Raw genomic sequence first — 57,671 nt, forward strand, 5'->3', positions numbered from 1 at the left:
ATTAAAGCGGTACGCGAGCTGGGTTCAGAACGTCGTGAGACAGTTCGGTCCCTATCCGTCGCAGGCGAAAGATACTTGAGAAGAGCTGTCCCCAGTACGAGAGGACCGGGATGGACACACCGATGGTGAATCAGTTGTTCCACCAGGAGCATAGCTGAGTAGCTAAGTGTGGAAAAGATAAGCGCTGAAAGCATCTAAGCGTGAAACAGACTTCAAGATTAGGTATCTCACTTTGTTAAGAAGGTAAGATCCCTTAAAGATGATAAGGTAGATAGGCCAGAGGTGTAAGTGTAGTAATACATTAAGCTAACTGGTACTAATAGATCGAGGGCTTAATCATTATTTCCTATATGTATCTTTGAATTTACAGTTTTAATTTCAATCACCAATTAATAAGGTCTGAAATTAGAACAGAAATTCTGTGAACTTAACTCTTAAAGTGAAAAGATCAAGAGATAAGAGCAGAATAAATCGAATATTTCCGGTGGTAATTGCGGAGGGGCAACACTTGTTCCCATCTCGAACACAAAAGTTAAGTCCTCCAGCGCCTATGGTACTGCATTGGTAACGATGTGGGAGAGTAGGTCGCTGCCGGTCCTTTTTTTTATTTTTTTTGATCAAAATAACAAAAAATTGAAAATAATACTGGAAATATTATATTTTTTATGTTAAAATATAACATAGTGAAGTGATAATTTTTTATAATCCCCGATAGCTCAGTTGGTAGAGCAGATGACTGTTAATCATCTTGTCGCAAGTTCGAGTCTTGCTCGGGGAGCCATTTTTTTACTCTAATATTCAGAATAATTCAACTTATAATTATATTGTAAAAAAATTAACTTAAACAAATTATATTTTAATTATTTATTATATTTAAAATTATTTGACAATTAATATTTATAATGTTATAATTTACTTGGTTCTAAAATTAAATATAGTTTAGGTGGAGAAATGAGAAAACCTTATTAATAATAAATTGATATAATTATGTCAAAAAATCATATTATTAATAAGGTTTTTTTAGTTGCTTTATAATTCATAATAATATTAAAATTATGAATATTAATTTTTTTAAAGGAGGTGAGTAGAGAGTAGATCGTAATACTTATTATCATATTTCTTAATTAATTAGTATCAAAAAACAAGAGAGAGGTGAAAACATTTTATGAAAAGACAATTAGGAACGATGGTTGGTGGCGCAATTGCCGGTGTTTTTGTATTTAATATTTGGGGTATTTTAGCTGGAACTCAAGCTTTAGGAGATGCTGGTGGATGGCTAGGCGGTCTCTTAATAGTTGGTTTTATTTGGACTGTTAACCATTATGTAGGAGTTATTTATAATCCAGAAGGTTCAGTTTCTATTGATATGGCAACTGCAATTGCTGTTGCTGGAACAATGCAGGGTGTATTTGGTGGAGCACCACTTAGTGCAGCTTTACCTACATTATTATGGGTTGCTGTTGGTGCTGTATTAGGCGGTACTTTTGCTGCTGTAGTTCAAAACGCTATTGCTGAAGAATAATGAGAGGGGGAAAAAATAAATGGGTATCTTAAATATAGTTAGTACTGTTTTCGGAGCGATGCTTTTTCCATTCTTAATTTTAATGGTATGGGGAAAAGGTGTTGAAGAAAGAGGAATTTTTGGTGGACTAGTAATGGGTGGTTTTATTGTTGGAACAAGTTGGCTTGCAAATCACGGTGGCTCTCCTTTAATTATTCAGGGACAAGGAGCACCATGGATTGATATGGCTTGGGCAGCTTCTATTGGTATTATGACACATGGTATAATTACTGGTGGAGATTTCAAAAAGTCGGTACCTACATTGATTTTTGCTATTATTGGAGGTATTATTGGAGGCTTTGTTTTATTTGCAGCAGCTTAATTGCTATAATTTTTAATTTTAAATTTTATTTTAATAAATTAAATTTAACATATTAAATCAGGAGGGTATAAAATGGAAAAATATATTCTATCAATTGATCAGGGAACTACAAGTTCTAGGGCAATAGTTTTTAATAATGATGGAGCTATCGTAAGTTCAGCTCAAAAAGAGTTCACTCAGCATTTTCCAAAACCAGGCTGGGTAGAACATGATCCTGATGAAATTTGGGGTACAACATTAGCTGTTATTGCAGATGCTATGGGTACTAAAGATATCAAACCTACTCAAATTGCTGCAATCGGAATTACAAATCAGCGTGAAACTACTGTTGTATGGGATGCAGAAACTGGCAAACCTATCCATAATGCAATTGTATGGCAGGATAGAAGAACAGCTTCAATATGTGATGATTTAAAAGAGCAGGGATTAGAAGAAGAGATTAAAGATAAGACCGGTTTAGTTGTTGACGCTTATTTCTCTGGAACAAAAATTAAGTGGTTATTAGATAATGTAGAAGGTGCTAGAGAGAAGGCAGAACAAGGAAAATTAAGATTTGGTACTATTGATAGTTGGTTAATTTGGAAATTAACAGGTGGAAATACTCACGTAACTGATTATACCAACGCTTCAAGAACTCTCATTTATAATATCAAAGAATTAGAATGGGATGACCATCTATTAGAGGTTCTAGATATACCTAAATCAATGTTACCTGAAGTTAAACAGTCCAGTGAAGTTTATGGTAATACAGTTGATTATCATTTCTTTGGTGCTGAAGTTCCAATTGCTGGTATTGCTGGAGATCAGCAGGCAGCTACTTTTGGTCAAGTATGTTATGAAAAAGGTATGGCTAAGAACACATATGGTACTGGTTGTTTCATGTTAATGAATACTGGAGAAGAACCTGTTAAATCTGAAAATGGATTGTTAACAACAATTGCCTACGGTATTAACGGCAAAGTTAATTATGCATTAGAAGGTTCTATCTTTATTGCTGGAGCTGCTATTCAGTGGTTAAGAGATGAATTAAACTTAATTGATAATGCTCCTGATTCAGAATACTTTGCTAAAAAAGTTGATAGCACAGATGGTGTTTATGTAGTTCCTGCATTTGCTGGACTTGGTGCACCATATTGGGATATGTATGCTCGTGGAACAATTGTTGGATTAACTAGAGGTACTTCTAAAGAACATTTAATCCGTGCTACATTAGAATCTCTTGCTTATCAAACTAGAGATGTTCTGGAAGCTATGGAAGCAGATTCAGGTATTGAACTTAAAACTCTACGTGTAGATGGTGGAGCTGCGATGAATGACTTCTTAATGCAATTCCAGGCTGATATACTTGGAACAGAGGTTGAAAGACCAGAAATTAATGAAACAACTGCTTTAGGTTCAGCTTATCTTGCTGGATTAGCTGTTGGCTACTGGAATAATTTAGATGAACTTGTTGCTAAGTGGAAAAAAGATGCTTTATTTGTTCCAAATATGGCTAATGAAAAACGCGAAAAATTATATGCTGGCTGGAAGAAAGCAGTAGAAAGATCAAGAGACTGGTCAGAAGAATAAATAAAAGCAAAAATAGTCAAATAGTAATTTGAAGAGTATAGTTAAATAGTAAGCTGTTTTATTGGATAAAGATAAGAATTAAACCCAATCCAGGTACCATATTTAAATATGCTATCTGATTGGGTTTTTTTTCTTTAGCTTTGAGAAAATTATATATTTAGGGGGTTATTAAATTGTCTAAAGACAAATATGATGTAATTATAGTTGGAGCAGGTGTTTCTGGCTGTGCAGTAGCCTGGAAACTTGCCAGATATAATTTAGATATATTAATATTAGAAAAAGCTCCAGATGTAGCAACTGGAACTACAAAAGCAAATACTGCGATAATTCATGCAGGATACAATGCAGATCCTGAAAAACAAAAAGGAAGATTGAATAAAAAAGGTAATGTACAGATAAAAGATATTGTAGAAGATTTAAGTGTACCGTTTGAACAAATAGGGTCTTTGGTTGTGGGAATGGAAGATGACGATTTAAGTGTTATCGATGAATTATTAGAAAAAGGAAAAGAAAATGGGGTAGAAGGTTTAGAAATAGTAGATAAAGAATGGCTGCAGAAAGAAGAGCCTCACTTAAGTGATAAAGCCGTAAGAGCTTTATGGGCTCCTACAGCTGGGATTATTACTCCCTGGGAATTTGCTTTAGCTTTGGCAGAAAATGCAGTAGCAAATGGTGCTGAAATAATGCTTGAAACTGAAGTTCAGGATGTTTATACAGAAGATGGAAAAGTTACAGGAGTAAAAACTAATCAGGGTGATTTTGCAGCAGATTATGTAATTAATGCTGCTGGTCTTTATGCTGATGATGTAGCAAGAATGGTAGGAATTGAGAAAATAGATATTCATCCAAGAAAAGGTGAATATTATATTTATGATCATGCCAAGGATTTTGAAATTAATCATGTTTTATTTCCAATTCCAACTAAAATTTCTAAAGGTATTGTCTGCACAAAAACTGTAGAAGATAATCTTTTAATTGGACCGACTTCTGATTTTGTTGACAGTAAAGAGGATCTTGCAACAACAAGGGAAGGTTTAGATCATGTTTTTAATGGAGCAAAAAAAATGTTTCCAGATCTTACATTAAAGGATAGTATCAGAGTTTTTGCTGGTTTAAGAGCAGCAGATACAACTGAAGATTTTGTGATTGAAGCTGCAGAAGATGTGGCTGGTTTTGTTAATGTTGCAGGTATTCAGTCTCCTGGACTTTCTTCAGCACCTGCAGTTGCAGATTTAGTAGCTGAAATACTTGAAAATGAAGGCTTAACTTTAGAAGAAAAAGAAGATATTATAGAGACTAGAGAAGAACCCGCTAGATTTTATGAAATTTCTAATGAAGAAAGAGCTGCATATGCAGAAGAAGATAAAGAATATGGACAGATCATCTGCCGTTGTGAAACAGTTTCATTAAAAGAAATAAAAGATGCAATTAATGGACCTATACCAGCAAGAACTGTTAATGCAGTAAAAAGAAGAACAAGAGCTGGAGCAGGTAGATGTCAGGGTGGATTCTGTGGACCTCGGGTAACTCAAATAATTGCTGATGAACTTGGTATTGACACAACTGAAGTGAGACTAGAAAAAGATAATTCTAAGATAGTTGAGCACAAAATAAAAGGATTACTTGGAAGTCAGGGTGATGCAGAATGATTAAAGTTAAAAAAGATGTAGTTGTAATTGGTGGAGGACCTGCTGGTTTAGCTGCTGCAGCTAAAGTTTATGATAATGGTATTAAAGATGTAATGATTCTTGAGCGTGACTTTGAGCTTGGAGGTATACTGCCTCAGTGTATTCATAATGGTTTTGGTCTACATCACTTTGGCGAAGAATTGACAGGACCAGAATATTCACAAAGATTTGAAAATGACGTTGAAGAACGTGATATTGAGGTAAAGCTTAATACAATGGTGCTTGATGTTACTGCCGATAAAAAGGTTTTTGCAATGAATAAAGATCAAGGTGCAATGGAAATTCAGGCAAAAGCTGTAATTCTTGCAATGGGCTGTCGTGAAAGAACAGCTGGAGCACTTGGAATTCCAGGTACAAGGCCTGCTGGTGTTTTAACTGCTGGAACAGCACAAAGATTTACCAATATAGAAGGTTATGTTCCTGGAAAAAAAGTAGTAATTTTAGGCTCCGGTGATATTGGTTTAATTATGGCTAGACGTATGAGATTAGAAGGTGCAGATGTAAAAGCAGTTTGCGAAATTTTGCCCTATACAGGAGGATTAACAAGGAATGTAGTTCAGTGTTTAGAAGATTATGATATTCCATTAATGTTAAATCATACAGTAACAAAAATTATAGGTAATGATAGATTAGAAGCTGTAGAGATAACAGAAGTTGATGAAAACATGAAGCCAATACCAGAAACTGCTGAGATAGTAGAAGCAGATACTTTACTTCTTTCTGTTGGTTTAATACCAGAAAATGAACTATCTAAAAAAGCAGAAGTTGTTTTAGATGATAGAACTGGTGGTCCAATAGTTAATGAAGGTCGAGAAACAAACATTGATGGTATCTTTGCCTGTGGTAATGTACTTCATGTACATGATCTTGTTGATTGGGTTACAGAAGAATCACAAATTGCAGGGGACTGGGCAGCAAAATATATAAGTGGTGATTACAAAAGAGCTGAAGAAAAAATAGATATTAAAGCGGGAGAAAATGTAGCTTATGTAATTCCACAGAGTATTGAATTGGAAGCCGAAGATAGAAAAAGAATACCGCTTTATATGAGAGTTAGCACTCCTTTAACAGCTGTAGATATTGAACTATATGCTGATGGCGAAAAATTATACTCATTCTCAGAGCCTTTTGCAAAACCTGGTGAAATGATTAGTGTACCTCTGGCTCAAAAAACACTTAATGATTTAGATCATGTTAGTGAAATTAGGGTAGATATTATCGAGAAGGAGGGAGAATAAATGCTTGAAAAACAAACCATTACCTGTGTTGCTTGTCCAAAAGGTTGTGAAGTTACAGTTGAGCATGATGGTGATGAAATTATAAATATAATGGGAAATGCCTGCCCTCAAGGTGCAGACTATGCTAAAGAAGAAATCATAGCTAAAACTAGAATTCTTCCTACAACAGTTCGAGTTAAAAATGGAGCTTTACCTTTATGTCCAGTTAAAACAACAAAACAAATTCCTTTAGAATTAATGGATCAAGCTATGAATAAAATTGGAGAAAAAGAAATTGAAGCACCACTTGAAATGGGTCAAATTGTAATAAAGAACTTATTAGATACTGGTGCAGATGTTGTAGCTACCAGAGATTTACCAAAAAAAATTAGTGTTTAAAACTATGTTAATGTAAGGAGGTTAGATCAATGAAATTAAAAAATAAAAAAATAGCGATGTTGATTGGTCCAGGATATGAAGATTTCGAATTCTGGGTAGTTTACATGAGAATGATAGAAGAAGGCGCAGAAGTTGATGTAATTGGTATGGAAAAAGGTGTTGAGTATGTTAGTAAACATGGTTGTTTAACTAGAGAAGCTGATTATCTTGCTTCTGAAGTTCTTGATAAAAATTATGATGGAGTTTTAGTGCCAGGAGGCTGGACTCCAGATAAAATTAGAAGAGATAAAGATATAGTAGAATTAGTCAGAAAAAATTATGAAGATGGAAAGATTATTGGTTTAATCTGTCATGCTGGTCTTGTTGGGATTTCTGCTGGAATTATTAATGGAAAAGCAACTGGTTCTTTAGGAATTAAAGATGATATCATTAATGCTGGAGGAACATGGGTAGATGAAGCAGCATTTAGAGATGGTAATATTGTTTGGGGTAGAGTTGTTAAAGATATTCCAGATTATTGTAGAGAATTAGTTAAAGCACTAGCAGAGTAAAAATTAATATGCTAAATCAGGTTTGAAATATTTCAGCCTGATTTAGCATTTACAAATATTAAATTTTAAAAGGGAGTAACTTTATGGATATATTTAACGAATTCAATTTTATTAGTTTTAGCATAGGGGTAGTTATTACTAGTTTTATTATTTATTTTTTTTTGGTTTTAAAAAAAGATAATAAAAATAGTATAGCTAAAAAAAATGAAGATGGAATTACTAAAAATAATGAATCTAAAAAAAAGACAGCTAACAAACTATTAAATTTATCACAAGAAGTGTCTTTTAAATCTCAAGATTTGATTTGGTTAATAAATGATAATAATAAAAAAGCTGAAAATTTGGTAGAAAGATTTGAAAATATTGCTGAATCAGTTGAAAATAATGCAGCTGGAGCAGAAGAAATTTCTGCAACAATTGAAGAATTATCATCTTCTTCAAATGTTATTAAAACTGAAATGGAAAAATTAGAAAAAATTTCTCAACAACTTATGTCAGATTCGGCAAAAAACCAAAACTGGATAGAAGAATCTAACAATACTTTGCTTGAAATAGCAACAAATGTAAAAAAATCTGGTGATTCAATTGAAAGTGTAGAAGATGCTTTAGAAAATACCAATAAATTACTTGGAGGAATCATAGATATTACTGATCAAATTAATTTACTTGCTTTAAATGCTTCAATTGAGGCAGCAAGAGCTGGAGATGCTGGAAGAGGATTTAATGTTGTTGCTGGAGAAATAAAAAGTCTTTCTGAAGAAACTGAGCAATTAACTTCAGAAATTAGAGAAGCAATTAATAATATAAATCTAGAAATAAAAAATACTGATCAAATAATTGAAAATGGTCTAGATAGTATTGAGGGAGTTGAAGAGTTAGCAAGTAAATCTATTGATTCATTTAATTTAATGAATAATAATTTGCATAATGTTATTAATTCTATATCTAAGTTGTCTGATAGTACAGAGAGTCAAGCTTCAGCTACTGAGCAAACAACCCAAGCAGTTGAATCTATGACTCAAGAATTCATAAATATTTCAGAGAATGTTTCTGAAGTTGATAAAAATATAAAAAATCAAAAAAACAATTCTGAAACTCTTATTAATTATTCTAATAATCTTAATACAATAGCCTATGAACTTCACAAAATTTCAGTAGAAAATAAAAGTGATGAAATGTTAATTTTTGGAGTTAATCCTTTTACAAAACCAGAAAAAATAGAAGAATTATATATCCCAATAATTAATAAATTATGTCAAAAAATTAATAAGAATGCTAAAACAGTTATAGTTTCAGATTACGAAGAATTAACATATTACATAAAAAATAATTTAATAGATATTGGATGGTTTTCTCCTATGGCATATGTTAAAGCAAAAAAAGAAACAAATGTTATTCCAATGATAACTCCTTTGATTAATGGCAAAGATAGTTATAGAGGATATATTTTCACTAGAAAAAATAGTAAATATAACAAATTAAAAGATTTAAGAAATAGTATTTTTGCATTTGTAGATCCATTATCAACATCTGGATATGTATATCCAAAACAAATGTTAAAAGAAGTTGGGATTAATGTGAATACAGATTTAAAAGAAACTTTATTTTTAGGGAATCATGATAATGTAATAAAGGCTGTATTAGATAATAAAGTTGAAGTTGGAGCAACATATAATGAAGCTTGGGATAGAGCAGCTCAAACATTAAATTTAGAGAGTCTAAATATATTAGAAAAAACAGCTCCTATTCCAAAAGATGTGATTGCTGCTAGATCTGATTTAGATCAAAACATTTTAGAAGAGACAAAAAATATTTTCTTAAAAGCTGATAGAGAAATTAGTGAAGTCTTAAATCAAACCAATATAACAGGATTTACTGAGAGTGAAGATAAGAAATTTGATATTATACGACGATATAATAATTAAAAGTTAAAATTTGATTTAAACCTGATCAATTATTGATAATTCAGAAAATTAATGATAAAATTAGTATGGTAAATTATAATTAATTTCATTAATATCTTAATTATAAAATTTTATTTTAATCATTATTAAAAGGAGGGTTTATTTATGAAGAAAAAATTAATTAATAATCCGGAAAAAGTAGTGGAAGAAATGGTAGAGGGTATTGTGATGGCTGCTCCTGATAAGCTTGAAAAGTTAGATGATTATAATATAGTTATAAGAAAAGGTAGTCCTAATGAAAAAGTTGCTTTAGTCAGTGGTGGAGGTAGTGGTCATGAGCCTACACATGCTGGCTTTGTTGGTGAGGGTATGTTAGATGGAGCAATTTCTGGTGATGTATTTACTTCTCCAACTCCTGATGCAGTATTTGAAGCTATTAAAGCAGTTGATGGTGGAAAAGGTGTATTATTAGTTGTAAAAAACTATACTGGAGATGTTATGAATTTTGAAATGGCTGCAGAAATGGCAGAAGCTGAAGGAATTGAAGTAGATCATGTAGTTGTAAACGATGATGTAGCTGTAGAAGATAGTTTATATACAACTGGGCGACGCGGTGTTGCTGGAACTATATTTGTTCATAAAATTGCAGGAGCAAAAGCTGAAGCGGGTGCTGAACTTCCAGAGGTTAAGAAGGTAGCAGAAAAAGTTATAGCAAATGTTAGAACTAAAGGTATGGCTTTATACCCATGTCGAGTACCAGCAGCTGAAGAATCAACATTTACTCTAGAAGAAGACGAAATTGAATTAGGTATTGGTATTCATGGTGAGCCTGGAACAGAAAGAACTGAATTAATGAAAGCAGATGAAATTGTAGATGAATTATTAGGTAGTGTAATAGATGATATTCCTTACGAAAAAGGTGATGATGTAGCTCTAATGATTAATGGTATGGGTGGTACTCCTCTAATGGAGCTATTCCTGGCCAATAGAAGAGCAAATCAAATACTTGAAGAAAAGGGTATTAATATCTACAAAACTTTTGTTGGAGAATATATGACATCTTTAGAAATGGCTGGTGTTTCGATAACATTATTAAAATTAGATGACGAAATGAAAGAATTACTTGATGCTCCAACAGAAATAAATATTATGAAGTAATTTATGGAGGGGACTATTTGTGACCGAAAAAAGCAAAAAAATTATCAATGAAATAGCTGATGTAATTATTGAAAATAAAAAATATCTTACTAAATTAGATTCCGCCATCGGTGATGGTGATCATGGTATCAATATGACTAAAGGTTTTAAAAAAGTAAAAGAAAAAATGGAAGCAAAAGATTATGAAAATAATAAAGAACTTATAAAAACAGTTGCAATGACATTAATTTCTACAGTTGGAGGAGCTTCAGGCCCACTTTATGGTACTGCTTTTTTGAATATAAGTAAAATTATACCTGATGCTGACTTTGATTTGGAATCGATTATTGAAATTGGAGAAACAGCTGTTGCAGGTATACAAAAAAGAGGGAAAGCAGAAGCGGGAGAAAAAACAATGTTAGATACAATTATTCCGGCTGTAGATGCTTTAAAAGAAAGCAAAAAAAATGGAGACAGTGTAGAAGAAGCATTACAACAATGTAAGATTAAAGCAGAAGAAGGAATGAAAGCTACAATTGATATGCAGGCTACTAAAGGACGTGCAAGTTATCTAGGTAAGAGAAGTATTGGTCATCAGGATCCAGGTGCGACTTCTAGTTATTTGATGATAAAAACAGTAGTAGAAGAATTATATTAAAAATTGGAGGAAGCAGATGGTAAACATAATATTAGTTTCTCATGTTAAAGAAATTGCTGAAGGAGCTAAAAAATTAGCAGAACAAATGAAACAGGGTGAAGTTGAGATTATTGCTGTCGGCGGGACTGCTGATGGTGATATTGGTACAGATCCTGATGCAATAGAATCAGCTGTAAATGAAATCAATAAAGAAGATGGCATAATTATTTTAGCTGATCTAGGTAGCGCTATTATGAGCGTAAATATGGTTTTAGATTGGTTAGATGATGAAATTAGAGAGAAAATTGTTTTGGCAGATGCGCCATTTGTTGAGGGCGCTGTTGTTGCTGCTGTTGAAGCAGGAATGGGCAACAAAATTGATGAAATACTAGAATCAATAGAGTCAGTTGATATGATTAAGAAAAATTAAAAATAATATAATAAAAGAATAGGCTGCTTCAATATTGATATTATCCCCTTATGGTAGACAGATTAAATAAAAAATCTGTTTATCAGAAAGGGGCTTTTTTTTGCTGTTAAAATTATTAAAAACTTATTTAAGTTTTTTGAAAATTATGTTGACAAACAAAAACAAATAATATATAATCATAAACGAAGACAAACGAAAACAAACAAACATAAAAAATCAGAAACAGAAAAGAGGTTTTGTTAATGTTTGCAGAAGAAAGACGGAAAGAAATAATCATTTTATTAAAAAAAGAAAAAAGAGCAAGTGTTAACGAATTAAGCGAAAAATTTGATGTTTCACGTGCAACAATTCGTAGAGATTTAAGCGAACTGGAAAAAGATGGTTTTATTCGTCGGACACATGGAGGTGCAATTTTAAGTGGTAGTAGTAAATTGGAGCCAAGTTTTAAAGAAAAAGAAGATAAACTAGCATCTGAAAAAGAAATTATTGGGAAAAAAGCTGCAGAAATAATAAAAAATGGAGACACGATTTTTATTGATGCAGGTACTACTACAAGACACATAATTGATAATTTAAAAGAAAAAAAGGATTTAACAATTGTTACTCATGCTCTTCATATAATAAATAAAATTAATGAAATTAATTTAGATTGTGAATTAGTAGTTGTTGGAGGAACTTTTAAATGGTCAACAGAAGCTATGATTGGTCCAATGGCCGAAGATTATTTGAAAAAATTAAGAGTTGATAAAAGTTTCATTGGTTCAAATGGTTTTACCTTGAATTCATCTGCAACAACCCCAGATTTAAGAGAAGCAAAAATTAAGGAAATTGCTTTAGAAATTGCTGGAGAAAATTTTCTTCTGTTTGATCAAAGTAAATGGGAAGAAATATATTTTTATAAGTTTGCAGAATTAAATCAAATTAATTTTATAATCACAGATTCTATTGAAGAAAGTAAAGAAAGGCTTTTAAAGGAAGAAGAAATTGAAGTTATTTTAGCTTAATTTATTAAGGGGGGTGGAAAATTGATTTTAACTGTGACTTTAAATCCAGCTTTGGATAAAATTATTGTTCTTGAATGTTTAAAATTGGGAAAATTAAATAGAGTAAAAGAAACTAAAGTTCTTGCTGGAGGAAAAGGGATTAATGTTTCTGAAGTTTTAACAGAATTAAAAATTAAAAATAAGGCATTAGGTATTATTGGTGGTAATAATGGTAGAAAAATTAGTTCTATGCTTGAAAATAAGGAAATAAAGTCAGATTTTATTTGGTCAGAATTTGAAACAAGACAAAATCTAAAGATCAAAGAGAAAAGTACTAATAGAGAAACAGAAATTAATGAAACTGGCAGAGTAAGCAAGGAAAATATTAAAGATTTTTTAATTACTTTTGATAAAATAATTGAAAAAAACAAAACCGTTGTTTTGTCAGGTAGCTTACCAGATGGAGTAGAAAAAGACATATACGCTCAACTTATTGATAAAGCAAAAACAAAAGGGGCAAAAGTTATCTTAGATAGTTCGGGAGATGAATTTAAACTCGCTTTAAAAAAGTCCCCGTATTTGGTTAAACCAAACTTAGAAGAAATTGAAAATTTATTAGGAAAAAAAATCAATAATAATGATGATTTGAAAAAAGGAGCTAAATATTTATTGGATCAAGGTGTTAAAGTTGTAATGATTTCATTAGGTGATAAAGGGGCTTTTATAGCATCTGAAAAAGAAGGTTATAGAATTTACACACCACAAGTTAAAATTTCTCAAACTACAGTTGGAGCAGGCGATACAATGGTTGCTGGTCTGGCTGCTGAAATAGACAAAGATGAAAGTCTTAAAGATACTGGTGTTTTTGCTGCGGCTTTAGCTACTGCTTTTGTTGAAAGTGGATCAATATCTAAAATTGATACATCCTTAATTGAAAGAATAAAAAATAGTATTAAAGTAGAAAAAATATATTAAAAATTAGGAAAAGGGGTATAAAAATGGAGGTAAATGAATTCATAAATAAGAATTTAATTAAAATGAAATTAGAAAGTAACAATAAAGATTCTGTAATTAAAGAATTGATAGAAATTATGGCCAAAAATGATGTGATTACTGATAAAGAAGAGGTTATTAAAAAAGCAATGGAAAGAGAAGAAAAAGGAACTACAGGAGTGGGTAAAGGAGTTGCAATCCCCCATGTTAAGAGTGATGCTGTTAAAAGACCAGCGGTAGCCTTTGGCCGTTCAGATCAAGGGATTGATTATGGTTCAATGGATGAGAAACCAAGTTATTTATTCTTTTTAATTACCGTACCAGAAGAGTCTCATAATGAGCATTTAAAATTATTAGCACAACTTTCTAGAAATTTAGTTCATGATGATTTTAGAAACAATTTATTAGAAGCAAAAGATGAAGCAGAGATAATGAATATTTTAGAAAAAATTTAAATATAGTATAAGAGTTAATTAAAATATAAATTAATTATAAAAAACGAGGAGGAATATTTTATGAAAAAAATTATTGCTGTAACTTCCTGTCCAACTGGAATTGCCCATACTTATATGGCTTCTGAATCATTAGAAGAAGCTGCCAAAAAAATGGATGTAGATATTAAAGTAGAAACTCAAGGTTCTGTTGGGGTAGAAAATGAGTTGAGTGATCAAGACATTAAAGATGCTGATGCAGTTATTATAGCTGCAGATACAAATGTCAGCAAAGATCGTTTTGGAGGTAAATATATTGTTGAGGTTGCTGTTGCTGATGCAATTGATGATGCTGAGTCATTAATCAATCGGGCAATAGAAGGTTCAGAAAAAGGTGAAACCAGTGATGTAGATTCTAATCTCTACTCTCAAGTTGATGAAGAAAAATCAAAAAGAAAAGAGAAAAGACAGGGTCCCTATAAACATCTAATGACCGGTGTTTCATTTATGCTTCCATTTGTTGTGGCTGGTGGTTTAGCAATAGCATTATCATTTGTTTTTGGTATTAATGCTGCTGAACAAGAAGGAACTTTAGCTGCAGCTTTGATGCAGATTGGTGGTAGTTCTGCCTTTGCTTTAATGGTGCCAATCTTGGCTGGATATATTGCTTTCTCAATTGCTGATCGCCCTGGTATTGCACCTGGTATGATTGGTGGTATGTTAGCTAGTAATCTTGGAGCTGGATTTTTAGGTGGTATTATTGCTGGTTTTTTAGCTGGTTATCTGACTCAATGGTTAAAAGAGAATATTAAACTTCCTAAAAACTTACAGGGTTTAATGCCTGTTTTAGTTTTACCATTTCTTTCCAGTTTGATAGTCGGACTTCTAATGATTTATTTAATTGGACCTCCTGTTGAAGGAATAATGAATGGTTTAGAATCTTGGTTGAATAGTATGACAGGAACTAATGCGGTTTTACTAGGATTAATTTTAGGAGCTATGATGGCCTTTGATATGGGTGGCCCTGTTAATAAAGCTGCTTATACATTTGGAGTTGGACTTTTAGGATCTCAAATATACGAACCTATGGCAGCAATTATGGCTGCAGGAATGACACCTCCGCTAGGTCTTGCATTAGCAACAACTTTATTCAAAAATAGATTTAATCGTCAAGAAATTGAAGCAGGCAAACCAGCTTGGTTTATGGGGATTTCATTTATAACAGAAGGAGCAATACCTTTTGCCGCAGCTGATCCGATTAGAGTAATTCCATCTATCATGACTGGTTCTGCTATAACAGGAGCTTTATCAATGTTATTTGGAGTTGGCTTAAAAGCACCGCATGGAGGAATATTTGTGCTTCCAATTCCTAATGTTGTAACAAACCTTGGGTTTTATGCTTTAGCAATAATTGTTGGTACGGTAATTACAGCTTTGATGTTAAGAGTATTAAAACCTAAATTAGCTGAGTAGAAACTAAAAAAATAATGTTTTAGAAATAATATAATCTTAGAGAAGGTATTAAATTACCTTCTCTTTTGTTTGTTTTTGTAATAATATTATTGTAAATATTAAACTTAACAATAATTAAAATTTAATTAGAAAGGTGCCTGAATTCTTGCTAATCATTTGATTTATGGTATAATTAAAAGCAGTTAAATAAATTTAAGAATATTCTAATTGGGAGTGTTTATTAATGAATTTAAAGAAAAATATTTTAATTATTTCAGCAATTATGCTTTTAGTTTTATCTATACCAGTTTTAGCACAAGATGCTCAGGATGTTAATGAAACAATAACAGAGGAGACACCTGAAATTGCAGCTTATGTTAATGAGAATGAAATTTCTATGCAGGAACTTGAACAGTTTGCTGGTGTTAGAAATATTTTAATGCAGTTATTACAGTCAAATCAGGAATTTGCATCTGTAATTTTACAAACAGAAGCTGGACAGAATGTGGTAGAAGAATTTAGAAAATTAAAATTAGAACAACTAATTACTAATGAACTGCTTGTTCAAGAAGCAAAAGATAGAGGAATTGAAGTTAGCAATGAAGAAATGAATAACATCTTTGATCAGCAGATCAATGCGCTAAAACAGCAAAATAATTTGAATGAAGAACAGTTAGAGAAAGCAATTCAACAGCAGGGATTCGAATCAATGCAACAATATAAAGATATGTTTTTTGAAAATAATATGAATGGATTTTTAGTTAACAAATTAAGAGAAGAAGTAATAAATAAAGTAGAAGTTAGTGATGAAGAAGCACAGGAATTTTATAATAATAATCAACAGCAGTTTGAGACATCCGAACAGAAAAAGGTAAGCCATATTTTATTTGATGAAAAATCAAAAGCTGAAGAAGTTTTAGCTGAAATTAACAATGGTGCTGATTTTGCAGAAATGGCAAAAGAGCATTCTACAGGCCCTACTGCAGAAAATGGTGGAGATTTAGGCTTCATAACAGCTGGAGAACGTGGTTTAGATGCTACTTTCCGTGATGCAGCAATGGAATTAAATGTAGGAGAAGTTAGCTCAGAACCTGTAGAAACTCAATTTGGATTTCATTTAATTAAAGTTACTGATTTTAGAGAAGCTGGAGTTAGAGATTTTGAAGAAGTAAAGTCTCAAATTAAAAATCAGCTTAGAAGTCAAAAGCAAAGCCAAACTTTTCAGGAGTTTGTTGAATCATTAAGAGAAGATGCAGAAATAGAAATCAATCTTTAAAATCAAATAATAATCAAAATAAATATTAATAAAATTATTTATAAAATACTGCTTCATTAAGTTGGAGCAGTATTTTTTTGATCAATAACTTGCAATTGTTCTGGATAATGTGTATAATTATAAAAAATAAATAGAAAATCCTAAGAAAGGAAAAGTAAATTTAAAATTAGCCTCAGCAAACTGGAGTAGCTGTGAGTCCAGAGCTAAGATTAAATTGAAGCGCATCCTGGAGGAGCTTTACTAAAATTATGATTTGTCATATTAGGTAAAGACATTTAAGCTGTGTTAAAGCGTTGAGTGGACTTTTGTCAAAAAAGAGTGGTACCACGGGTTATATCTCGTCTCTAATTTTATTTAGAGGGCGAGTTTTTTGTATTTTATGGGCTTTTTTTAAAAGCAGGAAAAGAAAATTAAGGAGGAGAGAAGATGTTTAAAAGAAAAAAAATATTTTTATTAGTAGTGACAATTTTAGGAGTGGCTCTATTTTTGGGTGGTTGTGCAGGTGATGAGAATTTAACAAAATTAGAACAAATAAAAGAAGATGGGAAAATTGTGCTTGGTACAGCAGCTGATTATCCACCATATGAATTTCATAAAGAAGTAGATGGTGAAGATCAAATTGTTGGTTTTGATATTGAAATAGCAAAAGAGATTGCAGCTGATTTAGGTGTAGAATTAGAAATTAAAGATATGAAATTTGATGGTTTATTGGCTGCATTAAAAGCGGGTAATATTGATTTTATTATTGCTGGAATGGTACCTACTGCAGAAAGAGCAGAAAGTGTAGATTTTTCTATTCCTTATTATGAAGCGGAACAAAAGTTCTTAACAAAAACTGAAAATGCATCTGTATTTAAAGAAATTGAGGATTTAAATGGCTTTAAAATTGGTGCTCAAAAATCAACAGTGCAGCAGAAGATTGCAAAAGAAAAAATTGAGGCATCAGAATATAAATTCATTAGTAAGATTACTGATCTTGTCTTAGAACTTAAAAATAATAAAGTTGATGGAATAGTTCTTGTTAAACCAGTGGCTACATCTTATGCTCAGGCTAATGATGATTTAGCAGTGGCAGATGTATCATTAGGTAAAGAAGATGGAATAGCTGTTGCAGTTGATAAAGGAAATGAAGATTTAATGACAGAAATTAATTCTACTTTAGAAAGTTTACTTGATAATAATATGATAACTGAATTTATTGCTGAAGCTACAAAATTAGCTGAAAGTAATTAATTTCAATATCTTAATTAAATAAAAGCAATTATAATTTTGGGAGGATTTGTATAATGAGCAGTAAGTATATCAGTGAAAAATTTAAAAAAGAAAATGAATCATTTTTTGCTAAAGCAGCTGAATTAAAAGAGGCAGGAAAAGATATAATTGATTTAAGTTTAGGTGATCCAGATTTAATAACAGCAAAAAATATTATAAAAAAAGCAGCCTTAGATGCAGAAAATGGACATACTCGTTATGCTAATCCCCGTGGTGATTTAGAATTAAGAGAAGAAATTATTAATTATTATCAAAATAATTATCAGCAAGAAATTAAAAAAGAAGAGATAATGCTGACTGTTGGGGCCTGTCATGGAACATTTTTGGCCCTGGCAGCAGTTTTAAATCCTGGAGAAGAAGTTATAATTCCTTCTCCATATTTTGCTCCTTATAAAGAACAGGTTAAGCTAGCGGGAGGAACACCAGTTTTTGTAGAAAGCAAATTTGAAGATGATTTTCAAATTAATTTGGAAGCAATAATTAAGGTAATAAATGAAAAAACAAAAGCTATTATTATAAATTCTCCTCATAATCCAACGGGAAGCATTCAGAGCAAAGAAACTTTAATTAAATTAATGAAAATTGCTAGAGAAAATGATTTATTAATTTTTTCTGATGAAGTTTATGAGAGTTTTGATTATGAAAACAAATTTTATTCTTTAGTCAAATTTAAGGAAGATTTTAAGCGAATAATTTTATTGAATAGTTTTTCTAAAACATTCGCTATGACAGGTTGGAGGCTTGGATTTGTTATTGCAGATGAAAATATTTTAGATATAATGCAAACCATTAATGAGGGAGTTTGTTATTCAGCGCCTACAATTTCTCAAAGAGCAGCAGTTGAAGCTTTAAAAAATGAAAAACAAATAAAAAAAGAAATAGCAAGCGATTTTGCTGAAAGAATTAAATATGCAAAAAAACGCTTAAAAGCTAATAAGATAATGGAAATTGCTGGAGGAGAGGGAGCTTTTTATATTTTTCCTCGTATTAAAAATAGTGGAATTAAAGCTGAACAATTTGCGCTAAAATTATTGGAAGAAAAAGGAGTTTTAGTTCTTCCGGGAAATGATTTTGGAGATCAACGAGAAGAATTTATAAGAATAGCCTGTACTTTAAAATTAGATGATTTAAAAAATGCTTTTGATAGAATTGATGACTTCACAGAATGTTTAAATGATATAAAAGCAGGAGATGAATAATTTGCAGCAAAAAAATTCATTGAAATATGGTAATAATAAATTTAAATTAGAACTAAAAAAAAATAAAATTAAAGATATTATAACTACAAATGCTATTGAAAAAGTTGAATTAGAAACTATAATTAAAAATGCCTTAGCAAATCCAATTGCCAGCAGCAAACTCAAAGAAATAGTCAATCCGGGAGAAACAGTAACAGTTGTGATATCTGACATTACTAGAAGCTGGCAGCAGATTGATAAAATGCTATCTTTTATAATTGCTGAACTTAAAACAGGAGGAATAAAATTAAATGACATTAATGTTTTAGCAGCAACTGGATCACATCGTTTTCACAATAAAGCTGAAATTAAAACATTGTTAGGAAAGTATTACGGTAAAATAAATTTTGTAGATCATAATGGAAAAGCAGAAGAAAGTTTAAGCTATTTAGGTGATACAACTTATGGGACTCCAGTTTGGATTAATAAGCTAGCCTTAGAAACCGATAGATTGGTTTTAACTGGCGGCATAGTTTTTCATGATTTGGCTGGTTTTGCAGGAGGAAGAAAATCTATTTTGCCAGGTATTGCAGCTTACGAATCAATAATGCAAAATCATTCATTATCTCTTTCAGAAAAAGAAGGAGAGGGAATAAAAAATACAGTTACTAATAATCATCTTCAGGATAACCCGGTTAATTTAGATATGCTAGAAGCGGCAAAAATGCTTGATGTTGATTTTATTTTTAATGTTATTCCTGATGCAGATGGCGGTATTGCAGCTGCAGTGGCTGGAGATATATTTGAAGCTCATCAAAAAGGATGTGCAATTTGTAAAGAATATTTTGGCATAGAGCTTGAAGAAAAAGCAGATCTTGTTTTTGCTTCTTGTGGTGGTTATCCAAAAGATATCAATCTTTATCAAGCTTCAAAATCTTTAGTTAATGCTGCTCAAGCAGTTAAAAAAGAAGGGTATTTAATTTTACTTGCAGAATGTAGAGAAGGAATAGGTCATTCTGAAGTAGAAGAAATTATTCAAAATCATACTAATAATTTTGAACGAGAACGAGCTCTGCGCAGTAATTTTACTATTTCGCGTTATACAGGCTATTTAATTACAAAAAGAATTGAAGATATTAACTTAATTTTAGTTACTGAGTTAGATAAAGAGATTTTAGATAATACAGATATTAGAGTTGTTAAAACTTTAGCTGAAGCTTTTAAAATTGTTGAGGCTGAATTTGATCAGCTGCCTCAAAGCTACATTATGCCGGCGGCAGCAAATACTTTGCCAATATTTAAAGATTAGATTAGGAGGATAATATGGATTTTTCTTTTTTATTAGATTATAAAAACTTTTTTATTAATGGAACTCAAATAACAGTTTTACTAGCATTTTTTGCAGTTTTATTTGGAATTGGAATTGGAATCGTATTAGCTATGTTTAAAATTTCAAATAATAAATTTTTAAAAGGAATAGCTTCAGTCTATATAGAGTTTATTAGAGGTACGCCTTTATTAGTGCAGTTATTTATAATTTATTATGGACTTCCTTATTTAGGTGTTGAATTCCCTGACTTTCCACTTTTAGGACAAAATGTAGGTGACTTTATGGCCGGTGTGATAGCCATGTCTATTAATAGTGGTGCTTATGTAGCTGAAATTTTTAGAGCAGGAATTCAAGCTGTAGATAAGGGGCAAATGGAGGCAGCGCGTTCTTTAGGGATGCCCTATTTAATGTCAATGAAAAAAATTATTTTACCACAGGCATTTAAAAATATTTTGCCTGCCCTTGGGAATGAGTTTATAGTTGTTATTAAAGAATCTGCGATTGTTTCAATTATAGGTATCCACGACTTAATGTATAATGCTGATACTGTTAGAGGTAATACTTATAAACCATTTGAACCTTTAATTGTAGCAGCCGTAATTTATTTTATAATTACTTTTACACTTTCAAAATTCATTGGATTACTTGAAAAAAGGATGGATACAGCATGAGTATGATAAAAGTTAAAAAATTAAACAAATACTTTGGCGATTTACATGTCTTAAAAAATATTGATTTAAATGTTGAAGCAGGAGAAGTAGTTTCAGTGATTGGTCCTAGTGGGTCAGGTAAAAGTACTTTGCTCCGCTGTTTAAATAGACTAGAAGAACCAAGTTCAGGTGATATTATATTTGAAGGAATCTCTGTTATGGATGATGAGCATCATGATATTAATGAACTCAGACAGAAAATGGGAATGGTTTTTCAGCAGTTTAACCTCTTTAATCATATGAATGTAATGGAGAATATAACCTTAGCCCCTATCAAACTTAAAAATATGGATAAAGATCAAGCAAAAAAAGTAGCAGAAGATTTGCTAAAAAAGGTAGGCCTTTTAGATAAAGCAGAAGCTTATCCAGCTCAATTATCGGGTGGCCAAAAACAAAGAATAGCTATAGCTAGAGCTCTAGCTATGTCCCCGGATGTAATGCTTTTTGATGAGCCAACCTCTGCCTTAGATCCAGAGATGGTTGGAGATGTATTAAAAGTTATGAAAGATTTAGCAGCTGAAGGAATGACAATGGTCATTGTGACTCATGAAATGTCTTTTGCCAGAGATGTTGCTGATCGAGTAATAATTATGGATGAAGGTAATATAATAGAAGAAGGTAATCCTAAACAAATATTTAATGCACCAAAGCACCCAAGAGCAAAAGACTTTTTAAGCAGAGTACTTAATCTATTTTAGATTTAAGTACTTTTTTTTATAAATTGAAACTTTAAAGTAAAATCTTAAATGAAAATTCTTTTAATAGCCTATTATATCTGATATTATGAGTATATAATATAAAAAAATTATTAGGGAGCTGATTTTAATGATAATAGCTGTGCCAAAGGAAATAAAAAATAATGAAAATAGAGTCGCATTAACTGCTGCTGGAGCAGAAGTTTTAAAAAAAGCTGGACATACAGTTCTGATTGAAGAGAATGCTGGTCAGGGAAGTGGAATTTCTGATGAGGATTATCAAAAATTCGGTGCAGAAATAGTGGCTGATAAAAAAGAATTATTTGACAGGGCAGAAATGATCATTAAAGTTAAAGAGCCTTTAAAAGAAGAATATGAATTTTTTAGAGAAGATCAGATTCTTTTTACTTATCTTCATTTAGCTGCAGATCAAGAGTTGGTTGAATTTTTAAAAGAAAAAAAGATAACGGCATTTGCTTATGAAACTGTTCAAAATGAAGATGGTGAATTACCTCTTTTAACCCCTATGAGTGAAGTTGCTGGTAGGCTTTCAGTTCAGGCTGCTGCTGCTTATCTTGAGAAACCAAAAGGTGGTAGTGGAGTTCTACTTGGCGGAGTACCGGGCGTAAAGCCGGCAAAAGTTGTGGTTGTTGGTGGAGGGATTGTTGGTCGTAATGCAGCTAAAGTAGCTTTTGGAATGGGTGCAGAAGTAACGATTATGGATATTAAGCAGTCTACAATGCGTTATATAGATGATATTTTTCACAGCAGTATAAGAACGATAATGTCAAATCCAAATCATGTAGCAGAAGAAGTTAAAGATGCTGATTTAGTTGTAGGCGCAGTTTTGATTCCTGGAGCTAAAGCTCCCAACCTTGTTACAGAAGAAATGATAAAAACAATGAAAGAGGGTTCTGTAATAGTTGATGTTGCAATTGATCAGGGTGGTTGTATAGAAGGAACTTATCCGACAACTCATGACAATCCAGTATTTACCAAATATGGAGTGATTCATTATTCTGTTGCTAATATGCCGGGAGCAGTAGCTAGAACTTCAACTTTTGCTTTAACTAATGCAACACTTTCTTATATTAAAAAATTAGCTTCTCAGGGTTATAAGAAGGCAATGTTAAATGATTATTCTCTTGCTTTAGGTTTAAATATTTATCAAGGCGAAATAATTTGTCAGGCAGTTGCCGAAACTTTTGCAGAAAACTATCTAAATATTGATGAGTTACTTGCTGAATGGAAAAACGATTAAAGACGGAGGTAAAATGATGGAATTAAGTTCAAGCAGACCTGCCTGGATTGAAATAGATTTAGATGCACTTGAAAATAACTATAATATAATTCGAAAAAAAATACCAGATTCTAGTAAAATTGCTGCTGTAGTTAAAGCAGATGCTTATGGCCATGGAGCAGTTAAAATAGCAGAGGAATTAGAAAAATTAGGAGCAGATTATTTTTGTGTTGGCAGTCCTGATGAAGGGATGGAACTTAGAAAAGCTGGTATTAAGAAAGACATTATAGTCCTTGCTGAAGTTTTAGAAACACAATATCAAGATATTTTAGAGGGAAATTTAATTCAAACTGTTGCCAGCTTTGAAACTTTAACGGGTTTAAATAAGATTGCTGCTGAATTCAATAAAACTATCAGAATTCATTTAAAAATTGATTCGGGAATGGGAAGAATTGGTTTCTTAAATTCTGATATAAAAAGATTGATAAATAAACTAAAAAATTTAAAACAGCTAAAAGTAGAGGGGATATTCTCTCATTTTGCTAGGGCAGATGAAGCTAATAAAAGTTATTCTTATAAACAGCTAAGTAAATTCAATAAAGTTTTAGCTGAATTTGAAAAGTCTAATTTTGAAATAGAATTAAAACATATTGCTAATAGTGCTGCTGTTATTGATTTAGAAACTAGTTACCTAGATTTAGTTAGGCCAGGGATTATGCTTTATGGACTAAAACCTTCAAAAGAATTAAATAATGAAGTTGATTTAAAATCTATTTTAAGTTTTAAAACAAAAGTTGTGCAAATTAGGAATTTAGAGCAAGATACTGCTATTAGTTATGGTTCAATTTATAAGACTGATTCTAAGGAGAAAGTTGCAGTTTTACCTGTTGGATATAAGGATGGATATCCAAGACTTTTATCTAATAAAGGAGAAGTTTTAATTAATGGTAAAAGAGCACCTATTAGAGGACGAATTTGTATGGGACAGATAATTGTAAGTATTGAAGATATTGAGAATGTAGAAATTGGTGATGAAGTTGTATTGATTGGCAGACAGAGTGACGATCAAATACTTGCTTCAGAAATAGCTGAGCTAGCTTCAACAATTAATTATGAAATAGTATGTAATCTTGATCGTAATTTAGAAAGGGTTTACTTGAAAAATTAATAATCTTTTTGATAATAAATTATTTTTAATAATGAAGTAAAGGTGTGGATTTTTGAGTCCACACCTTTGAACTTATTAATTTATTGAAAAGACTAAATGAGCAGTCACACTTATTTCTTTATCTCTACTGCTTGTATTATAAATGTCCATACTGGAAGCATCAGTAGAATAAGGTTCTGTTATTTGGAAAATGCCTGATCTCATTTAATTTACTTATTTTTAAAAATAGAAAAAGTGAATCACAAAAACTACTTGATTTTAGTAAACTGGTGTAATATAATTAACACAACAATTTTATAGCCATTTATTTAAAGGTGTTGAAGGACATTAGTAAATTTTTAAAACTGATTTAGAGAGCTGATGGTTGCTGAAAATCAGCCAGTTTAAAAGTTGAATCCAGTCTGGAGCTGTGATGCAGAAAAATAATTATTTATTGACTATGCTGATCCGGGTGAGTCCGTTAAAACTATATAAGAGGCAGCAATAGCTGTTATTAGGGTGGCACCACGAGATATCTCGTCCCTTTCTGGGGAGGAGTTTTTTTGTTTTTAAGCTAATTTATCTCTAAATTTAAATTCATAAAATTTATCTTTAATTTTAAAGCACTATAATTTTAAGAGGGGGAATTATAAAATGTTAGATATGAGATTTATAAGAGAAAATCCAGAAATAGTCGAAGAATCTATGAAGAAGAGAGATATGGAATCACCAATTGATAAGTTTCAAGAACTTGATGATAAAAGACGTGATTTTTTATACGAAGCAGAGCAGTTAAAGCATAAGCGTAATGTTAATTCTGATAAAATTGGTGAGTTGAAAAGAAACGGAGAAGATGCATCTGATTTGATTTCAGAAATGCAGGATGTGTCTGCTAGAATTAAGGAATTAGATCAAAAAATAGCTGAGGTAGAAGAAAATTTAAATGATTTGCTTTTAGCCATTCCAAATATTCCACATGAAAGTGTGCCTGTCGGTACAGATGAAGACGATAATAAAGAAGTTAGAAAATGGGGAGAGCCTAGAAAATTTGATTTTGAAGATAAAGCCCATTGGGATATTGGTGAAGATTTAGATATTTTAGATTTTGAAAGAGGTGGGAAAGTAACTGGTACTCGTTTTACCTTTCTTAAAGGTGCAGGTGCGAGGCTAGAAAGAGCACTGATTAATTTTATGCTTAACCTGCATACAGATGAACATGGTTATAAAGAGGTTTTTCCACCTTTTATTGCTAATGCAGATAGTATGACCGGAACTGGGCAGCTGCCAAAATTTAAAAAAGATATGTTTAAATTAGAGGGTTTAGATTATTATTTAATTCCAACTGCTGAAGTGCCAGTAACTAACCTTTATCGAGATGAAATTCTTGATGCTGAGCAGCTTCCTGAATATTTGACTGCTTATAGTGCTTGTTTTAGGGCTGAAGCTGGAGCACATGGGCGTGATACAAGAGGAATTATTAGGCAGCATCAATTCAACAAAGTAGAAATGGTTAAATTTGTTAAACCAGAAGATTCCTATGATGAATTAGAGAAAATAACAGCTGATGCAGAAGATGTACTGCAGAAATTAGAACTTCCTTATCGAGTTGTAAGTCTTTGTACTGGTGATTTAACATTCTCTTCTGCTAAAACTTATGATTTAGAAGTCTGGATGCCTGCCTATGATACTTATAGAGAAATTTCTTCTTGTTCAAATTTTGAAGATTTTCAGGCAAGAAGAGCAGGAATTAGATATCGTCCTGAGCCGGATGCAAGTACAAGATTTGTTCATACTTTAAATGGATCAGGTCTGGCTATTGGAAGAACAGTAGCCGCGATTTTAGAAAACTATCAGAATGAAGATGGAACAGTTACAGTACCTGAGGTACTAAGACCATTTATGGGAACTGACATTATTAAATAAGTAAAATAAAAATAAAATCAAAAAATTATCTAAGCGGCTAAGCACCTAAATTCTAAAGGGCTTAAGCCGTTTTTTTAAATGAATTTTTTATATGAAAATATTAAATTAATATAATTTAAATTATATATCAACTCGCTTCAGTTTCAATTTCTCCTGCTTTAGAAATTGAATATTTTGTTGCAAGAGGTCCAATTACTTCTGTAAATGCTGTAGTAAAGAGTAGAACATTAAAAATAAGGGTTGAAGTGTCAGTAGCAAACTGGTTTTGTATAGTATAAGCCATAGCAATTGCAACTCCACTCTGTGGCAGAAGATTAAAGCCTACATATTTTTGGATCTTTTTCGGAGCTTTGACTAAATAAGCAGCATAAGAGGCTCCACCTATTTTGCCAATCATTCTTGCAATTATATAGGTAAAGGTTATCAAAGAAAAGTCTGGTTTTAATCCTGTAAACTTAATCTCTGTACCTGCAAGAATAAAAAACATTGCATATAAAGGTACAGTTATTATTTCCAAATAATCAGATATTTCTAGATTTTTATCAGTGAAATTTATACAGGCGAAGCCTACAGCCATATTAGTAATTAATGGTGAATGACCAGTATAAATTGAAAGTGCGGAAGCGCCCATAATTGTCGTAATTAAAATTAGAATTTTTTTTGTTCTATCTTTAAATATAGTGAGAAAGTATTGAGCCATATAACCAACAATCAACCCAATAATTAAAGAACCTATTATTTCAATTAATGGTATTCCAATTGTTTTAATAATTGTTAATTCGGTTTGCCCCTTATGAATTAATAGTGAAATCGGTTCAATTATACTGAAGATAATTAAAGCAAGTGCATCATCTATACCTACAACTGCCATTATAACAGAAGTTAAAGGTCCTTTAGCATTATACTCTCTTAGAACCATTACTGTTGCAGCTGGTGCTGTAGCAGAAGCAATGGCACCTAAAAGCAATGATATATATAGTGGCTGTCCTAGAGTAAAAAGAGATAAAGTTACTAAGCTAAAAGCAGCTAGTGTCTGAAGTATAACTATTACCAGAATATCTTTTCCTAATCTTCTGAATAATTTAATTGTAAGCTCACTTCCGATTCTAAAGGCTATAAATCCTAGAGCAATATGAGTTAGATACCCAAAACTATCAATCACAAAAAAATACCATTCTTTCTGTAACTTATTTAAAAAAGGAAGAGGGGTAATAAGGTCTTCACTTAACAAGATACCTAAAAACACATAGCCTACTACAATGGGTATTCTTAATTTTTTTGTAATTAGAACAATAATAAGCGCTAACAAAATTAACAGGGCAGTGATATATAATATTTTATTTCCCGCCTGAACATTAAAAAACCATTTGTGAGCATCTATCAAATTTGATAGATTATTAATCCCCATTTTATCACCCCATTTTATTAAATTAAAACTTTATAATCTCAATTATTATAATGATAGTCTAATATTAATTTCTATATCAATACAATTTATCCTCTTATGAAATTTATAATTTTTTTAAAAAAAAGAAGGAAATTTGTTTTGAGTCTAGAATAATATTAATAAGATATAAATAAAACAGTGTTTTACTATTAGAAACAAAATAGAGGAGGCTTATTTAATGAGTAAAGTTGAAGATTTAAAAAGAGTTGAGGAAACCGGAATTGTTGCTGTTGTTAGAGCTGAAAATGCAGAAAAGGCATTAAAAATTACTGAAGCTGTAAAAAAAGGTGGTATTGATGCGATTGAAATCACAATGACAGTCCCAGGTGCTGTTGATGTAATTAAACAGTTAACTGATGAATACAGCAAAGATGAAATTTTAATTGGTGCAGGATCTGTTTTAGATGCAGAGACTGCTCGTGCCTGTATTTTAGCTGGAGCAGAGTATATTGTTTCCCCTTCTTTAGATCAAGAAACAATTGAGATGTGTAACCGTTATCAGAAGGCCGTTATGCCTGGTGCAATGAGTGTAACAGAGGTTGTTAAGGCCATGAAATATGGTGCAGATATAGTTAAGATTTTCCCAGCAACTTTATTTGGACCTAAGATTATCAAAGCGATTAAAGGCCCTCTACCACATGCACCTTTGATGCCTACTGGTGGAGTTAGTTTAGATAATGTTAAAGACTGGATTAAAGCTGGTAGTTTAGCTGTTGGTGTAGGTAGTTCTTTAAGTAAAGGTGCAAAAACTGGTGATTATGAAAAAGTAACAGAAACTGCTAAAGAATTTATTAGATTGATTAAAGAAGCCAGAGCAGAAATGGCTTAAATCTCATTTCAAAAACAAACTTAAAGAATAACTAAAATTCATTCAAAAATTATCAGGAGGTTTTTATATTATGTCTAAAAAAGTTGTTACATTTGGAGAAATTATGCTGCGTTTGACCCCACCGGATCATCAGCGTTTTATTCAGGCTGACACATTTAATGTTATTTATGGTGGAGGAGAAGCAAATACTGCTGTATCTTTAGCTAATTATGGTTTAGACGCTCGTTTTGTGACTAAGTTACCTAATAATCCAATCGGTCAGGCTGCTTTAAACGAAGTACGCCGCTTTGGTGTTGATACTAATTACATTGCTCGCGGTGGAGACCGTTTAGGAATCTATTACTGCGAAAATGGTGCTAGTCAGAGACCATCTAATGTAGTTTATGATAGAGCTCATTCTGCAATTGCTGAAGCTGAGAATGCAGATTTTGACTGGGAAGAAATTTTTGCTGATGTAGACTGGTTCCACTACACAGGAATTACCCCTGCTTTAAGCAAAAAAATGTCAGATGTTACTTTAGAAGCTGTTAAAGCTGCTAAAAAGCACGGAGTCAAAGTCAGCTGTGACTTAAATTACCGGGCTAAGCTCTGGAGTAAAGAAAGAGCCGGTCAGGTAATGGAAGGTTTAATGGAATATACTGATGTTGTAATTGCTAATGAAGAAGATGCTGAAATGGTATTTGATATCAAGAGTGGTTCGGATATTACCGGTGGCGACTTAAATGTTGAAGGTTACAAAGATGTTGCAAAACAGTTAATCGATCGTTTCGACTTAGAATTAGTAGGAAGTCACTTAAGAATTAGCCACAGTGCTTCTAATAATGGCTGGTTAGTTATTCTCTTTGACGGCGAGAACTTTGTCCAGTCAACTAAATATGAGATCACTATTATTGACCGTGTTGGAGGAGGAGACTCTTTTGCTGGTGGTTTAATCTATTCTTTAGTAACTGGAAAAGAGCTTCAGGAAGCTGCTGAATTTGGTGCTGCTGCTTCTGCTTTAAAACAGTCAATACCTGGTGACTTCAACCATGTAAGTGTTAAAGAAGTAGAAACTCTAGCTGGTGGAAATGCTTCTGGTAGAGTTAAGAGATAAATAGTTAATAATTCTAAGCAAATAGAAAGGCTGCAGTTTATGGCTGTGGCCTTTTTTTCAAATTTAGCATTAATGGCAAATCTTTATTTTTTAGGAGTGATTTAAAATGATTGATCTTGTTACTATTGGAGAGACAATGGCAGCAATGGCACCAAATGAAGTAGGTTCACTAAAATATTTAAATACTTTTTCCAAATATATAGCGGGAGCAGAATCTAATGTTGCAATTGGGGTTAAGCGGCTTGGTTTTAATTCTGGCTGGATCAGTAAACTGGGGAAAGATCCACTTGGTGATTATGTAGAATTTTTTGTACGTGGTGAAGGAGTAGATGTTTCTCAGGTTAAAAGAGATAAAGAGCACAGAACAGGGATCCTGATTAAAGAAATGCATACAACTAAAGAGCCCAAGGTTTTTTATTACCGTGAAAATTCTGCTGCCAGCTGTCTGACTGAAGAAGATATAGATCAGAACTATATAAAAAATGCCAGGCACCTTCATTTAACTGGAATTACACCGGCTTTAAGTCAGAGTGCTCAGGCGGCTTTTTTTAAAGCTCTGCAGGTAGCAAGAGAAAACAATTTAAAAATTTCTTTTGACCCTAATTTAAGGCTGAAACTCTGGGATTCTATTGAAGAAATGAAAAAAGTCATGTTAAAAATTATCCCTCAGGTTAATGTTTTGCTGCCGGGAGTTGAGGAAGGAGAAATTCTGCTTGGACAGTCTGATCCAGAAGAGATTATTAAGGAATTTTACGAAATGATGGAACCAGGATCTCTGATAGTACTCAAAATTGGAGCAGAAGGTGCTTTATATTATCAGGGTGATCAGATTGAACATGTTGAACCTTATTGTGTGGATAATATAGTTGATTTAATTGGTGCAGGAGATGCCTTTGCAGCTGGATTGATTACTGGACTTTTAAGAGAATTACCGATTCAGGAAGCGGTTGAACTTGCTAATTTAGTTGGCGCCTTATGTATTACAGTTAAAGGTGATATAGAAGGCTTACCCACCTGGGAGCAGGTTGAGATTTATCAGGGAAAAAAAGAAGAAATACACAGATGATTTAGATTATTAAAATAGAATATATAAAGTATTAAATTGGAGACAGAAAAAATAATTAGTATCTTAAATAATTTTTCTGTCTTTTTTAATTGATTAATTACTCTACTAATCTTATAATAATAGATATAGACCTAATTAAAGGTCAATAAATATTTATTTATAAATTGTTTGTTTTATTTAGCAGCCAATAAGATAGTTTTTGTTTAAATTTGTCATTTAATATATAATCAATCAAGTTAATCAACATTATTATAAATGCATTTTAAACATTAGTATGTTATAATTATTTTTCTAGATTAAATTAATTTTAAGGAGGTTTTTATTTTGAGTAAATCTGATATGACGGTAATTAAGCGGGATGGTCGAGAAGTAGCTTATAGTCGAGATAAGATAACCAAGGCTATTTATAGAGCTATGATTGAATCCGGCGAAGATACAACAACTGAAGATGATGCAGAACAAGTAGCTTTAGATGTAGAATCAGATCTGATATTAGACTTTTATAATGAAGATCAGGTGCCAAAAGTAGAAGAAATACAAGATTTGGTAGAAGAAAAATTGATGAAGGCTGCCTATGTTACAACAGCTAAAGCCTATATTTTATATAGAAATAAAAGGCAGCAGTCGAGATTATCCAGAAAAAAGGAAAAAGAAAATCCACTTTTAACAAACGAATTTTTGAGTAAATATAAACACCAACCCAATCCTTTTCCGACAGAACTCGGAGAATTTATTTATTATAGAACATATTCACGTTGGTTAGAAGAAGAGCAGCGCCGCGAATACTGGTGGGAAACAGTAAAAAGGGCTGTAGAATATAACTGTTCTTTAGCTCCAACTACTAAAAAAGAAGCAGAAAAACTTTATGATAACGTATATAATCTAAGGAATTTTTTAGCAGGGCGTACACTCTGGACAGCTTCTACAGAGTCATCCAAAAAATATGGAATGAGCAATTACAACTGCTCATTTACAGTTATTGATAGCTTTAAAGCTTATCAGGACCTTTTTTATTTGCTGATGATCGGATCAGGAGTTGGTTTTCGCGTACTTCCTCGTGACGTAGAGAAGTTGCCAAAAATAAGAACTGATATTGAAGTTATTCATAAATATTATGAACCTGTAGAAAAAGATGAACGAAGGGAATATACAGATTTTGATTTTGATGAAGATGATGTAGTAACAGTTAATGTCGGTGATTCTAAAGAAGGATGGATTCAGTCTTTAGAATATTATTTCAAATTTTTAGTAAACCATGCTTATCGCCCCTTAAAAAGAATTATCTTTAATTATGATTCAGTTCGTCCTAAAGGGGAAAAGCTTAAAACATTTGGTGGTACAGCTTCTGGTCATCAGAGCTTAAAGAGAATGTTTACTAAGATAGATAAATTATTGAAAGAAAAGCCGGATCGAGATCTTGACGAGATAAATCGCGTTAAATTGAAACCAATTGACGCTATGGATCTAGCAAATATTGTTGCTGAAAATGTAGTATCTGGTGGAGTTAGGCGTTCATCCCAAATCTGTCTCTTTAGTGAAGGTGATAAGGAAATAGCTCAGGCTAAGAGTAATCTGTATGTAAAAGAAGATGACGAATGGGTTATCAACAAGGAAATATCTCACCGTCAAATGAGCAATAATAGTATTTTCTACGAAGGAAAACCTTCTAAGGAACAGTTAAAATGGCATGTTAAACAGATGCGCTTTAGTGGAGAACCTGGATTTATTAATGCTGTCGAAGGTAGCCGCCGTCGTGAGAATTTCAAGGGGGTTAATCCCTGTGCAGAAATTTTATTAGATTCCAGAGGAGTTTGTAACTTAACTTCTTTAAATGTAATGGCTTTTGTTGATGAAGAAGGTAATATTGAGAAGGAAAGAATGTTTGAAGCTCAAAAACTTTCTGCTAGGTCTGGCTATAGAATGGCTTTAATTGAATTTGAACTACCAGAATGGGATCAGATTAATAAAAGAGATAGATTAATTGGAACTTCTTTAACTGGTTGGCAGGATATGAAAAATGCTGCAGGTTTAAATGAAGCTCAAGAAGCTGAATTATTAGAAGAACTGAAAGAAGTTGCTCATAAAGCTGGTAGAGAAATTGCAAAAGAGGTAGGAGATAATGAGCCTAAATTAATTACAACTGTTAAACCTGAAGGGACTCAAACTCAGATGCCAACAGTTTCTAGTGGTCTTCATTATTCTCATAGTGCTTATTATGTACGCAGAGTAAGAATTTCTGCTTCTGATCCACTGGCCCGTGTCTGCGAAGAATTAGATTATCCTATTAATCCAGAAGTTGGTCAGAATCCAGATGATCCAGAAACACTTGTTGTTGAATTTCCTGTTAAAGCTCCTGAAGGGGAGGTTAAAGGAGATGTGGATGCTATTGATCAGTTAGAAACATATAAGATGTTTATGGAAAATTATGTTGATCATAATGCCTCAATTACTGTTCATGTACGAGATGATGAATGGGAAGATGTAGAAGAATGGCTGTGGGAAAACTGGAATAGTGTTGTAGGTATTTCATTCATTTCTTATAATGATAATTTTTACGATTTAATGCCTTATGAAGAAATCACTGAAGAAGAATATAATAAGCGGGTGGAAGAAATGGAAAGATTTAATCCCTCTTTAGTTTCTAAGTATGAAACTGAGTATTTAGAAAGAGAAATAGATGATGCTTCTTGTGAGACTGGCGCTTGTCCGGTAAGATAAAATATTTTTATGAAATTAATATTTAAATTATTGATTAATTATAACAGAAAATAATATTTTAATTGAAAAAACTCCCGGCTGTTTTTTTAGCCGGGAGTTTTTTTATATCATTTAAAATGTAAAACCTAAAAATAGCATTGCTGTGGTAATTAAAACAGCGATTGTACAGGCAGGAGGGTCAATGTGAGTATCTCCCCAGTCGTAGAATAGACGGGCAAAAAACTCACCAATAAATGCACCTAATATACCAAAGATGCCTCCCCAAATAACACTTCCTGTAGCTATTGCTGCAGCTGCAGCTGGAAATGCGATATGGTGGGTAACAGGTCCTTTACCTTTTGTTTCCAAAATAATTAAAGAAGCGGCTGTTATACCAAACATAATAAATTTACTGCCAGTAACAATAGTAATATATCCAGAAACCAAACCAACGCTAAGTCCTAAAGCAAGCAGTTGAGAAAAATTCATCTGCCAGGGTAACCAAGCAATTTCTGCTGGTGGTTTCCAGCGCGAATCACTTTTATCCGGATCATAAGTACCAAAAATACCTGTTTTACTAAAAGCAAGTCTATGAATGAGTGCAGAAATTGCTACAGTTAAAGCAATTGTATCAGTAGGTGTGCCAATAGATGCAAAGAATTGATTAATTACTAAACCTAAAATACCAAAGATACCACCAACCATTAAAATATCCCAGTTTTCATTAATTCCATACAATGGGGCTAAAATATTAGCACCATCATCGAGTTTACCTTTTTGTCCGGCATAAGCTGTTGCGGCAGCGCCACCGGCAAAAGCAATATGAGGTCCAAATAAAGTACCAAAACCTATGGAGCCAGTAATCGCACCTCCACCAGTTGCCAGAGCTAGAGCTTCACCAGCCATTACAGCAAAACCACAGAAGATAAATGCAGGTAATGCACCTAAAGCAGCTCCGAAAGCGCCTCCCCCAAAAGCAGCAAGAACTAAGTTCAAAGTAATACCCATTCTTATTCCTCCTTTTTTTTGATATAAAAGAGTTTTTAAGAAATACCTACTTCTAGAATAATTTCAAAAAAGACATAGCCCTCCCTTCATTTTTTATTTTGTTTATGTTTTTGAGTTATTTATAAACATATATTTAAATGAAAATAATCAATATCTATTTTCTACTTCTCTATATAAATTTTATCACTTTAAATAATCAATGTCAAAGTATTTAGAATATTATACTTATTAACAAATGAAGAGACTTGAAATATCTTTAAAGCTCTTTTGAAATAATATCTGCTATTGTTAAGCAAATAATTGTGTTATATTCATATAAATGCTAAAATTAAAATAGTGTGAATTTAAAAAGCACAGTAAAAGGAGATTTATTAAATTTAAGAGCGTATGGAGGGTTAAAATGGTACTTAAATCAAAATCAAGTCGAATGGGTGAGGAGCCGATAGTAAAATTACTTTTTAAGTTATCAGCACCCGCAATTGCTGGTATGCTCATTCAGGCTATGTATAATATAGTGGATAGTATTTATGTAGGGCGTTTAAGTACAGATGCTCTATCTGCTTTATCTATTTCTTTTCCAGTTCAAATGTTTTTAATCGCAGTTGGTGTTGGAACAGGAGTGGGAACCAGTTCACTGATTTCAAGATTATTAGGGAAAGGGGATAATTGTCGCGCTAACAATGTAGCAGAACATGTTTTTTTTATTGCTATTATTTATGGAATTCTGGGTGGTCTACTTGGAATATTTTATTCAGAAAATATAGTCAGACTATTTACTAATGATCCAATTTTAATAGATTTAGGTTATCAGTATATTAATATTATTTTAACTGGTTCGATTGCAATCTTTATTCCTGCTACTTTTAACTATATTTTGCGGGGAGAGGGCAATACATTTCTACCAATGATGACCATGATTATTGGTGCAGTTTTAAATATGATTATTGATCCTTTTTTAATTTTTGGTCTGGGTCCATTTCCACAGCTTGGTGTGGCTGGGGCTGCTTATGCAACTGTGTTTTCAAGATTTATTGGTGGTATATTTATTATTTTTGTTTTATTTAGTGATAAAAATGAATTAACTTTAAAATTAGAGGATTTCGAATTTGATTTTCAAATTATAAAGGAAATTTATAATATTGGTATTCCAGCAATGGCAAACCGCCTGCTTTTTAGTGTGTCAATTGTATTTATCAATTTAATTTTAGGAGCCTTTAATTCTACTGCCATTGCTGTCATGGGGTTAATTTTTAGAATGCAGTCTTTCTTTTTAATGATGGTTTTTGGCCTAACACAAGGTTATTTACCAATAGTTGGCTATAATTTTGGCCATAATAACCCGGAACGTATGAAAAAAACTATTATAGTCGGTAATTTAGCAGCTTTAAGTTTTGGTGTGATTGGTTTTATAATTTTTCAACTGTTTCCAGGTGCTATTATCAAATTATTTAACAGTGATCCTAAACTCTTAAATATCGGAATTGGCGCCTTGAAAAAAGTAAGTTTATCTTATTTCTTTATGGTTTTAAATATTATTGGAGTAGCAACTTTTCAGGCGGTTGGCAAAGGAATGCCAAGTTTTGCCATAACATTTTTAAGGCAGGCAATTCTTTTAGTTCCTGGGATGTATATCTTAGGCGAAATTTTTGGACTGGACGCTGTTTGGTTTTCTTTTCCAATTGCTGAATCAATTTCTTTTGTAATTATGATCAGCTGGTTGATAGCTACTATTAAAAAATCAATGAACAGAATGAGAGAAGAAGTCTAAAATAGAAGATAATAGATAAAAATAGAAGCTCTCTATATTTTGGGAGATAGAAGGAGGAAAAAATGTCTACAGCAATAAAAATCAGAGATATAAATAAGACATATGGTAATTTACAGGCATTAGATGATATAAATTTAGATATTAAAGAGGGTGAATTTTTTGGCCTGCTGGGTCCTAATGGAGCCGGCAAAAGCACTTTGATTGGAATTTTAGGTGGTTTAGTGAAAAAAGATTCGGGAACAGTCACAGTTTTAGGCAAGGATATTATTGATAATTATAGAGAAACTAAAAAGTCTTTAGGGATTGTACCACAGGAAATAACTTTTGATCCTTACTTTACTGTTCGCGAAACTCTCGAAATGCACTCCGGTTATTTTGGGATTAAAGATAATAGTGAAAAAATTGATGAATTACTGAAAGCTTTGAGTTTAGCTGATAAAGCCGAAATAGGACCGAGACAGTTATCAGGTGGAATGAAGAGAAGACTTTTGATTGCTAAAGCACTGGTTCATGACCCAAAAATAATTGTTTTAGATGAGCCAACAGCTGGAGTTGATGTTGAGTTAAGAAATAGCCTTTGGAATTATGTAATTCAGCTAAATAAAGAAGGTAAGACAATTATTTTAACTACCCATTATTTAGAAGAAGCGGAGGCACTTTGTGATCGGATTGCTATTATGAATAAAGGTAAAATTGTCAAGGTTGACAGCAAAGAAAGTTTGATCAATTCTATAGATAAAAAGATTATTAAGATCAAATTTGCTGATGCAGTTCATGGATTAGAAGAAGAGTTGGTAGAAATTGATTTTAAACTGAACAATAATCAAAGACAGATTGAAATTGAAACAGCAAAAAAAGATTTAGATAAAATTATGAGAAAAATTAATGCTTTGAATCTAGATATTGTCGATATTGATATTGAAAGTGCAAAGTTGGAAGATGTCTTTATTAAGCTAACTAATTTAGGAGGTGACGACAATTAATAATATCACTTTCTTTAGTTTAGTTAAAAGAGAAGTTGCAAGATTTTCTAAAGTTGCGATTCAAACTATATTTGCTCCTTTAATTTCAACTGGCTTATATTTAATTATATTTTCGTATTCTTTTCAGAATCGGGAGGTTGCCGGTTATGGAATACCTTATATTGATTTTATTGTTCCTGGTTTAATTATGATGAGTTTGATTCAGAATTCATTTGCCAATACTTCCTCATCTTTAATTGGAGCAAAGTATAATGGGATAATAATTGACTTTCTACTGGCCCCTTTTTCTTATATTGAACTTACCTTAGGTTTTATGATTGGAGGAATGGTTAGGGGAATGTTAGTGGGTAGTGTAACATATTTAGTAGCTACATTTTTTTATGGGGGAGCAGTTGCCCATCCGCTTCTAGCATTATTTTTTGCTTTTTTAGTCTCTTCAATTTTCTCTCTTTTTGGAATAGTTGCTGGTTTATGGGCGGAAAAGTTTGATCACGTGTCTATTTTTTCTAACTTTTTTATCACCCCATTGACTTTTTTAAGCGGAGTTTTTTACTCTGTTAAGGGACTGCCGGGAATTTGGAGTACGGTATCTTTATTCAACCCGGTCTTTTATATGGTTGATGCTTTTCGTTATGCTTTTGTCGGCCAGTCTGATATTACACCAGCTTTTTCGGCTTTAGTAATCAGTAGTTTGGTGATTATTTTGTTATCATTAGTTACTTATTTATTTAAGATTGGTTATAAGGTTAAGAGTTAATGAATTAAAGTCGATATTTTGTTATTTGTGTTAATTGTCTTATTTATTGATGAATGTTAAAATAGTACTAATATATCTAATTAAATGGAGGTTATAATAATGGCCTGGATGGGTAAAATTCTTGGAGGAACAGTTGGCTGGTCTTTTGGTGGCCCTTTAGGGGCGGTGATTGGGGCAGCTATTGGTAATCATTTTGATAAAAATAATTTTGCTTCGAGTCAATTTGGACAGCAGCAGAAAAACAATTTGAATCAACAGGAAGAAAAGCAAACTATCTTTTTTACTAGTATCTTTTCAATGTTGGCTAAGTTTGCACAAGCAGATGGTACTGTCAGTCGATCTGAGATAAAAACTATTGATCGTTTTATTAAAAATGAGCTTAAGCTGCAGGGAGATGCTCGCGAATTAGCAATTAGAATTTTTGATGAGGCTAAAAGAAAAAATAATAGTTTTACAGAATATGCACAGCAGTTTTATGATAATTTTAAAAGTGAACAGACTCTTGTTTTAGGGATGTTTGATTTATTGATGAAGGTTGCAGTAGCAGATGATGATTTTCATCATAAAGAAGAAGAATATATTAAGAAAGCTAAAAGAATTTTTAAACTAAATGATAGTCAGTATGAAAGCATCAGATCTCAATATGTAGAAACAGCTGACTTAGAAAAATATTATAAAATATTGGAATGCTCACCTGAGGCTGATTTTAAGGAAGTTAAGCGTAAATATCGGAAAAAGGCAAAAGAATTTCATCCGGATAATGTAATTGGTAAGGGTTTACCGGAAGAATTTGTAGATTTTGCCGAGCAGGAATTCAAAAAAATTAATGATGCTTATGAAAAAATAAAAGAACATAAAACAGCTTAATTAAATACTTATTATATTTTTAGGGGTGAAAATAATGAAAATAGTGATGATTGAACCAATTAATATTTCTATGCTTAAAATTGAAGAATACAGGCAGACACTTGAAGCTGGGGGTCATCAGCTGATTGCTTATTCTGCTAGAGCAGAGAGCAATGAAGAAATGGTAAAAAGAGCAGAAGATGCTGACATTTTAATTATAGCCAATCAGCCCTTACCTGCAGAAGTAATCAATTCTGCTAAAAATTTAAAGATGATTTCAGTTGCTTTTACCGGTTTTGATCACATAGCAATGGATGCCTGCCGCGAAAATGATATCTTAGTTTCCAATTCTTCTGGGTATGCAAATCAGGCTGTGGCTGAACTCGTTTTTGGTTTGACAATTGACTTAATGCGTAAGATTAATGATTCTAATACTGCAGTTAGAGCTGGAAAAACTCGAGCTGGTCTAATTGGAAATGAACTGGCCGGCAAAAACTTTGGCATAATCGGTTTTGGTTCAATTGGTCAGAAGACTGCTCGGATTGCAGATGCCTTTGGCTGTAATATTCTAGTTGATAATCATAAAAAACATCAAGCTGGAGAAGAACTTGGAGTAGAATATCTGCCAATTCCTGAACTGATGCAGAAAAGTGATATAGTCAGTCTGCATGTTCCACTCAAAGATTCAACTGTAGATTTAATTGATGCAGAAGAGATTGCTTTAATGAAAAATAGTTCAATCTTGATTAATACAGCGCGGGGACCTGTAGTTAATAGTAAAGCACTGGCTGAAGCTTTAAATGAGGAAGAAATTGCTGGAGCTGGAATTGATGTGTTTGAGATAGAGCCACCTATCCCTAAAGATCATCCACTTTTAAATGCTAAAAATACTATTTTAACACCTCATACTGCTTTTGCAACTGAGGAAGCTTTTATTAAAAGAGCTGAAATAGTTTTTGCTAATATTGAAGCCTGGTTAGCTGGCAAGCCGCAGAATGTTGTAAGTTGAGATAATTATGGAAATTGAAAATAAAATTATTTTAATAGCGCCTTATTTGAAGTTAAAAGAATCTTCTCAGAAAGTTGTTGATAGAAACAATTATTATATTGATGTATATTTGGGTGATCTTAAAGAAGGGGTTAAAGTAGCAAAAGAAGCAGTTGAAAATGGGGCTGAGTTAATTATTAGTCGTGGTGGAACTGCAACTATGATAAAAGAAAATGTCGATGTTCCAGTTGTTGAAATAAATGTTACCGGTTTTGATTTGTTAAGGGTTATTTATCCATTTGTTTCATCAGAAAACAAAAAAATTGGTATAATTGGTTACTCTAATGTTATATATGGAATGAAATCTATTTCAAACACTTTAGATATTAATATAGAATACTATGAAATTAAATGCAATAATCAAGTTGAAAAACAAATAAGAAAAGCTATTGAAAATGATGTTACTCTTATCATTGGTGATACAATAGCTATTAAAACTGCTGCTAAACATGGTTTTGAAACTAAATTAATTACTTCAGGGGAAGAAGCTGTACAAAATGCTATTTTAGAAGCTCAAAAAGTTTATCAAGCAATTTTGAAAGAAAAGAAAGAAAAAGAAATGTTAAAAACAATTTTAGACTTTGCTCAAGAAGGTATAATTGCTATAGATAAGGATGGAATAGTAAATGTTTTTAATCCTCAAGCTGAAAAATTATTTAATCTAAATCAAAATAATGTAATTGATTATAGGGCTGATGAAGTATTACCAAACACAAGATTATTAGAGGTAATTAAGACTGGAGAGAAAGAACTAAATCAGATACAAAATATAGGGGAAACAAGAATTGCTACAAATAGAGTCCCCATAAAAGTAGAAAATAAAGTAAATGGTGCTGTAGCAACTTTTCAAGATGTTACAAAAATACAGAAATTAGAACAAGAAATTAGAAGGGAATTAAATAAAAAAGGTTTAACTGCTCAATATAATTTTGATGATATAATTGGAGAAAGTAAAGTTATAAAAGTAAAAAAAGAATTAGCTAAAAAATTTGCAAAAGTTAACTCTACAGTTTTAATTAGAGGTCAGAGTGGAACCGGAAAAGAATTATTTGCTCACAGTATACATAAAAATAGCAAAAGAAAAAATGGTCCATTTGTTGCTATTAATTGTGCTGCCTTGCCAACAAATTTACTTGAAAGTGAACTTTTTGGATATGAGGAAGGAAGTTTTACAGGAGCAAAAAAGGGTGGGAAAAGTGGTCTTTTTGAATTAGCTCATAGAGGGACTATATTCTTAGATGAAATTGGAAAAATGGATAAGAAGCTTCAAGCTAGATTATTAAGGGTTATTCAAGAAAAAAGGATAATGAGGCTTGGAGGAAGAGAAGTGATTCCAGTAGATGTTAGAATAATATCTGCTGCAAACAGTAATTTAAATACAGAAGTACAAAATGGAGAATTTAGAAAAGATTTATATTATAGACTAAATGTTCTAGAACTTAAAATTCCTCCTCTTTCAGAAAGAAAAGAAGATATACCAGCATTAGTAAAATATTTTTCAAATAAAATGACTAAAAAAAATAATTTAAATATTAAATTTTCTAGTAGTGTGATCGAAGCTTTTCAAAAATATAATTGGCCAGGTAATGTCAGAGAGTTAGAAAATATGGTTGAGAAAACAATTGTAATCTCAGATTCTAAAATAATTAGAAAAAAAGATATTAAATATATATTACCAGAAAGAAATGAGAGAAATGAAAAAAATAATTTAATTGATATATATACTTCCTTTGATAATATTGAAAAACAGGTTATAAAGTTACTTACTGGCGATGGTTTATCTAAAACAGAAATTGCTAATATATTAGACATTGACAGATCGACTCTATGGCGAAAACTAAAAAAATATGATTTATAATAAAACATATTGTTGCATTATGCAGCAATATGTTATTTTTTTATAAAAAAATAAGGGGTTAAAATCTATTAATTTCAGAAATTAAAAAATTATAGTTGTTGATATAATAGGGTTTTTAAAATAATTCAGAAAATTTAAGCTTTTTGGAATGATACTTGCATTAAATATATACGAGAATAATAATATCGAAGGGGGGAAATTTAAATGGCAAGTAAATCTATTGTAATGAACTCTGAAGACAATATTGCTACAACACTGTCAGATATTGCTAAAGGAGAAGAGGTTGAAGTTGAAATTAAAGAGGATGTAGAAAAGATACAAATAAATAATGACATACCTTTTGGACACAAATTTTCTTTAGTAGATATCAAAAAAGGTAGTGATGTTGTTAAATACGGTGAAGTTATAGGGAAGGCCAGTCAAGATATCAAAAAAGGTGATTATGTTCATGTACATAATCTCGAGAGTAAAAGAGCACGTGGAGATTTAACAAAACGGGGGGTGAATTAAATTGAAAATTAAAGGTTATAAAAGAGAAAATGGAAAAGTAGGTATTAGAAATCACCTGCTTGTATTACCTACTTCAGTTTGTGCAGCTCATACTGCTGTGAAAATAGCAGATCAAATAAGTGAGGCTGTTGCAATTCCTCATGAACATGGATGTTGCCAGTTGGGACCTGATGAAGATCAAACAATAAGAACATTAATAGGCTTAGGTAAAAATCCTAATGTTGGTTCAGTTCTTGTAGTAGGTCTAGGTTGTGAAGGTGTAGAGCCTGATAATGTAGCAGAAGAGATTAGTAAAACTGGTAAAAGAGTAGAAAAATTAGTTATACAAAAAGAAGGTGGAACACTTAAAACTATTGAAGTGGGTACTAGAATTGCTAGGGATATGGCAAATGACCTTGCTAAAATGGAAAGACAAGAAGTAGATCTAGATAACTTAATATTAGGAATAGAATGTGGTGGAACAGATGCTACATCTGGTATAGCAGCCAATCCTGCAGTTGGAGGAGCATCAGACAAGCTTCTTGAATATGGTGGTACTGCAATGTTATCAGAAACCACAGAACTAATTGGAGCAGAACATGTATTAGCAAAAAGAGCTTTAAATGAACATGTGAAGAATAGATTGTTTGAAATTGTTAATAGGACTGAAGAGAGAGCATTAGATTCAGGAGTTGATTTAAGAGGTAATCAACCTACTCCAGGAAATATCCAGGGTGGAGTTACAACTATTGAAGAAAAATCTCTTGGATGTATTTATAAAGCTGGATTTGCTACTATTCAAGGTATCTTAGAGTATGCAGAAGAAGTAGATGGCAAAGGTTTTTATGTAATGGATACACCTGGTCAGGACATTGATTCAATAACTGGTATGCTTGCAGGTGGAGCTCAGATAATTGTGTTTACAACTGGGCGAGGAACCCCTACAGGGTCACCAATTGCACCGGTAATTAAAGTAACAGGTAATTCTAGAACTTATAAAATGATGGAAGATAATATTGATATTAATGCTGGTCGAATAATTGATGATGGTGTTCCAATGAGTGAAGTTTCTGAGGAAATCTTTGATTATATGATTAGAGTATCAAATGGGGAAAAACCAAAGGCAGAATTGCTTGGACATCAAGAATTCGGTATATTTAGAATTGCACCAACAGTTTAATAATAACTTATTAAAAACTTTTTAAATAATTTAAGGAGTGATGAAATTGAAAATAAAGCAGTCTATTGAAAAAATTCCTGGTGGTATGATGGTAGTTCCTCTTGTTCTCGGTGCATTAACAAATACTTTCTTTCCCGAACTTTTAGAAATTGGTGGATTTACAACAGCATTATTTAAAAATGGCGCTTCAACACTTATAGCCGCTTTTCTACTTTGTATGGGAGCTGGTATCGAATTAAAAGCTGCTCCAACAGCTATAAGAAAAGGAACAGTAGTAACTGCAACTAAGTTTATAGTTGCAGTTGGAATTGGATTATTTGTTTCTAAATTTTTAAATGATAGTTTTCTTGGATTATCTTCATTAGCGATAATTGCTGCAATGAGTAACACAAATGGTGGATTATATGCAGCATTAGTAGGGGAATTTGGGGATGAAACTGATGTAGGAGCTATTTCCATAATTTCTATTAATGATGGTCCATTTCTTACAATGGTGGCTTTAGGAACAGCTGGAATTGCTAGAATTCCATTTATAACATTAGTTGCAGTAATTATTCCAATAATTATTGGTATGATTCTTGGTAATCTTGACTCTGATATGAAAGAATTTTTAACAAAGAGTGGCCCGGTATTTATTCCTTTATTTGCTTTTCCTTTAGGAGCAGGAATTAACTTTACTATGCTTATTACAGCTGGAATTTCTGGAGTTTTATTAGGTGTTATGACTAGTATTATTGGTGGATTTTTCAATTTCTGGGCTGATAGGCTAACAGGAGGAACTGGTATGGCTGGAGCTGCTGCTTCAAGTACAGCTGGTAACGCAGTTGCTACACCACAAGCTGTAGCTGTGGCTGACCCTACTTTAGAAGCACTGGCTGCAACTGCAACACCACAGGTTGCTGCATCAACTATAACAACCGCATTATTAACACCCGCAGTTACAGCTTTTCTGCATAAAAGATTCATAAAAGAAGAGCAAGAAAACAATGGAAGAGAAGAGGTAGTATAACATAATAAATAGCCAAATAGCTGCTGTTCTAAATTGGGACAGCAGCTATTAATATTAATGATGAAATGGGAGGTTAGTTATGAAAGACAAAGTTGCAATAATTGCTGATGATTTTACAGGCTCTAACGATACAGGTGTACATTTTAGTAAAGATGGTTTTACTACAGTAGTAGTTTTTGATATAGAAAAAATAGAAAATATAGATGAAAAGATTGATGTCGTCGTTGTTGATACAGAGAGTAGAGCTGATGATCCAAAGATAGCATATGAAAAGGCTTATAAAGCAGCAGAAAAATTAAATGAGAAATCTTTTAAGTATATTTATAAGAAGCTTGATTCTACATTAAGAGGTAATATCGGTTCTGAAATAGATGGTGTTATGGATGGGGGTAAGTTTGATCTTGCTATAGTTGCACCTGCACTACCTGATAACGGAAGGAAAACAATTGGTGGTATTCAATTTGTTCATGATATTCCACTTGAAAAAACAGAAATTGCAAATGATCCAATAACTCCTATAAAACATTCTTATATTAAAGATATTATTTCTGAGCAGTGTGAAAAAAGTGTAGGATTAATTAATCTTAAAGATGTTTTAAAAGGAAAAAATAATTTAAAAGAAAAAATGAATGAAGAAATAAAAAATAAAAAAGAAATTATTATTATTGATGCAATTACTAAAGAAGATTTAAAAACAATAGCTGAAACAATAAATTCTTTAGATTTGAAAACTCTTCTTGTCGGCTCTGCTGGATTAGCAGAGACATTACCTGAAACTTTTAATTTAAAAACTAATAAAAATAAAGAAGCAACAAATGATAGTATTATTGCTGGTATTGTAGGCAGTGTTAGTGATGTGACAAGAGAACAAGTGAAATATGCTAATGAAAATGATGATAATATAAATGTTCTAGATATTAATATAGAAAATGTTGTTTCTGGCAAAGAAAAAAAGGAAATAAACAGGTTGAAAAAATTAATTGATAACAGTATTAACGAAAAAAAAGATATTATAATTAGATCTGCGAAAGAAAGAAAATTGGTTGAAAAAGCTATAAGTATTGGAGAAAAAAATAATTTAAATCAAAAAGAGGTAAGTAAGACTATTGCTAAGTTTATGGGAATGATGGCAAAAGAACTTTATAACTTAGATGATGTAAAAGGTTTATTTATTACCGGTGGCGATATTGCAATACAATCTGCCTCTACAATATGTGCTCAGTTTAATATAATAAAAGAAGAAGTTTTACCAGGAATACCTTTAAGTGTTTTTTCTGGAAAAGAATTATCAAAAAAACCTGTGGTTACAAAAGCTGGAGCTTTTGGTAATGAAAAATCTATAATTGAGGTCTTTAAATATTTAAGGAAGTGGTCTAATAATGAATAATTATAAAAATAATATCGGAATTACAATGGGAGATCCCGCTGGAGTAGGACCAGAAATCATTTTAAAAGCTTTTAAAGATAATCATTTTAAAAAATCAAATAGAATTATTGTTATTGGTGATTTAAATGTATTAAAAAAAATAAACGAAAAGTTAAATTTTAATGTGTTTTTTAATGAATTAAGTGATAATTTAAATAAATTAGGTACTAAATATCAAGACGATAAGTTAAATGTTGTTAATTTAAATAATGTAAATATAGATAACTTAATTCCGGGAGAAGTTAATGAAAATGCTGGTAAAGCAGCAGTTGAATTTGTTTTAAAAGGTATTGATTTAGCAATGGATAAAAAAATTGATGCTGTTGTCACTGCTCCAATAAATAAAAAAGCCATTCAAACAGCAGGTTTTAAATATCCAGGTCATACAGAAATTTTTGCTGAAAAAACAGGGACGAAAGATTATACAATGATGTTATACTCAGACAAATTGAATGTAGCACATGTCTCAACACACATGTCTTTACTTAATGCCTGTAAAACATTGAAAAAAGAAAGAGTCGAAAAGGTAATAGAATTAGCTAATAGTTCTTTAAAAGATCTCGGTATAGAAACTCCAAAAATAGCAGTAGCAGGTTTGAATCCACATGCTGGTGAACAAGGATTATTTGGTGAAGAAGAAATCAACGAAATAAAACCAGCAGTTGATAATGCTAAAGAGAAAGGTATAGAAGCATTTGGTCCGATTCCTCCAGATACTGTTTTTGTAAAAGCGGTTAATGGAGAATATGATATTGTAGTGGTCATGTATCATGATCAGGGACATATTCCGGTTAAACTGCTTGGTTTTGATAGTGGTGTTAATGTGACTTTAGGTCTACCGATAATTAGAACTTCTGTTGATCATGGGACCGCTTTTGATATTGCTTGGGAAGGAAAGGCTTATGACACTAGCCTTATAAAAGCAGTTGAAGTTGCTGAAAAAATGGCTGAAAAATAATATTAATTAAATGAAACATAAATCCTGCTAACACATTTTAGCAGGATTTATGTTTTTGGAAGTAAATTCAAGCAATAATATAAATCAAATTAAATTTGAATATTTTAACATTTTTTGATGCAGTAAATAATATATGTTATGATTGATTTAAAGTGATTAAATTAAATAATAAATTATTTATAATAAAAATTAACTAAAGGGAGGCATATCAAGAATGGATTTAAAAGAAAAAGCGAAAGCACTCTTATATGATTTTAAAGGAGATGAGTATGCTTTAGGGGTAGGAATCTTAAATGAAGTAGGAGAATATGCTAAAAAATATGGTGAGAAAGTTTTGTTAATTTCTAATGATACTTATCGAGAAACAGCGGTAACTGAAATTAAAAAATCACTTAAGAAAAACAATCTGAAAATTGCTGGAAATAGAATCTTTCCTGGTGCTGATCCAAATGCTCCAAGAGAAGATGTTTATCGTTTAGCAGTATATTTAAATACTTTTGAAGCTGATTCTATAATAGTAATTGGTGGAGGAAGTACTATAGATGCCCTCAAAGCTGCCAATGTAGTAGCTTCACTTGGTCATTATAGTCCTCATATAGACGAATTTTTTGGAACTGGGATTGTAACAGAGGCACTTCAGCACAGTAAAGAACATCTAATTCCTACAATCGCTATTCAAACAGCAGCAAGCTCTGGAGCTCATCTGACAAAATATTCTAATGTTACTGATATAGTAAGCGGCCAGAAGAAATTAATTGTGGATGATGCAATTATTCCTCATAAATCTGTTTTTGATTATAAAATTACTGAAACAATGCCTTTAAATGTTACTGTTGATGGTGCTTTTGATGGGATAGCCCACTGCTTAGAAGTATTTTATGGAATAGATGCTGAAAATTATGATTTAGAAAAGGAGATTGCTTCGACAGCTATTGAACTTATAGTTAAAAACACACCAAAAGTTGTTAATGATTTAAAGAATACTGAAGCTAGAGAGGCTCTGGGTTTAGCCACTGATTTAGGAGCTTATTCAATCATGGTAGGAGGAACTAATGGTGGTCATCTTACTAGCTTCTCTTTAGTAGATGTGAGCAGTCATGGTCGAGCTTGTGGGATTATGAATATCTATTATACTGTGTTTTTTGCCCCAGCAATAGAAGAACAATTAAAAGTTTTAGGGGATATATTTAAAAGAAATGGCTATATTGAGCAAGATATTGAAAATTTATCCGGGCGTGATTTAGGTGAAGCAGTTGCAGAGGGAATGATAGAATTTGCTGAAGAAATTAATTTCCCCACAAAACTCTCTGAACTTGATGACTTTAGTGATCATCATATCGAAAGAGCTTTAAAAGCAGCCAAAGATCCACAGCTGGAGATGAAGTTAAAAAACATGCCGATATCACTTGATGCCTCAATGATAGATGAATACATGGCTCCAATTTTAGAAGCAGCTAAAACGGGGGATTTATCTTTGATAAAAAATATTGAAGATTAATTTAAAGTCAAAAAATTAAAGTATTTAACTTTATAATTTAGAATAATTTAATTTAAATTAATACTTAAAGATTACAGCACTTAGAAACTGATTCCGATCAGTTTTTAAGTGCTTTTTTTAATAAACTAAGTATTTTGCCACAATGGTTAGAAAAAGAAGTAGTTTATTAACTCTTGCCATTTCAGGGATTACAGGAGTATAATAGAGACAGAAGTTAAAGAAAAGAATTATTTCAGGAGGTGAAAAGATTTGATATTAGATCTTTTGAAAAAGAAAAATATAGCTGTAAATGTAGAGGCAGCTGATTGGAAAGAAGTTGTTGATGAAACTGGTAAACTCTTACTAGAAGCTGATCAAATCGAAGAAAGATATGTAAAAGCAATGAAACAATCAATTATTGATAATGGTCCCTATGTGGTTATTGGAAAGGGAATTGCACTTTTGCATGCTAGACCAGAAGATGGGGTAAAAGAAAATTGTCTTAGTTTAATTACTTTAAAAGAACCAGTAGAATTTGGTAATAAAAATAATGATCCCGTAAAAATTGCCTTTGCTTTTGGTACAGTTGACAATGATAAACATGTAAAAACCATTTCGGAGTTATCAGTGGTTTTAATGGAGGAATCAGCAGTTGATAAGATTGCTGAAATGGGAAGCGCAGAGGAGATTTTAAAATATATTGAAGATGTTCTGGCACAGCAATAATTTTATTCAAAATAATTTTAAGATTCTTAATTTTTATTGATCAGCCAACAAAACAATAGGAGGAAAAAGCATGAGAGTATTAGCAGTATGTGGAATGGGTTTAGGTAGCAGTCTGGTTTTGAAAATGAATATCGAAAAAATTATGGAGCAGGAAGGAATTGAAGGCTCTGTTGAGGTTAAGGACTTATCATCTATTATGGGAGAACAAGCAGATTATATTTTTGCCAGTGAAGAGATTGGAGAAAAAATAGAGCATCCAGCTGAAGTAATCAGTGTCAAAAATATGACAGATAAAAATGAAATTAAAGAGAAAGTTCTGGCAGCATATAAAAAACTTTAAGGAGGGAATAGTTTATGGATTTTTTATTATCTTTTATTAACTTTTTAGTTTATGAGGTTTTAAATCAACCAGCAACTTTAGTTGGATTAATGGCATTTTTAGGTCTGGCTTTGCTGAAAAAACCATTTTCTAAAATAATGTCAGGTACCTTAAAAAGTATTTTAGGTTTTGTAATTTTAGGTGCAGGTGCTAACGTTTTAATTGGAAGTCTGAATAATTTGGGGCCAATGATTCAGGATGCATTTAATATTCAGGGTGTTATCCCGACAAATGAAGCAATAGTGGCTCTGGCACAACAAACACTTGGTACTCAAACTGCTTTGATAATGGCTTTCGGTTTTATAGCTAATCTTCTTTTTGCAAGATTTACTCCGTTAAAATATGTATTTTTGACTGGCCATCATATTTTCTTTATGGCAGCATTATTATCAGCAGTTTTAAGTACAGCAGGTTTAACCGGAGTACCTTTAATTATAGTTGGAGCTGTAATTTTAGGTTTTGTAATGGTTCTTTTCCCAGCTTTAGCAGAACCATTTATGAAAAAAATTACTGGTGGTACTGATGTTGCTTTAGGTCATTTTGGAACAACAGGCTATATTGCAGCAGGTTTTGTTGGTAAATTAGTTGGAGATTCGGAAGACAGCACTGAAGATATTGAAGTTCCCAAATCTTTGAGTTTCTTAAAAGAATCAGTTCTTTCTACAATGCTGACCATGATTATAATCTTCTTTGTAGTTTCCTTAATTGCAGGACGTGACATTTATTCTGAGTATTCAGGTGGTCAGAGCATCTTTATGTTCTCACTGATGCAGGGTATTACTTTTTCAGCAGGTGTTCACATTATTCTAACTGGTGTAAGAATGATCATTGGTGAAATCGTTCCAGCCTTCCAGGGTATTGGAGAAAAATTAGTTCCAGATGCAAAACCTGCCTTGGACTGTCCGATAACTTTCACTTATGCACCAAATGCAGTAATAATTGGTTTTTTATTCAGCTTTTTAGGTGGACTGATTAGTATGTTCTTACTTGGACCTCTGGGTCTTGCCTTAATTATTCCTGGTATGGTTCCTCACTTTTTTACCGGAGCAACTGCAGGGGTATTTGGTAATGCAACAGGTGGTAAAAAGGGAGCAATGATCGGTGCCTTTGTTAATGGAATTTTAATCTCATTCTTACCAGCATTATTATTGCCGGTTCTGGGATCACTTGGTTTTGCAAATACAACCTTTGGTGATGCAGACTTCGGAGTTGTTGGTATAATAATTGGTTATATAGCGAAGCTGTTTGCTTAAAATGAAAAAGAGCACAAGATTATTTGAATTATATAAATATCTTGTTGATCAGAAGGAGCCTGTTTCTATACAGGTTCTTTCTGAAATTCTAGATGTAAGCAGCAGAACAATTCGTTATGACCTGAATGAGATAGAAGACCTGATTCAAAAATATGAGTTAAAGCTGATTAAAAAACCAAATTTTGGGGTACTTTTAGAGGGAACAGAAGAGGAGCAGTTTAAGGTTTTTGCTGAATTTAATAATTTTTATAACAGCCGTCATTTTCGTTCTGCTAAAATGCGAAAATATCTGATTTTATATAGACTTTTTCAGAAAAAAGAGCCGATTTTAATTTTCGAACTGGCTGATCTATTAGATGTAAGTTCGGCAACTGTCAGTAAGGATTTAGATGAAGTTGAAGCATGGCTGCAGAGCAGAGGTTTAGATCTGATTAGAAGAAGAAACTATGGAGTCCAAATTGAAGGGGCAGAAATTGATATTCGGCACGCTATGAAGAGTCTGCTTAATGAAAGTTATGAGACTGGAAATATGATTGAGCTTTTAAATAAGAGTAATAAAAAGGTTGATTTTAAAAGCCGCTTAGACCATGGCTATAATGAGGAAATAAAAAATCTATTAGGTGAACTGAATCTTTCAGAAATCGAGGGGATAGTTAAAGTAGCTGAAAAAGAATTAAAAATTCGCTTCACTGATAGTGCTTTTACAGGATTAATTGTCCACGTTGCCTTTGCTATTTCTCGACTTTTAGCTGAGCAGGATATTAAAATTGCTCCAGAGAGATTGCAGGCTGTTAAAGATAAAAAAGAATATCAGATTGCTAAAAAAATTGCTCTGCTGCTGGAAAAGAAATTCCCAGTTGAAATTCCCGAAGATGAAATTGCTTTTATTACAATTCACCTGCTGGGAGCAAAAATGAGAGAGGGAGAAGTTAAAGCGGACTTTGCAGAAAATGAGCTAGAATACCTGGTTAAAGAAATGGTCAGAGTTGTTGAAAAATATTTTTCAGTTAATCTTGCAGCTGATCAGAAACTTTATTCAGGTTTATTAATTCATCTGCAGGCTATAGTAAATCGAATTATTTTTGATCTCCCGATTAAAAATCCGCTTTTATCAGATATTAAAGATAAATATGCAGAGGTTTTTCAGGCTTCAAAATTGGCAGCAAGGTTAATACAGAGCGAATTTTATGTAGAGGTCAGTGAAGATGAGGTGGGTTATATTACAATCCACTTTGGAGCTGCACTGGAAAGAAATAATTATCAGGAAAAGAAGAAGGCAAAAGTAGCAATTGTTTGTTCAAGTGGAGTTGGAACTACTAATCTTTTAGAAGTTAGATTAAATAATGAATTTAAAGTAATTGAGATTACAGCCAGTCTTTCCAGTTTAGATTTAGAAGATAATGAGCTGTTAAATGAAATTGATTTTATTATTTCAACTATTCCTTTGAGTTTAGAAAAATTAGATGTGATTGTGGTCAATCCATTTTTAAATGATAGTGATGTAGAAAAAATTAAGTCTTATCTTCGCAAAAAGGAAATTGAATATGGAATCTTTTCAGAAAGAGAAGAAAAAAAAGCATTAAATGAGATAGAAAATAAGATCAATATTAAGCAGGAAGAAAAAAGTTATAAAGCTGAAGAAATCATAGATCTTCTTAAACCTTATTTAGAAGATGATAAACTGGAAGAAGCACTAGAAAAAATTGAAAAACATCTTGAACCTGCAGAGCTTGTTAATAAAAAGTCACTTTCTAAAGAGAAGTCTGCGGGACTGCTTAAACTTCTTAAGCAGAATCAGATTAAAATAATTGATGAAGAAATTGACTGGAAAGAAGCAATAAAGCAGGCAGGAAAGCTGCTTTTAGATAAAGATTTAATTGAAGCAAAATATATTAGAAGAATGATTGAAATTGTAGAAGATAAGGGACCATATATTGCAATTGCACCAGAGATTTGTCTGGCTCACGCTGGAATTGAAGATGGTGTTAATGAATCAGCTATTAGTCTGTTGGTTATTAGAAATGGAATTAAATTGGGTCATCAATTTGATCCAATTAAATTTATTTTTGTGCTGGCCCCAATTAATAAAAAGGGGCATATGCCTGCTCTGACAGATATAATGGACTTTGCAAACAATAGTGAGCTGATGGCAAAAATAGCAGCTGCAAAATCAGAAGCTGCAGCCTATAAAATATTGGAAGATAACTTTAGTCAAGATGGCGGAAGGATAATAGAGGAGTGAAATTAATGCTGCAAAAAATTGCTGATACAGTCAGAGCTTTATCTGCAGATGCTGTGGAATATGCTGGTTCTGGTCATGCCGGGATGCCCTTAGGCTGTGCAGAAATCGGTGCTTATTTATTTGCTAAAGAAATGAAATATAATCCAGAAGAGCCTGACTGGTTTAATAGGGATCGTCTGATTTTATCTGCCGGACACGGCTCAATCTGGCTTTATTCACTGCTTCATTTATCCGGTTATGATCTTAGCCTTGAGGACCTAAAAGAGTATAGAAAGCTTAATTCTAAAACTCCTGGACATCCAGAATATGGAGTAACTCCTGGGGTTGAAATGACAACAGGCCCTTTAGGACAGGGGGTTGCTCATGCTGTTGGGATGGCTCTGGCCGAAGAAGTCTTGGCTGAAAAGTTTAATCAGCCAGACCATAAATTAATAGATCATTATACCTATATAGTAGCTGGTGATGGAGACTTGATGGAAGGGGTAAGTTATGAAGCTGCATCTCTGGCAGGAAGCTTGGAACTTGATAAACTGATAGTTGTTTATGATCATAATCAAGTTTCAATTGATGGACCGACTGATATAACTTTTATAGATGATATTGAAAAGCGATTTGATTCTGCTAACTGGCAGGTAATCTCTTCTGTAGATGGAAGCAGCTTTTCTGATTTAGAAACTGCTTTTAAAAAGGCTAAAAAAGATCAGAGTCGACCAACTATCATTATTGCTGATACTACAATAGCCAAAGGCATAGCTACTAAAGAAGGTGACAGTTCAGCCCATGCCTCGCCTCTGGGAAAAGAAGAGATACTTGAAATGAAGAAGAAAGCTGGGCTGCTGCCAGAAGACTTTGCAGTTCCAGCAGAAGTGGATGATTATTTTAAAGAGCATCTTTTAGAACTGAAAAATGATTTTTACGAGTGGCAGGAGTTAAAAAATAACTATCAGGCAAAATTTGAAAAGGAGTTTAAAGAACTTAAATCAGGAATTGAGCTTAATGCTGATATTGATTTTGATGATTTAAGATTTGAGCCAGAAGCTGGAAAGCCAATTAGAAATTATTCTGGAGAATATTATCAACTTTTAGCTGAAAAGCTTTCCTATTTAATTGGAGGAACTGCTGATCTTTCTGCCTCAACCAGAATTAACCTCGATCAGTATGCTGATATTAAAAGAGGCAATTTTGGTGGGAAAAATATTAAATTTGGAGTTAGAGAACATGCAATGGCAGCAACAGCTGGAGGAATAATGCTGCATGGAGGTTTAAGACCTGTAACTGCAACTTATTTAACTTTTTCTGATTATATGCGGCCTTCGCTCAGAATGGCAGCAATGATGGATTTACCTGTAATTTATGTATTTACTCATGATTCAATACATGTTGGTCAAGACGGACCTACCCATCAACCGGTAGAACAGTTAGAATCCTTAAGAATGATACCTGGCTTAAGGGTGATTAGGCCTGCTAATAGTATAGAAGTTAGATTGGCTTGGGATTCTGCTGTCAAAGAAAAGAAAAAGCCTGTAGCGTTAGTCATGGCCAGGCAAGCTGTTGATTCCTATAAAACAAAAATTAGTGCTGAAGAATTTGAAAAAGGAGCTGCTATAGTTTCGGAATCTTCTGGAGCAGAGATTGCAGTTATGGCTTCTGGAAGTGAATTAGAAACTGCTAAAAAAGTTAAAGAGCTGCTTAAAGATAAATATAAAATAAGAGTGATTTCTGTATTTGAAAAAGAAAAACTTTATCAGAATCAAGTTTATCTAAAACAGCTTCTAAAAGATGTAAAGCTAAGTGTTGCCATAGAGGCAGGTAATCCGACCGGCTGGTACAGAATTGCAAGAGGAAAAGCTTTAGTTTTCGGTATTGAAGACTTTGGTTTTAGTGCTGCTGGAGAAAAAATTGCAGAAAAATTTGGTCTGACAGCAGAAAAAATTTCATTAGCAATAGAAAAAAATATTTAAGGTAATAAAGAAGAATATATAAGTTTCAAGGTTGATACTCTACTCTTCTGTTAGACAGATTAAAACCAAATCTGTTCTATCAGAAGGGTTTTTTATTTTAACAAATAAAAAGAGGCTTTTTTTCAACTTTGATGAATTATAATTTAGGTGATAAAATGAAAAAATATAATTACGATATAGTTGTTATTGGAGGTGGAGCAGCAGGTTTAACAGCTGCTTTTACTGCAAATGGTTTGAATAAAAAGGTTGCTTTAATTGAAAAAGATAGACTTGGTGGAGAATGTACCTGGAAAGGTTGTGTACCTAGTAAAGCTCTATTAAAATCAGCTAAAGTTGCTCATCAGATTCAAGAAGCTGATAAATATGGAGTTAAAAGTGATTTTGAGATTGATGATAAAAGAGTAATGGATTATGTTCATTCGGTTCAAGAAAAAATATATCAAAAAGAAAATCCTAAAGTCTTAGCAGAAAAAGGAATTGACTTTATCGATGCTCAGGCTGAGTTTGTTGATAATCATACTCTTAAAGTAGGAGAAAATAAAATAAGTGCAGATAAAATAATTATTGCTTCGGGATCTTTACCTTTTATTCCAGCGATAGAGGGGGTTGAAAAGATTTCTTATTTAAGTAATGAGAATCTTTTTGAACTTGAGAAGTTACCAGAATCATTATTAATTATTGGCGGAGGGCCGATTGGAATTGAAATGGCCCAGGCTTTTAATCGTCTGGGAGTTGAAGTTAGTCTAGTTCAGCGAAGTGAGCAGATATTAAAAAAAGAAGAAGCATCTTTTAGTCAACGCTTGAGAAAAAAATTGGCTCAAGAAGGAGTAAATTTCTTTATAGGATTTGAAGCTGTTAAATTTGAAAAAAAAGATAAAATAATTCTAACTGCTGCTGATAATAATGGGGATGTAAAGCAAATCAAAGCAGAAAAGGTTTTGATAGCAGCTGGCAGGAAAGCTAATGTAGAAAGCCTGAAATTAGATAAAATTGGTTTAAAAACCAGCCGCCAGGGAATAGTTACAGATAAAAAAATGAGGACAAATATAAATAATATTTATGCTTGTGGCGATGTAGTTGGACCTTATCGGTTTAGTCATATATCTTATCAAGAGGGAATAACTGCTGCAGTTAATGCAGTATCACCACTTGCTTTTAAAAAAATGAACTATGAGAATATTATCTGGGTTACTTTTACAGATCCGGAACTGGCTCATCTTGCTCTGACAGAAGCTGAAGCAAAAGAGAAATATGGAAATCAAATAAAGGTTTATGAGCTTGATTATTCAGATTTAGATAGGGCGGTAACTGAATCTGAAAATGGTAAAGCTAAATTCATCTGTGATAAAAGAGGTAAGTTGTTGGGGGCTCATATAATTGGTGATCGTGCGGGCGAAATAATACATGCCTGTCAGATTTTAAAAACTTTTAACCTGCCTTTAAAAAAACTGCAGTCGGTGATCCACGCCTATCCTACTTATTCCGAAATAATTAGAGATGCTGCTAAAAAGTCGTATATCAGTGAATGGGAAAATAGATTAGAATTTTTGAATAAATTCAGCTAAATTATTTTTGTATCTTTATACAAAAAATGCTAAAATTAAGTTAAATAACTAATAAATATTATTAATAATATTTAAAATTAATAGAAAAGGTGATCAATATAAATATTTTAATTGTTGATGATGATCAGGACATACAAAGACTTTTAGAAAATTATTTAAAGAAATTGGAAGTTGAAAAAATTAATTTTACAGATACTGCAGAAAAAACTTATAAATTATTAAATATTAATAATTTGAAATCTGATCCAGTAGTTGATTTAATAATTCTGGATATAGTTTTGGGAGCAGAAAATGGAATTGATATCTGTAGAAAAGTAAAGACTAATCCTGTTTATCAAGAAATTCCAATTATTATGATAACTGCTCAAAAAGAATCAGAGTATTTAAAAGATGCTTTTGAGGCAGGAGCTATGGATTATATAAAAAAGCCAGTTAAAAAAATAGAATTTATGGTGAGAATTAATTCCGCTATTAAGTTAAGAAAAGAAACTAAAGCAAGAATTGAAAGAGAAAAAGAACTGCTTGAACTCTCAAAAAAACTTAAAAAGATGAATCAAAAACTTGAGAAGATGGCCTTAGTAGATGGTTTAACTAATATTTCTAATAGACGGTTATTTGATAAAACAATAAAAAAAGAATTAAAAAGAGCTAAAAGAGAAAATGATCCACTATCTTTAATTATGATAGATATTGATAATTTTAAAGCCTATAATGATACTTACGGCCATCAACAGGGGGATCAGTGTTTAAAAGAGGTAGCTTCAGTTTTAACTGAAAACACTAAAAGGGCAGCTGATTTTGCTGCGCGTTATGGGGGAGAAGAATTTGCTGTTATTCTGCCTGATACAGCTAAAAAAGGTGCTGTAAAAATTGCAGAAGATATTAGAAAAGAAATTATGGAGCTGGAGTTGGAACATGAAAATTCTATTACAGCTGATTGTGTAACTGTCAGTTTAGGAGTTAGTAGTATTTGTACAGACCAAGAAATTGACCAGCAGTTAGTTAATTCTTTTATTGATAAATCAGATCAAGCATTGTATCAGGCAAAAGAAAATGGAAAAAACCAGGTGGTATATCAAAAATTCGAATAAATTGAGTTTAGGCTTAAATAAAAGCTGCTAGAAGGAGGCTATTAAAATGGCAAAAAATGAAGTTTATATTGATTCAGATCTTGAATTTTTAATTCCACAGTTTTTAGAAAATAGAGAAGAAGATATAAAGCAGCTGGAAAAATTATTAAAAGAATCAAAGTTTGATCAAATCAGAATTATTGGCCACAGTCTAAAAGGGTCTGGTGGTGGCTATGGTTTTGATTATTTAACTAAAGTTGGGAGCCAGATTGAAAAAATGGCTGAGTTGAAAAATGAACAAAAAATTAAAAAGCTGATTTATAAATTAAAAGATTATCTTGCTAATATAGAAATCATCTATGAAAAAAAGTAAAAGGAGGGATATTTTGCCTAAATTTAATTTAGAAAAAGAATATGAGATAGTCTTTAATAATACACAAGATGCACTTTTTATAATAGAAGTAGATGAAAATAAAAATTTTCGATTTCTT

General features: G+C 32.2%; 51 protein-coding genes, 1 tRNA gene, 2 rRNA genes and 2 other annotated features (1 of these 56 running past the window's edge). Of the genes, 52 read left to right on the forward strand and 2 right to left on the reverse strand.

Going from position 1 to position 57,671, the window contains the following annotated elements:
• The 27 genes from HSACCH_RS04575 to serS form a co-directional block, all read left to right on the forward strand.
• A 23S ribosomal RNA gene (locus HSACCH_RS04575) occupies nucleotides 1-340 on the forward strand; the annotation flags it as partial.
• A gap of 140 nt (nucleotides 341-480) precedes the next feature.
• Nucleotides 481-597 (forward strand): 5S ribosomal RNA (rrf, locus tag HSACCH_RS04580).
• A 108-nt stretch (nucleotides 598-705) separates the two neighbouring features.
• Nucleotides 706-781: transfer RNA gene (locus HSACCH_RS04585), tRNA-Asn, on the forward strand.
• A gap of 384 nt (nucleotides 782-1,165) precedes the next feature.
• Nucleotides 1,166-1,522, forward strand: a complete 357-nt coding sequence (locus HSACCH_RS04590) for a Lin0368 family putative glycerol transporter subunit (protein ID WP_005488220.1) — start codon at nucleotides 1,166-1,168, stop codon at nucleotides 1,520-1,522.
• Between the two features lie 19 nt (nucleotides 1,523-1,541).
• Entirely contained in the window at nucleotides 1,542-1,883 is a 342-nt protein-coding gene (locus tag HSACCH_RS04595; RefSeq protein WP_005488221.1) for a Lin0368 family putative glycerol transporter subunit, read from the forward strand.
• Nucleotides 1,884-1,955: 72 nt separating this feature from the next.
• Nucleotides 1,956-3,452 carry a glycerol kinase GlpK gene (gene glpK / locus HSACCH_RS04600; protein WP_005488222.1) on the forward strand — a complete coding sequence of 499 codons (1,497 nt, stop codon included), beginning with the start codon at nucleotides 1,956-1,958 and terminating at the stop codon, nucleotides 3,450-3,452.
• A 173-nt stretch (nucleotides 3,453-3,625) separates the two neighbouring features.
• The gene (locus tag HSACCH_RS04605) at nucleotides 3,626-5,101 is read left to right on the forward strand and encodes an NAD(P)/FAD-dependent oxidoreductase (RefSeq protein WP_005488223.1); all 1,476 of its coding nucleotides are present in this window, start codon (nucleotides 3,626-3,628) and stop codon (nucleotides 5,099-5,101) included.
• Entirely contained in the window at nucleotides 5,098-6,378 is a 1,281-nt protein-coding gene (locus HSACCH_RS04610; RefSeq protein WP_005488225.1) for an NAD(P)/FAD-dependent oxidoreductase, read from the forward strand. Before HSACCH_RS04605 ends, HSACCH_RS04610 begins: the two co-directional genes overlap by 4 nt.
• Entirely contained in the window at nucleotides 6,379-6,756 is a 378-nt protein-coding gene (locus HSACCH_RS04615; RefSeq protein WP_005488226.1) for a DUF1667 domain-containing protein, read from the forward strand.
• 29 nt (nucleotides 6,757-6,785) lie between these two features.
• Nucleotides 6,786-7,307 (forward strand): type 1 glutamine amidotransferase domain-containing protein, encoded by a 522-nt coding sequence (locus tag HSACCH_RS04620; RefSeq protein WP_005488228.1) that lies wholly within the window; start codon nucleotides 6,786-6,788, stop codon nucleotides 7,305-7,307.
• 83 nt (nucleotides 7,308-7,390) lie between these two features.
• Nucleotides 7,391-9,232 (forward strand): phosphate/phosphite/phosphonate ABC transporter substrate-binding protein, encoded by a 1,842-nt coding sequence (phnD, locus tag HSACCH_RS04625; protein WP_005488229.1) that lies wholly within the window; start codon nucleotides 7,391-7,393, stop codon nucleotides 9,230-9,232.
• A 144-nt stretch (nucleotides 9,233-9,376) separates the two neighbouring features.
• On the forward strand, nucleotides 9,377-10,369 hold the full coding sequence (gene dhaK / locus HSACCH_RS04630) for a dihydroxyacetone kinase subunit DhaK (protein WP_005488230.1): 993 nt from the start codon (nucleotides 9,377-9,379) through the stop codon (nucleotides 10,367-10,369).
• A 19-nt stretch (nucleotides 10,370-10,388) separates the two neighbouring features.
• Nucleotides 10,389-11,006 carry a dihydroxyacetone kinase subunit DhaL gene (dhaL, locus tag HSACCH_RS04635; protein WP_005488231.1) on the forward strand — a complete coding sequence of 206 codons (618 nt, stop codon included), beginning with the start codon at nucleotides 10,389-10,391 and terminating at the stop codon, nucleotides 11,004-11,006.
• A 16-nt stretch (nucleotides 11,007-11,022) separates the two neighbouring features.
• The gene (dhaM, locus tag HSACCH_RS04640; RefSeq protein ID WP_005488232.1) at nucleotides 11,023-11,415 is read left to right on the forward strand and encodes a dihydroxyacetone kinase phosphoryl donor subunit DhaM; all 393 of its coding nucleotides are present in this window, start codon (nucleotides 11,023-11,025) and stop codon (nucleotides 11,413-11,415) included.
• 242 nt (nucleotides 11,416-11,657) lie between these two features.
• Nucleotides 11,658-12,419, forward strand: coding sequence for a DeoR/GlpR family DNA-binding transcription regulator (locus HSACCH_RS04645; RefSeq protein WP_005488234.1), 762 nt, complete (start codon nucleotides 11,658-11,660; stop codon nucleotides 12,417-12,419).
• Nucleotides 12,420-12,440: 21 nt separating this feature from the next.
• The gene (gene pfkB, locus HSACCH_RS04650; RefSeq protein WP_005488235.1) at nucleotides 12,441-13,373 is read left to right on the forward strand and encodes a 1-phosphofructokinase; all 933 of its coding nucleotides are present in this window, start codon (nucleotides 12,441-12,443) and stop codon (nucleotides 13,371-13,373) included.
• 23 nt (nucleotides 13,374-13,396) lie between these two features.
• On the forward strand, nucleotides 13,397-13,846 hold the full coding sequence (locus HSACCH_RS04655) for a PTS sugar transporter subunit IIA (RefSeq protein ID WP_005488236.1): 450 nt from the start codon (nucleotides 13,397-13,399) through the stop codon (nucleotides 13,844-13,846).
• A 60-nt stretch (nucleotides 13,847-13,906) separates the two neighbouring features.
• Nucleotides 13,907-15,295: a PTS fructose transporter subunit IIC gene (locus tag HSACCH_RS04660; protein WP_005488237.1), complete on the forward strand. Its 1,389-nt coding sequence runs from the start codon at nucleotides 13,907-13,909 to the stop codon at nucleotides 15,293-15,295.
• 223 nt (nucleotides 15,296-15,518) lie between these two features.
• Complete coding sequence (locus HSACCH_RS04665) at nucleotides 15,519-16,550, forward strand: peptidylprolyl isomerase (RefSeq protein ID WP_005488238.1); 1,032 nt, start codon at nucleotides 15,519-15,521, stop codon at nucleotides 16,548-16,550.
• Nucleotides 16,551-16,683: 133 nt separating this feature from the next.
• Nucleotides 16,684-16,899: a binding site (T-box leader), on the forward strand.
• Nucleotides 16,900-16,976: 77 nt separating this feature from the next.
• Nucleotides 16,977-17,783 carry a transporter substrate-binding domain-containing protein gene (locus HSACCH_RS04670; RefSeq protein WP_005488240.1) on the forward strand — a complete coding sequence of 269 codons (807 nt, stop codon included), beginning with the start codon at nucleotides 16,977-16,979 and terminating at the stop codon, nucleotides 17,781-17,783.
• A 53-nt stretch (nucleotides 17,784-17,836) separates the two neighbouring features.
• Nucleotides 17,837-19,021 carry an aminotransferase class I/II-fold pyridoxal phosphate-dependent enzyme gene (locus HSACCH_RS04675; RefSeq protein ID WP_005488242.1) on the forward strand — a complete coding sequence of 395 codons (1,185 nt, stop codon included), beginning with the start codon at nucleotides 17,837-17,839 and terminating at the stop codon, nucleotides 19,019-19,021.
• Nucleotides 19,014-20,309 (forward strand): nickel-dependent lactate racemase family protein, encoded by a 1,296-nt coding sequence (locus tag HSACCH_RS04680; RefSeq protein WP_040477114.1) that lies wholly within the window; start codon nucleotides 19,014-19,016, stop codon nucleotides 20,307-20,309. The genes HSACCH_RS04675 and HSACCH_RS04680 overlap by 8 nt, the downstream gene beginning before the upstream one ends.
• Before the next feature lie 14 nt (nucleotides 20,310-20,323).
• Complete coding sequence (locus tag HSACCH_RS04685; RefSeq protein WP_005488245.1) at nucleotides 20,324-21,001, forward strand: amino acid ABC transporter permease; 678 nt, start codon at nucleotides 20,324-20,326, stop codon at nucleotides 20,999-21,001.
• Between the two features lie 2 nt (nucleotides 21,002-21,003).
• Nucleotides 21,004-21,738, forward strand: a complete 735-nt coding sequence (locus tag HSACCH_RS04690) for an amino acid ABC transporter ATP-binding protein (protein WP_040477124.1) — start codon at nucleotides 21,004-21,006, stop codon at nucleotides 21,736-21,738.
• Nucleotides 21,739-21,865: 127 nt separating this feature from the next.
• On the forward strand, nucleotides 21,866-22,996 hold the full coding sequence (gene ald / locus HSACCH_RS04695) for an alanine dehydrogenase (protein WP_005488248.1): 1,131 nt from the start codon (nucleotides 21,866-21,868) through the stop codon (nucleotides 22,994-22,996).
• Nucleotides 22,965-24,143: an alanine racemase gene (alr, locus tag HSACCH_RS04700; RefSeq protein ID WP_235043993.1), complete on the forward strand. Its 1,179-nt coding sequence runs from the start codon at nucleotides 22,965-22,967 to the stop codon at nucleotides 24,141-24,143. Before ald ends, alr begins: the two co-directional genes overlap by 32 nt.
• Before the next feature lie 308 nt (nucleotides 24,144-24,451).
• Nucleotides 24,452-24,670, forward strand: a binding site (T-box leader).
• Nucleotides 24,671-24,776: 106 nt separating this feature from the next.
• Nucleotides 24,777-26,045, forward strand: a complete 1,269-nt coding sequence (gene serS / locus HSACCH_RS04705) for a serine--tRNA ligase (protein WP_005488253.1) — start codon at nucleotides 24,777-24,779, stop codon at nucleotides 26,043-26,045.
• Between the two features lie 127 nt (nucleotides 26,046-26,172).
• Here serS and HSACCH_RS04710 read toward each other — a convergent pair whose 3' ends face one another.
• Nucleotides 26,173-27,453 (reverse strand): cation:proton antiporter, encoded by a 1,281-nt coding sequence (locus HSACCH_RS04710; RefSeq protein ID WP_005488254.1) that lies wholly within the window; start codon nucleotides 27,451-27,453, stop codon nucleotides 26,173-26,175.
• A 217-nt stretch (nucleotides 27,454-27,670) separates the two neighbouring features.
• Here HSACCH_RS04710 and HSACCH_RS04715 point away from each other — a divergent pair, with 217 nt between their 5' ends.
• The 4 genes from HSACCH_RS04715 to nrdJ all read left to right on the forward strand — a co-directional run bounded on the left by HSACCH_RS04715 (nucleotide 27,671) and on the right by nrdJ (nucleotide 33,198).
• Nucleotides 27,671-28,321, forward strand: a complete 651-nt coding sequence (locus tag HSACCH_RS04715) for a bifunctional 2-keto-4-hydroxyglutarate aldolase/2-keto-3-deoxy-6-phosphogluconate aldolase (RefSeq protein WP_005488255.1) — start codon at nucleotides 27,671-27,673, stop codon at nucleotides 28,319-28,321.
• A gap of 70 nt (nucleotides 28,322-28,391) precedes the next feature.
• Nucleotides 28,392-29,414, forward strand: coding sequence for a sugar kinase (locus HSACCH_RS04720; RefSeq protein ID WP_005488256.1), 1,023 nt, complete (start codon nucleotides 28,392-28,394; stop codon nucleotides 29,412-29,414).
• A gap of 106 nt (nucleotides 29,415-29,520) precedes the next feature.
• The gene (locus tag HSACCH_RS04725; RefSeq protein WP_005488257.1) at nucleotides 29,521-30,480 is read left to right on the forward strand and encodes a sugar kinase; all 960 of its coding nucleotides are present in this window, start codon (nucleotides 29,521-29,523) and stop codon (nucleotides 30,478-30,480) included.
• Nucleotides 30,481-30,804: 324 nt separating this feature from the next.
• Nucleotides 30,805-33,198 carry a ribonucleoside-triphosphate reductase, adenosylcobalamin-dependent gene (nrdJ, locus tag HSACCH_RS04730; protein ID WP_005488258.1) on the forward strand — a complete coding sequence of 798 codons (2,394 nt, stop codon included), beginning with the start codon at nucleotides 30,805-30,807 and terminating at the stop codon, nucleotides 33,196-33,198.
• Between the two features lie 111 nt (nucleotides 33,199-33,309).
• On the opposite strand, the gene HSACCH_RS04735 is transcribed toward nrdJ, so the two are convergent.
• The gene (locus tag HSACCH_RS04735) at nucleotides 33,310-34,185 is read right to left on the reverse strand and encodes a hypothetical protein (RefSeq protein WP_005488259.1); all 876 of its coding nucleotides are present in this window, start codon (nucleotides 34,183-34,185) and stop codon (nucleotides 33,310-33,312) included.
• A 400-nt stretch (nucleotides 34,186-34,585) separates the two neighbouring features.
• Between HSACCH_RS04735 and HSACCH_RS04740 the strand changes: the two genes are divergently transcribed.
• The 21 genes from HSACCH_RS04740 to HSACCH_RS04840 form a co-directional block, all read left to right on the forward strand.
• Nucleotides 34,586-35,953 carry an MATE family efflux transporter gene (locus tag HSACCH_RS04740; RefSeq protein WP_005488260.1) on the forward strand — a complete coding sequence of 456 codons (1,368 nt, stop codon included), beginning with the start codon at nucleotides 34,586-34,588 and terminating at the stop codon, nucleotides 35,951-35,953.
• 62 nt (nucleotides 35,954-36,015) lie between these two features.
• Nucleotides 36,016-36,936: an ABC transporter ATP-binding protein gene (locus HSACCH_RS04745; protein ID WP_005488262.1), complete on the forward strand. Its 921-nt coding sequence runs from the start codon at nucleotides 36,016-36,018 to the stop codon at nucleotides 36,934-36,936.
• Entirely contained in the window at nucleotides 36,923-37,693 is a 771-nt protein-coding gene (locus HSACCH_RS04750) for an ABC transporter permease (protein ID WP_005488264.1), read from the forward strand. Before HSACCH_RS04745 ends, HSACCH_RS04750 begins: the two co-directional genes overlap by 14 nt.
• A gap of 99 nt (nucleotides 37,694-37,792) precedes the next feature.
• Nucleotides 37,793-38,560 (forward strand): co-chaperone DjlA, encoded by a 768-nt coding sequence (gene djlA / locus HSACCH_RS04755; protein WP_005488265.1) that lies wholly within the window; start codon nucleotides 37,793-37,795, stop codon nucleotides 38,558-38,560.
• A gap of 34 nt (nucleotides 38,561-38,594) precedes the next feature.
• Nucleotides 38,595-39,548, forward strand: coding sequence for a 2-hydroxyacid dehydrogenase (locus HSACCH_RS04760; protein ID WP_005488266.1), 954 nt, complete (start codon nucleotides 38,595-38,597; stop codon nucleotides 39,546-39,548).
• Nucleotides 39,549-39,555: 7 nt separating this feature from the next.
• Nucleotides 39,556-41,445, forward strand: coding sequence for a sigma 54-interacting transcriptional regulator (locus HSACCH_RS04765; RefSeq protein WP_005488267.1), 1,890 nt, complete (start codon nucleotides 39,556-39,558; stop codon nucleotides 41,443-41,445).
• 204 nt (nucleotides 41,446-41,649) lie between these two features.
• Nucleotides 41,650-41,955 carry a UxaA family hydrolase gene (locus HSACCH_RS04770; RefSeq protein ID WP_005488268.1) on the forward strand — a complete coding sequence of 102 codons (306 nt, stop codon included), beginning with the start codon at nucleotides 41,650-41,652 and terminating at the stop codon, nucleotides 41,953-41,955.
• A gap of 1 nt (nucleotide 41,956) precedes the next feature.
• A complete protein-coding gene (locus tag HSACCH_RS04775) occupies nucleotides 41,957-43,114 on the forward strand; it encodes a UxaA family hydrolase (protein ID WP_005488269.1) in 1,158 nt (385 codons plus the stop codon).
• Nucleotides 43,115-43,160: 46 nt separating this feature from the next.
• Entirely contained in the window at nucleotides 43,161-44,123 is a 963-nt protein-coding gene (locus HSACCH_RS04780) for a 2-keto-3-deoxygluconate permease (RefSeq protein WP_005488271.1), read from the forward strand.
• A 79-nt stretch (nucleotides 44,124-44,202) separates the two neighbouring features.
• A complete protein-coding gene (locus HSACCH_RS04785) occupies nucleotides 44,203-45,510 on the forward strand; it encodes a four-carbon acid sugar kinase family protein (RefSeq protein WP_005488272.1) in 1,308 nt (435 codons plus the stop codon).
• Nucleotides 45,503-46,507, forward strand: a complete 1,005-nt coding sequence (gene pdxA, locus HSACCH_RS04790; protein WP_005488274.1) for a 4-hydroxythreonine-4-phosphate dehydrogenase PdxA — start codon at nucleotides 45,503-45,505, stop codon at nucleotides 46,505-46,507. The genes HSACCH_RS04785 and pdxA overlap by 8 nt, the downstream gene beginning before the upstream one ends.
• A 214-nt stretch (nucleotides 46,508-46,721) precedes the next feature.
• Complete coding sequence (locus tag HSACCH_RS04795) at nucleotides 46,722-48,005, forward strand: iron-containing alcohol dehydrogenase (protein WP_005488276.1); 1,284 nt, start codon at nucleotides 46,722-46,724, stop codon at nucleotides 48,003-48,005.
• A 249-nt stretch (nucleotides 48,006-48,254) separates the two neighbouring features.
• Nucleotides 48,255-48,710 (forward strand): PTS sugar transporter subunit IIA, encoded by a 456-nt coding sequence (locus HSACCH_RS04800; RefSeq protein ID WP_005488277.1) that lies wholly within the window; start codon nucleotides 48,255-48,257, stop codon nucleotides 48,708-48,710.
• Between the two features lie 70 nt (nucleotides 48,711-48,780).
• Nucleotides 48,781-49,050: a PTS sugar transporter subunit IIB gene (locus HSACCH_RS04805; RefSeq protein WP_005488278.1), complete on the forward strand. Its 270-nt coding sequence runs from the start codon at nucleotides 48,781-48,783 to the stop codon at nucleotides 49,048-49,050.
• Between the two features lie 14 nt (nucleotides 49,051-49,064).
• Entirely contained in the window at nucleotides 49,065-50,342 is a 1,278-nt protein-coding gene (locus HSACCH_RS04810) for a PTS ascorbate transporter subunit IIC (protein ID WP_005488280.1), read from the forward strand.
• 1 nt (nucleotide 50,343) lies between these two features.
• Nucleotides 50,344-52,584: a BglG family transcription antiterminator gene (locus tag HSACCH_RS04815; RefSeq protein ID WP_005488282.1), complete on the forward strand. Its 2,241-nt coding sequence runs from the start codon at nucleotides 50,344-50,346 to the stop codon at nucleotides 52,582-52,584.
• Between the two features lie 5 nt (nucleotides 52,585-52,589).
• Nucleotides 52,590-54,545, forward strand: coding sequence for a transketolase (gene tkt / locus HSACCH_RS04820; RefSeq protein WP_005488284.1), 1,956 nt, complete (start codon nucleotides 52,590-52,592; stop codon nucleotides 54,543-54,545).
• Nucleotides 54,546-54,676: 131 nt separating this feature from the next.
• Nucleotides 54,677-56,110, forward strand: a complete 1,434-nt coding sequence (locus tag HSACCH_RS04825; protein WP_051056328.1) for a dihydrolipoyl dehydrogenase family protein — start codon at nucleotides 54,677-54,679, stop codon at nucleotides 56,108-56,110.
• 89 nt (nucleotides 56,111-56,199) lie between these two features.
• Nucleotides 56,200-57,201 carry a GGDEF domain-containing response regulator gene (locus HSACCH_RS04830; protein ID WP_005488287.1) on the forward strand — a complete coding sequence of 334 codons (1,002 nt, stop codon included), beginning with the start codon at nucleotides 56,200-56,202 and terminating at the stop codon, nucleotides 57,199-57,201.
• A gap of 46 nt (nucleotides 57,202-57,247) precedes the next feature.
• A complete protein-coding gene (locus HSACCH_RS04835) occupies nucleotides 57,248-57,553 on the forward strand; it encodes an Hpt domain-containing protein (RefSeq protein WP_005488289.1) in 306 nt (101 codons plus the stop codon).
• A gap of 13 nt (nucleotides 57,554-57,566) precedes the next feature.
• A protein-coding gene (locus HSACCH_RS04840) for a response regulator (protein ID WP_005488298.1) crosses the window boundary here: on the forward strand, nucleotides 57,567-57,671 show its beginning. 2,673 nt of this gene lie beyond the right edge of the window; 105 of the gene's 2,778 nt are visible here — the first part of the coding sequence; the start codon lies at nucleotides 57,567-57,569; its stop codon lies off the right edge, out of view.

The organism is Halanaerobium saccharolyticum subsp. saccharolyticum DSM 6643 (genome assembly GCF_000350165.1).
Lineage (GTDB): Bacteria > Bacillota > Halanaerobiia > Halanaerobiales > Halanaerobiaceae > Halanaerobium > Halanaerobium saccharolyticum.

What these genes read in the sequence shown, in the direction of transcription:
- HSACCH_RS04590 (WP_005488220.1), top strand. Translation starts at nt 1,166, where the DNA reads ATGAAAAGACAATTAGGAACGATGGTTGGTGGCGCAATTGCCGGTGTT.
- HSACCH_RS04595 (WP_005488221.1), top strand. Translation starts at nt 1,542, where the DNA reads ATGGGTATCTTAAATATAGTTAGTACTGTTTTCGGAGCGATGCTTTTT.
- glpK (WP_005488222.1), top strand. Translation starts at nt 1,956, where the DNA reads ATGGAAAAATATATTCTATCAATTGATCAGGGAACTACAAGTTCTAGG.
- HSACCH_RS04610 (WP_005488225.1), top strand. Translation starts at nt 5,098, where the DNA reads ATGATTAAAGTTAAAAAAGATGTAGTTGTAATTGGTGGAGGACCTGCT.
- HSACCH_RS04615 (WP_005488226.1), top strand. Translation starts at nt 6,379, where the DNA reads ATGCTTGAAAAACAAACCATTACCTGTGTTGCTTGTCCAAAAGGTTGT.
- HSACCH_RS04620 (WP_005488228.1), top strand. Translation starts at nt 6,786, where the DNA reads ATGAAATTAAAAAATAAAAAAATAGCGATGTTGATTGGTCCAGGATAT.
- phnD (WP_005488229.1), top strand. Translation starts at nt 7,391, where the DNA reads ATGGATATATTTAACGAATTCAATTTTATTAGTTTTAGCATAGGGGTA.
- dhaK (WP_005488230.1), top strand. Translation starts at nt 9,377, where the DNA reads ATGAAGAAAAAATTAATTAATAATCCGGAAAAAGTAGTGGAAGAAATG.
- dhaM (WP_005488232.1), top strand. Translation starts at nt 11,023, where the DNA reads ATGGTAAACATAATATTAGTTTCTCATGTTAAAGAAATTGCTGAAGGA.
- HSACCH_RS04645 (WP_005488234.1), top strand. Translation starts at nt 11,658, where the DNA reads ATGTTTGCAGAAGAAAGACGGAAAGAAATAATCATTTTATTAAAAAAA.
- HSACCH_RS04655 (WP_005488236.1), top strand. Translation starts at nt 13,397, where the DNA reads ATGGAGGTAAATGAATTCATAAATAAGAATTTAATTAAAATGAAATTA.
- HSACCH_RS04660 (WP_005488237.1), top strand. Translation starts at nt 13,907, where the DNA reads ATGAAAAAAATTATTGCTGTAACTTCCTGTCCAACTGGAATTGCCCAT.
- HSACCH_RS04665 (WP_005488238.1), top strand. Translation starts at nt 15,519, where the DNA reads ATGAATTTAAAGAAAAATATTTTAATTATTTCAGCAATTATGCTTTTA.
- HSACCH_RS04670 (WP_005488240.1), top strand. Translation starts at nt 16,977, where the DNA reads ATGTTTAAAAGAAAAAAAATATTTTTATTAGTAGTGACAATTTTAGGA.
- HSACCH_RS04675 (WP_005488242.1), top strand. Translation starts at nt 17,837, where the DNA reads ATGAGCAGTAAGTATATCAGTGAAAAATTTAAAAAAGAAAATGAATCA.
- HSACCH_RS04680 (WP_040477114.1), top strand. Translation starts at nt 19,014, where the DNA reads ATGAATAATTTGCAGCAAAAAAATTCATTGAAATATGGTAATAATAAA.
- HSACCH_RS04685 (WP_005488245.1), top strand. Translation starts at nt 20,324, where the DNA reads ATGGATTTTTCTTTTTTATTAGATTATAAAAACTTTTTTATTAATGGA.
- HSACCH_RS04690 (WP_040477124.1), top strand. Translation starts at nt 21,004, where the DNA reads ATGATAAAAGTTAAAAAATTAAACAAATACTTTGGCGATTTACATGTC.
- ald (WP_005488248.1), top strand. Translation starts at nt 21,866, where the DNA reads ATGATAATAGCTGTGCCAAAGGAAATAAAAAATAATGAAAATAGAGTC.
- alr (WP_235043993.1), top strand. Translation starts at nt 22,965, where the DNA reads ATGAGTTACTTGCTGAATGGAAAAACGATTAAAGACGGAGGTAAAATG.
- serS (WP_005488253.1), top strand. Translation starts at nt 24,777, where the DNA reads ATGTTAGATATGAGATTTATAAGAGAAAATCCAGAAATAGTCGAAGAA.
- HSACCH_RS04710 (WP_005488254.1), bottom strand. Translation starts at nt 27,453, where the DNA reads ATGGGGATTAATAATCTATCAAATTTGATAGATGCTCACAAATGGTTT.
- HSACCH_RS04715 (WP_005488255.1), top strand. Translation starts at nt 27,671, where the DNA reads ATGAGTAAAGTTGAAGATTTAAAAAGAGTTGAGGAAACCGGAATTGTT.
- HSACCH_RS04720 (WP_005488256.1), top strand. Translation starts at nt 28,392, where the DNA reads ATGTCTAAAAAAGTTGTTACATTTGGAGAAATTATGCTGCGTTTGACC.
- HSACCH_RS04725 (WP_005488257.1), top strand. Translation starts at nt 29,521, where the DNA reads ATGATTGATCTTGTTACTATTGGAGAGACAATGGCAGCAATGGCACCA.
- HSACCH_RS04735 (WP_005488259.1), bottom strand. Translation starts at nt 34,185, where the DNA reads ATGGGTATTACTTTGAACTTAGTTCTTGCTGCTTTTGGGGGAGGCGCT.
- HSACCH_RS04740 (WP_005488260.1), top strand. Translation starts at nt 34,586, where the DNA reads ATGGTACTTAAATCAAAATCAAGTCGAATGGGTGAGGAGCCGATAGTA.
- HSACCH_RS04745 (WP_005488262.1), top strand. Translation starts at nt 36,016, where the DNA reads ATGTCTACAGCAATAAAAATCAGAGATATAAATAAGACATATGGTAAT.
- djlA (WP_005488265.1), top strand. Translation starts at nt 37,793, where the DNA reads ATGGCCTGGATGGGTAAAATTCTTGGAGGAACAGTTGGCTGGTCTTTT.
- HSACCH_RS04760 (WP_005488266.1), top strand. Translation starts at nt 38,595, where the DNA reads ATGAAAATAGTGATGATTGAACCAATTAATATTTCTATGCTTAAAATT.
- HSACCH_RS04765 (WP_005488267.1), top strand. Translation starts at nt 39,556, where the DNA reads ATGGAAATTGAAAATAAAATTATTTTAATAGCGCCTTATTTGAAGTTA.
- HSACCH_RS04770 (WP_005488268.1), top strand. Translation starts at nt 41,650, where the DNA reads ATGGCAAGTAAATCTATTGTAATGAACTCTGAAGACAATATTGCTACA.
- HSACCH_RS04785 (WP_005488272.1), top strand. Translation starts at nt 44,203, where the DNA reads ATGAAAGACAAAGTTGCAATAATTGCTGATGATTTTACAGGCTCTAAC.
- pdxA (WP_005488274.1), top strand. Translation starts at nt 45,503, where the DNA reads ATGAATAATTATAAAAATAATATCGGAATTACAATGGGAGATCCCGCT.
- HSACCH_RS04795 (WP_005488276.1), top strand. Translation starts at nt 46,722, where the DNA reads ATGGATTTAAAAGAAAAAGCGAAAGCACTCTTATATGATTTTAAAGGA.
- HSACCH_RS04805 (WP_005488278.1), top strand. Translation starts at nt 48,781, where the DNA reads ATGAGAGTATTAGCAGTATGTGGAATGGGTTTAGGTAGCAGTCTGGTT.
- HSACCH_RS04810 (WP_005488280.1), top strand. Translation starts at nt 49,065, where the DNA reads ATGGATTTTTTATTATCTTTTATTAACTTTTTAGTTTATGAGGTTTTA.
- HSACCH_RS04815 (WP_005488282.1), top strand. Translation starts at nt 50,344, where the DNA reads ATGAAAAAGAGCACAAGATTATTTGAATTATATAAATATCTTGTTGAT.
- tkt (WP_005488284.1), top strand. Translation starts at nt 52,590, where the DNA reads ATGCTGCAAAAAATTGCTGATACAGTCAGAGCTTTATCTGCAGATGCT.
- HSACCH_RS04825 (WP_051056328.1), top strand. Translation starts at nt 54,677, where the DNA reads ATGAATTATAATTTAGGTGATAAAATGAAAAAATATAATTACGATATA.
- HSACCH_RS04835 (WP_005488289.1), top strand. Translation starts at nt 57,248, where the DNA reads ATGGCAAAAAATGAAGTTTATATTGATTCAGATCTTGAATTTTTAATT.